We start from the raw sequence: 57,671 nt of genomic DNA, 5'->3' as shown, positions 1-57,671 counted from the left end.
ATTCCGGAGCTTTACGCATCGGCTGTGCGCGAGGCGACCGTGGCTTTTGGCCGTGGCGAATGCTTTCTGGAACGCTTCCTCGACCGGCCCCGCCATATCGAAGCGCAGGTGATTGCCGATAAGCACGGCACCGTGCTGGTGCTCGGCACGCGCGATTGCTCTTTGCAGCGGCGAAACCAGAAACTGGTGGAAGAGGCCCCCGCCCCCTTCCTCACCGATGCTCAACGCCAATCCATCCATGATGCCGCAAAAGCGATCTGCGCAGCAGCGGGCTATAGCGGTGCTGGAACGGTGGAATTTCTGCTGGGCGTTGACGGTACGATTTCCTTCCTCGAGGTGAATACCCGGCTACAGGTCGAGCATCCCGTAACGGAAGAAACCACTGGCATCGATCTCGTCATCGAACAGTTCCGCATTGCAGAAGGCCTGCCTTTGGCGATCACGCAAACACCCGTGCCTCGCGGTCATTCGATTGAGTTTCGCATCAATGCCGAAGATCCGGGCCGTGGCTTTCTGCCAACACCTGGCACGATCACCCGGTTTACGGCCCCGTCCGGCCCCGGCGTGCGGCTCGATAGCGGCGTCGATACCGGCTCCACCATTCCTGGCGTCTACGATTCGCTGATGGCCAAGCTGATCGTCACCGGTGCCACTCGCGAGCAAGCTTTACGGAGGGCAAGACGCGCCCTGAAGGAATTTCAGATCGAAGGCGTGGCGACCGTGTTGCCCTTCCACCGTGCCGCGATGGAAACCGCCGATTTCATCGGCACCGACGGCTTCAAGGTCCATACCCGTTGGATCGAGACCGACTTCGCCGCCATGCCCGAGGCGGCCATGCGGCCGGAGCCGGTGACCGACACGTCGCTGATCCGCACTCATGTGGAAATCGATGGCAAGCGCCATGCCCTCGGCATTCCGGCCCAGCTTCTCGCCGGGCTTGGCAGTCTCTCAGTCAATGCCGGACAGGCTGTAACAAGCGATGCGGGAAATACGCCGGAAAAAGGCGCCATCACCGCCCCGGTGTCCGGCACGGTACAATCATTCAAGGTGAAGGATGGAGATCGGGTTACGGCAGGTGATCTTCTCGCCGTCATGGAGGCGATGAAGATGGAAACGCAGATCATGGCGACAACAGCCGGAACCGTCAGTCTCGTCGCAAGCGAAGGCGACTATCTGGCTGCGGGAAGCCTGCTCTTGAAGATTGTCGCTTAACACGTTGGGGTTTCTCCACCCTCGGAAAAGTCCGAGGGTGGAGACGTAGCAATGCAATGCCGTTTCAAAAAACTTACGAAAAATCCAACGCGCGGTCGCCGTCTTCATCCTTGATGCGGGTCGGCAGGCCGATATGGTTGAGAATGTTGAGGAAAGGCCGTGGCGGCAATTCTTCGACATTGGCCATTTTCTTCACGTCCCATTCGCCGGTTGCAACCAGCATGGCAGCCGCGACGGGCGGAACGCCAGCCGTGTAGGAAATGCCCTGGGAGCCGACTTCGTTATAGGCTTCCTTGTGGTCAGCGACATTGTAGATGAAGACGGTCTTTTCCTTGCCGTCCTTCAGACCCTTCACATAGTCACCAATGCAGGTCTTGCCTTCATAGTCGGGCGCCAGCGATGACGGGTCAGGCAGGCAGGCCTTGACCACTTTCAGCGGCACGACGTCCGAGCCATCGGCCAGCTTGACCGGCTGTTCGGACAGCAGACCAATGCTCTTCAGCACGGTAAACACGTTGATATAGTGGTCGCCGAAGCCCATCCAGAAGCGCACATCGGCACCGTCCATGTTCTTGGCCAGCGAATGCACTTCGTCATGACCGCAGAGATAGGCGCGGCGCGTGCCAACCACCGGCAGGTCGTAATCCTTGCCGATCTCGAACATCTTGTTGACCTGCCATTCGCCCTTCTGCCAGGAATAGACGACACCGGTGAACTCGCGGAAATTGATTTCCGGGTCGAAATTGGTGGCGAAATACTTGCCATGGCTGCCGGCATTGATATCGACGATATCGACATCCGTGACCTTGTCGAGATATTCGTCCTTGGCAAGTCGGGCATAGGCATTGACCACGCCGGGATCGAACCCAGCGCCGAGAATGGCGGTAATGCCCTTCTCTTCACATTCTGCGGCCCGCTTCCATTCGTAGTTTCCATACCATGGCGGCGTTTCACAGATCTTGTTCGGCTCTTCGTGGATCGCGGTGTCGATATAGGCAACGCCGGTATCCATGCAGGCGCGCAGCACCGACATGTTGAGGAAAGCGGTGCCGACATTGATGACGATCTGCGAGCCGGTCTTTTCGATCAGCGCCTTGGTGGCGTCGATATCCAGGGCGTCCAGCGCATGGCCTTCCAGCACGCCCGGCTGCTTCATGGCGTTCTTTTCATGCACGGAGGCGATGATGGCGTCGCATTTGCCCTTGGTGCGCGAGGCGATATGGATATCGCCCAGCACGTCGTTATTCTGGGCGCATTTATGCGCAACGACCTGGGCGACGCCGCCAGCGCCGATAATGAGCACGTTCTTCTTCATGATGCGGACTAACTCCTTTTGTCCAATCGTCAGAAGCCTCAGGAGAGGCTTTGTTCAAAGTCCGCATAGGAAAACTCGCGGACAGTCCTGATGCTGCCATCCAGTTCACGGATGGCGATGGACGGCATTTTCACGCCGTTAAACCAGTTCTTCTTGACCATCGTATAGCCTGCGGCATCCTGGATGGAAATCCGGTCGCCGACCTTCAAGGCTTCAGGGAAACGAAACTCGCCAAATACATCGCCTGCCAGGCACGATTTGCCGCAAATCATATAGCTGTGGTCACCTGCATTCGGCTCCAGTTTGGCGGTTTCGCGGTAGATCAGCAGATCGAGCATATGCGCCTCGATGGAACTATCGACAATGGCGAGGTTCTTGCCATTATACAGCGTATCCAGAACCGAGACTTCCAGCGTCGTTGATTTGGTGATCGAGGCCTCGCCCGGCTCCAGATAGACCTGAACGCCATACTCGCCTGAAAACCGCTTTAGCCGCTCGGCAAACTGCGCCAGCGGATAATCCTCGCCGGTAAAGTGAATGCCGCCGCCAAGGCTAACCCATTCGGCGCGATGCAGAAGCGATCCGAATTTCGCCTCGATGTCCGAGAGCATGCTGTCAAACAGCGCGAAATCCTTGTTTTCGCAATTGTTATGGATCATGAAGCCGCTAATGCGGTCCATGACCTTTTCCACCTTGGCCGCATCCCATTCCCCAAGCCGCGAAAACGGCCGGGCCGGATCGGCAAGGTCAAAGCTGGACGAGCTGACCTGCGGGTTCAGCCTCAAGCCGCGGGTAATGCCGGAGGCCTTGTCGCCATAGCGCTCCAGCTGACCGACCGAGTTGAAGATGATCTTGTCTGCGTGGGAAATCACCTCGTCAATTTCATTGTCGCCATAGGCAACGCTATAGGCATGGGTCTCGCCGCCGAATTTCTCGCGGCCGAGCCGGACCTCGTAAAGCGAGGACGAGGTGGTGCCATCCATATAGTCGCGCATCAGGTCGAACACCGACCAGGTGGCAAAACATTTCAACGCAAGCAACGCCTTGGCGCCGGAGGTCTCGCGCAGAAGCGCGATCTTTTCCATATTGGAAAGGAGCTTGCTCTTGTCGATGAGATAAAACGGGGTCTGAAGCACGATGGCTACGCCTTTCCATGAATTCGAAGGGGTCGTTTAAGAAATCTGGCCCTTGAAGGCAAGTCGCTCCGGCCTTTTCCCGGAAAAATGCTTCAACCTGATGACATCCCATTATTTTTCCAGCCGAAAAGAGCTCATATCCTCCCGGATGAAGATATTACGAATATCTCAAATGCATCAGTGACTTGAGCTTGTCGCAAATTAGAGCGGATTTTCGCCATGGAGATGCTAAACACTGGCGGGAGCATTGCGGAGAAAGACCATGATGGACAAAGCGGTTCTGACGGATCATCGCGAATATCCTGCCGATCAGGGCAATCTTCTGGACGCATGGTCCATTGAGGTCACTCCGCGCACGGCAGCGAAAATCGCCAGTTTTCAGGCGCTGCTGCCAGCGGGTACCCGAATCTATATCGCCCATGTCGATGGCACACCTTTCGAGGACATGGTCGCGACCGCCAGGCGCCTTCATGGGCAAGGCTTTCCGGTCATGCCGCATATTCCAGCTCGCAGTATCGCCGATGTCACGCAACTGGAAGACCTGTTGAAGCAATACCGGGATGAAGCCGATGTGCGCCAGGCCCTTCTGCTGGCCGGCGGCATCGCAAAGCCACGCGGCACGCTTTCCAGTTCGATGGAGCTGATAGAAACCGGCTTGTTCGACAGGCTCGGTTTTACGCATCTGCATATTGCCGGCCACCCCGAAGGCAACCGCGATATTGATGCCGATGGCTCCACCACGCAAATCGATGCGGCCCTGCGCTGGAAAGTTGATTTCGCCAGCCGAACGGATGCGCAGATGGCCATCGTCACCCAATTTGCCTTCGATGCCAAAGTTATCATCGACTGGGCCGAGCGAATCGACGCCCTCGGGATCGGATTGCCGATCCATGTCGGCATTGCCGGACCTGCAAAGCTCCAGACATTGATCAAATATGCAATATCCTGCGGGGTCGGGCCGTCTTTGAAAGTGCTGCAAAAACGCGCGCTCGACCTGCGTAAACTGCTAATGCCTTATGAGCCGACGGACATGGTTGGGCAGTTGATCGCCTACAAGGCCGAAAATCCGCAGAGCAACATCAGCAAGCTGCATCTGTTTCCGCTTGGCGGCATCGAGCCTGCGGCCCGTTGGATCGACCAATATAAGCCCTGAGGACGACTATCCGGCTTTGGTTTTTGAGCCTGCAAAAGCGGCAATGACAGCCACGCAAAACACCGAGATGATGAAAATCGCGCCGGACATCGCGTAGATCGTCGGAGACGCGCCGCCATTCATCTTGCCGAACAACACGACCGGAAGCGTATTCTGCCGCCCAGCCAGATAGAAGGCGCGGGTAAACTCGTTCAGCGACAAAAGAAACGAGAAGATGAAGGCGCTAATCAGGCCTGGGCGGATCAGCGGCATGGTAATGTCACGAAACTGCCGCCAGCGGCTGGCGCCGAGATCCGCTGCCGCCATCAGGAAGACGGGCCGCACGGCGGAAAAACCGGTGAGAATGACGATAAACGCGAAGGGCATGGCCCAGAGCAGGTGTCCGGCTGTCAGTGTCCAGATCGAGGCCTTGATGCCGCTGCGGCTGAACACCGTGGACAGCGCCAGCCCCTGGATGACACCCGGCACGAACATCGGCAGGATCACGGCAAGAAACCATATGTCGCGGGTTCTTCGCAGCTCGAAATAGGCAAGTGCCGCCATAAGCGATAGCAGCGTGGCGCCCGTTGCCGTCAACAGGGCAACGCTGGCTGATTGCCAAAGGGCAGCCATCAGCGCTGTTTCCGCTGGAAGGGCGGCATACCATTTCACCGTCAGATCCGACAGGTTTGGCAGGCCGGGCTGGAGCGACGGATTGAAGGAAACCCCCAGCAGATAAAGTGGCGGCGCATAGATCGCGACAAGGCCGAAAATCGTCATGGTCCAAATCAATATCTGGTTTGCCCGACCTTCCGCGCTCATCATGCCGAACGATCCCCAAACAGAGCCGCCAGGCCGAACAGCCGGTTTCCAACTAGCACCATGCCGAACACCACGATCAGGACGATGGTGGAGATTGCAAAGGCCAGTGGGTAATTTGCCACCCGCATCACATCATTGATCATCACGGTCACGATGGAGGCCCCTGCCCCGCCAAGCATTTGCACTTCAGTAGAAGACCCAGCGACCATGACGAACACGAACAGGAAGCCAGCAAACAGACCGGACCGGGTGAGCGGCAGGAGAATGGTGACGAGTATGCGCCAGAAGCCGGCGCCGAGATCCTGCGCGGCGGCGAGCACGGTCGCATCCACACGGCGCATGGCGAGCAGCAAGGGAAAGGTGGCAAACGGCAGATAGGAAGCGACCAGCCCGACAATGACAGCGAAATCACTGAACAGCAGCCAATCGACGGGCGAGTTGGTCAAGCCGAAATGTTGCAGCCAACCGTTGATCACCCCGGTCCGCCCCAGCACCAGCCGCCAGGAAAACGAGCGGATCAGATAGGAGGTGAAGAACGGAATCGTCATCAGAGCCAGGAGCACTACCGACAGCCTGCGGCCAGCCAGAAAATGCACCGCATAGGCGGCGGGATAAGCGAAAACCAGACAGATCACCGCCGTCAGGAAGGCCTTGGCAAGCGTGGAGACAATCACCGTCCAGCGTCCGGCCTGGAGAATGGCGGCGTAGCCTGCCAGGCTGAGATCAGGCTTGATCCAATAGGTCGATGGGTCCCAGGACCAGAAGCTCCACACCAGCACCACCAGCAACGGCGCCAACCCAAGCGCCAGCAGCGCCAGCAACGGCGGCGCCATCAGCAGGACAGGCAGTCGTCCGGTCGATTTCATGCACGCTCCATGGGTGATTATGCTGCAAATTTAGAGCACTGCGACATTTTTTATGAGTTTTACAAAACGCATGACGCATTCAAATCATCAGGGACCTGTCGCCGGGCGAAACACGGCGACAGGCTGGCTTTAGAATTTGTCAGGGAAAAGTGGAAACCGGTTTTCCCGAAAAGACAAACGAAAACAAGCGAATCTAGAGTCTGTCTGGTTTAATATGAACCTGACAGACTCTAGTATTTATGCCCCAAAACCACAGATGCGGTCTTACAGTCTGTTGCGGCGATTATTGGATAGACTGTTAAGCATTGCGGAGTTTCTGCCACCACTCTTCATAGAGCTGGAAATTGTCCGGCCGGGTATTCTGCCAGAAGACCTTGCCGGCGAACTTGGCTTTAACGTGTTCGGCCCGTGCCTGAACCTCTTCGGGATTGTATTCGTCGGGATGTGCCTTGGCATAGACGACGTTGTTGTCAGTTGGGACGAGATAGCCCCGCGCCTTGCCAAGCTCGCAGCCATAGAGACCGCCCAAAAGGCCATTGACGAATTGATGCGCGGCATCGCTCACACCGCGTTCACCAGCACCCTTCAGCAGAACCGTATTGTTGGCCCAGCCTTCATAGCCCTCGACGGGGGCGGCATAATCGACTTTCAGTCCACGCTTGCGGCCTTCATAGACAATCGGCTCCCAGCCGGTCATCGCGTCAACTTCTTCATTGGCAACCAGCTGGACACCCTGTTCCCAGCCATTCCAGAAAGTGCGGAACTGTCCGTCCTTCTTGTGCTTGATCAGGAATTCCATCACCAGACCAAGTTCGGATTCGCTCAGATTGCCCGGGTCCTTGATCGGCTTGTTTTCGCTTTCCTTGAGGTAGATCGCAGCGAAGACCGCGCTGTTGATCCAGGCGTCCTCCATGGCGACCTTGCCCTTCATCTTCGGGTCGAAGATCACGCCATAACTATCAACCTTGCCAAGCTTATCGGAGCGATAGATGATCGAGTCGGCATTCACAACGGTCGGAATGCCGTATTGCATGCCGTCGTGCTTGAGGTAAGGAATGTCGCGCGCCCATTGCCAGATGCTGTCGTAATTGGCGATCTTGCTGACATCCCAAGGGATAATCGCGCCTTGACGGGCCAATTCCTTTTCAGCACCGCCCTGAAAACCGCCAATGTCGAACAAATCATTGGCATTGCCGGCGGCCAGACGGGCAATGACAGGACCAAGGTCGTTGCCATTGTCGGTAAATTCTGGCTTTACACCATTTTGGGTGGCAAATTCCGCCCATTTCTCACCGATATCAAGCGTCGCCGTGCCCCAGAAAGCCACAGACTTCGCCTCTGCGGCAAAGGCCGAACGGCCAAGGCCCAGATGACCGGCCGCCAGCGCCAATCCGCCGGCACCGGCAAATTTCAAGAGGTCGCGCCGTTGCATGTTGCTTCGGTTGACCGAAAATCCATTTTTCAAAGTCGTTGTCATTGTTGTTCCCTTGTTCTCACTGATGAGACCCCATTTTATGCACGTCTCATGCCACAGACGGCGGCTTTACACCGCATGCGGCAATCCCTTGTCGGATGTCAAAAGAGCGGCACCCGGCTTTATCGACAGGCCCACATCCTGCCCGACGGCCAAAGACGGCGCATCTGCATCACAGATCGCCGTCAAGGTCTGCCCGTCTCCAAACGCCAGAGTGACATCCCGATGCAATCCGCGAAAAGTGGTCGAAACCACACGCAGCGCCAATTGACGGGGTGCCCCGCCAGCTGTCGTTCGGACCTCGGGCTCGATGACCAGCCGGTCGGAGCGGATCACCACCAGGTTGGCGCTAACATTGCCATCCGGGACCGTGACCGGCACCGACTGACCAGCTATGATTGCCACAGTGTCCGCTCCAGATCCTTCCAGCCGCTCAGGCCGCAGAAGATTATCCATGCCGATGAACCGAGCGACAAAGGCATTGGCGGGCGCATGAAAAAATTGGTCGGGCCGGCCAAGCTGTTCGATCCTGCCCTGATGCATGATGGCCATCCGGTCGGAAAGGCTGAGCGCCTCATCCTGATTATGGGTGACAAGAATGAAGGTGGCACCGGTACGCTTGTGGAGGCGACCGAATTCATTGCGCATCTGCTGGCGAAGCCGTTCATCCAGGCCCGTCAAAGGTTCGTCCAGCAGCAATATTCCAGGCTCCATCACCAGAGCACGCGCCAGAGCCACGCGTTGCCGCTGGCCGCCGGACAGCAAATTGACATCACGCTCGCCAAATCCGGACAGTTCCACCAGATCCAGTGCCTCCCCAACCTTCGCATCGAGTGCTGTGCCGGAAAGACCGCGCAGCTTCAATCCGTAACCAATATTACGCGCCACCGACATATGCGGAAACAGACCCAGCCCCTGGAACACGGTATTGACCGGGCGGCGATTGGCAGGCACCGCCGCCATATCCTTGCCATCAAACAGAATCCGTCCCGCATTCGGCTGGTCAAATCCGCCAATCAGCTTCAACAGCGAGCTCTTTCCGCTGCCGGAAGACCCAAGCAGGGTGAAGAACTCCCCTGCCTTGATCTCCAGCGACAGGTCATCGACCGCCCGGATCGGACCATGACTGCGCGTCACAGCGTCTATGCTGATGGATATGGCCATCCTATGCGGCCTGCATGTCCGTTTCGTGAATGACAAGAATACCAGTTTCGGTCAGGCTGGCTGACTGGCCCTCAAGCACAAGTGTCGTCGCCGTCGCCTCTTCGATCAGCAGTGGGCCGAATACAGGCTGACCGACAGGAAGCCGGGCCCGCTCGTAAACGGCACAGGTCTGCCAACCCATGGATCCACCGAAATAAACCTTCCTTTCGCCGACCCTGGCCGCGTCAATCGTCATGTCTTGCCTTTTCAGTTTTGGCAGGGAAATGACCTGCCCTTTCAAAACGGCTTCGAGATGCAGCGTCGTCAGTTCAATCTCGGCTGCGGGCAGGCGGAAAGCATAGGCGCGTTCATGAACATCATGAAACCTTTGGCTGAAAGTTTCAATGGTGTCGCCCGCCTCGAACCGCGCAAAAACACCATGTTCCTGACCTTTATAGCGCGCTTCAATCTGGTGATTGAATGCCACCTGCGCCTCAGCGCCCGCCGAAAAATAGGCGATGGCTTGCCGCTCCAGCAATGTGAACCGGGTAGCGGCCTCCTCCAGTGCCTGGTCGGCCAACAGGTGAAACCAGGTTTCGCGGAAGTCGGCACGGGGTTCGGCTGCCAGCATGCCCCAGGCGGAAAAAATCCCGGGATGCGGCGGCACGACCGTCGCCTTCACACGCAATTCGCGCCCGAGATGGCTGGCCAGCGCCGGACCGGCGCCGCCACTGATCACCAGACTGGCATCACGTGGATCATGGCCGCGCTGAACCGTCACCAGTTTCAGGGCATTGATCATGCTGGCATGGGCAATGTCCATGATCGCACCCGCAGCATCCTCAATCGACATATTCATTGGCCCGGCCACGGTTGCAATGGCGCTTGCCGCCTTCTCCTTGTCCAGATGCAGCGTGCCATCGGCAAAGGTAGCGGGATCAAAAATGCCGAGCGTCAGCAATGCATCTGTTAGCGTCGGCTTTGTGCCGCCGCGCCCGTAACAGGCAGGTCCAGGGGCCGAACCGGCGCTTTCGGGGCCAACGCGCAAGCTGCCGCGCGCATCGATCCAGGCGATAGAGCCACCGCCTGAACCGATTTCGACGATATCAACGACCGGCACCTGCACGGGATAGCCAGGCTGGATGCGGGTGTGTTCCAACCGGTATTCGGTATTCAGCGTCGGACGCCCATCATGGATCAGCGAGCATTTTGCTGTCGTACCGCCGACATCCAGCGACAGGATTTCGCTCTCGCCAAGCTCCACCCCGATGCGTGCCGCCCCGGCAACCCCGCCCGCCGGACCAGATTCCACCAGCGTCAGCGGCTGTTGCACAGCCTGATCGAAGGAGGAAATGCCACCATTGGATTGCATGGCATAGTAAGGACACGTCAGATTGCGCCGGGCGAGCGCGAATTCCATCATTTCGAAATATTGCTGGATGGCCGGCTGAACATAGGCATTCAGCACGGTCGTATTGGTGCGCTCATATTCCCGCCATTGCCGAGAAACCTCGTGACTGGCGCAGATCGAGGCAAATGGCAGGGCATCGGCCAGAATATCGGCGCAGACCTTCTCATGCTCGGGATTGGCATAGCTGTGCAGAAACAGGATGGCGACCGCATCCACATCTTCGAGTGTGCAAACGCGGATGATTTCGCGCAAATCGTTCAATTCGATTGGCAGGAGCACCTTGCCGGACGCATCGACCCGCTCACGCACCTCGAAGCGAAGATGACGAGGCACGAAAGGTTCGGGACTATGGAAATGCAGATTGTAAAGGTCCGGCCGATTGCCACGACCGATTTCCAGCACATCTCGGAACCCGGAGGTGGTGATAAGTGCGGTCTTTGCCCCCTTGCGCTCGGTAATCGCGTTTATCACCGTGGTGCCGCCATGGGCAAAGAAGGTGATGTCGCGGACCCGCAAGCCATCCTTGCGCTCGCTGACATCGATCGCATCGAGCACGCCGCCGGACTGGTTATCTGACGTCGTCAGGCTTTTCGCGGTAAAAATCTCGCCGCTGCCCTCATCATAGCCGACGAGATCGGTAAAGGTTCCACCTACATCTGTTGCCAATCGGATCATTCTTCAATCCTCCCACGGTAACCATAGAGGCTGGTCGCTGCCTCCGCGCTGACAAAACCATTCTTCAAATCTGTTTCAATCAAAGCCGGATCGCGATCGCCGGGATCGCCCCATCCACCACCGCCACCGGTGACGATGCGCACGACATCGCCCGTCCTCAGCGCAATATCGGCAGAGCGGCCATAGCAGGCGTTTTCGCCCGATGCGGCCAGAACCTGAAGGCTATTGGCCGTACCATCATGGCCGCCGTCCATGCCCCATGGCAGGGTGCGGGTGCGGCCAAAGCTGCAATAGGCAGACGCCTTGTCGCCGAGGATCTCATATTCCCTGATGATCCCGAAACCGCCGCGCATCCGCCCAGCCCCGACGCCACCTTCGATATTCAGGCCATACCGCCGCACCAGCAAAGGAAAACGCGCTTCGATCACTTCGACGGAATAATTGTAGGTATCGCCATCCGTCAGCGAAATCAGCGCATTGGCGCCGTCCCTGTTGATACTCGCACCCCAGCCGCCATGCTGCGGCTCGATGTGAATGAACGGTCGGCCACTACGGTCATTTCCTGAGATATAGGCGACACAAAGGCTGGAATAGGAACCGGCGGAAAACCGCTCCGGCACCAGCGCCGCCAGCGCCTTCCAGACCAGTTCCGAAGCATGGACCGAGCCCTCGTAATACCATCCGGTCGGCGAGGGTTTTTCGGCGGTAAACACCGTTCCTGATGGCGCGATCACAGTCAAAGGCCGGAACCAGCCCTCGTTTGATGGCGACTGCGGTGCCACAAGCGCCTTCAGGATCGTCCTGACTGCCGATTCCAGCGCGCCTCGTGAGCAATTGATCGGTCCCGCCACGGCGGGAGGACAACCGGTGAAATCAGCGGTGATTTGATCGCCAGCAATGGTCACCGCCACTTGCACGGCAATCGGATCGACTGTGACGCCATCGCCATCGATAATGTCGCTGGCCCGGTAAATGCCGTCGGGAAGTGCGGCAATTGCCTGACGGCTCTGCCGTTCGCTGACATTGAGGATATGGTCGAATGCGGCGATCAAGGTGGGAGCGCCGTATTTGGCAGTGAATTCTTTCATGCGCCGGGCCGCAACCCGCACTGTGGCGATCTGTGCCGTCAAATCGCCAAGCGCGATCTCGGGCATGCGGACATTTTCCGAGATGATGTGCAGAATGTCAGAGGAAAGCATGTCGTTGCGAACGATTTTGACGCCCGGCAACCGCAGACCTTCCTGATAAACCGAGGTTGCAGCCGGCGAAAGACTGCCCGGAACCGATCCGCCAACATCGAGATAATGAGCGACATTAATGGCAAAGGCGAGCAGCACGTCATCGACGAAAATCGGCTTGACGATCGCGAAATCGCAAGCATGCGTTCCCCCGGCATAGGGATCGTTGGTCAGCAGAATATCGCCATCGGCCATATCCGCCCCGAAACGGTCGATCAGCGATTTGACCTGACGGCCGAACGTACCGGTAAACAGGGTGATGCCGTTCATCTGGGCGATCAACTCACCCTTTGCTGTCAAAACACCGCAGGCAAAATCCAGCACTTCGTAGATCACCGGGCTCATGCTGGTGCGGGCCATAACGATGCCCATTTCATCGACGGTGGCAATCAACTTGCCCTCGATGATTTCCTGGGTCACCGGATCGAATGGGTGCCTGCCCGCCATCATACCACTAACGTCTCCCTACTGAAACTCATGAAAGAGAGTTTAGGCTCACAACTCAGGCGCGACCAGCCTGCCAGAAGAGTAGGATTGCAAGACCCAACCCCACCCGTTCGGGTAGGGTGCGCATTCAGGCCACACGCGACCTACATTCGCCCGCGCCACACTGACACGACAAGCGTCGATAACGATTAGGAATATTAGAATTAAACGAATTAGATGTCTCAAATACCTCAGACACTTGAGATATTCGCAAAGGCAATACCAACTGCCATTTTCAATGACCCTTGATATTACAACCCTGCTTCAGGACACAGTCGGGAAAATGAACACGCCAGCAATCGAGCCATTATGGCTGCCGAGCGCACAGGACTTTCCCATGCAAAAGACCGGTTGTTTGGTCGAAAGGCTTTTGACGATTACGGTGGAATAGTAAAAAGAGGACACTGTGCTGGCTGCCTTTTCGAATATTTCGAGAATAGACATCCTATCCTTATAGTCATAGCAGCGCGTGATCGTCAGAAGGCCACATTCCTGGCTGCTCAATCCATGAAATGTAGCGGTTTTTGCGCCAATTTTGACCACGCCATTGTTAAGGTCGCCCGACCATTGCTCGATAAGGCCGTAAGGCAAGGTCCAACTGCCGATGCCGTTGTTACCGGCAATTTCTTCGGTGTCTACCGTTTGCATCAATCCTGCAATTTTAAACAAGACATTCCCCATCAGACGTATTGTTCAACCGGCATGATCCAAATCTCGATCTGGACTTCTTTTAGAGAGTAATGCCGCAAAAGCAGGATGCGTTTTTGCAACCAAGAACGAACGGCCACGTCAAACTTTCACGGCTCTCACGCTTATTCTTCTCTCCTGAAGCTCGCGTTTTTCCGTGCAGCCATGCCGCACATTCAAAACATTGCCGCGATCTTCAGCGTGGGATGCGTTATAAATAATGAATGTAATTCATATACTCAGGAAAATTGATAAAAAAAAGTTAAATTTAAACGTTATTTTGAATGAAACGGATTTTCTATTTTATGGGAACGACGAAGAGGAATAATAAATCCAATAACGTTGACAGTATCCCTAGTCGAAACGACGGGAGAGCTAATCTTGGCTTCAGTTGACGAGGCCTTCAAATCGCATCTGGATTGCTTGCGCATCCAATGACAGGCTGAGCAACAATCACTGGAAATTTTTGGCGCAAATGCGGGGCACAGGGTCCTTTTAAACAGCAAAAGGGCGGCTTTAAAGCCGCCCTTCAGAGAGTCTGAACTCTATCAAGATGTCGAGTAATAAGGCTTTCGCCTTATTACATCATACCACCCATGCCGCCCATGCCGCCCATGTCAGGCATGCCGCCGCCAGCCGAATCCTTCTTCGGCAGTTCAGCAATCATGGCTTCCGTGGTGATCAGCAGCGAAGCAACTGAAGCCGCGTTCTGCAGGGCCGTGCGAACAACCTTAACCGGGTCAACGATACCCATGGCAATCATGTCACCAAACTCGCCGGTCTGGGCATTGTAGCCGTAGTTGTCGTTGTCCTTGTCGAGGATCTTGCCAACGATGATGGAAGCTTCGTCGCCTGCGTTTGTTGCAATCTGGCGAACCAGAGACTGCAAAGCGCGGCGAACGATGTTGATGCCAGCTTCCTGGTCGTCGTTTACACCCTTAACGGTGATCTTGGTGGAGGAGCGCAGCAGAGCTGTACCGCCGCCGGGAACGATGCCTTCCTGAACAGCAGCGCGTGTTGCGTTCAGAGCGTCGTCGATGCGGTCCTTGCGTTCCTTAACTTCGATTTCGGTCGAGCCGCCAACGCGGATAACGGCAACGCCGCCAGCGAGCTTGGCCAGACGTTCCTGAAGCTTTTCGCGGTCGTAATCGGAAGACGTTTCTTCGATCTGAGCCTTGATCTGGGCAACGCGGCCTTCGATGTCGGACTTCTGACCAGCGCCATCAACGATGGTGGTGTTTTCCTTGGTGATGGAAATCTTCTTGGCGCGGCCGAGCATGTCGAGGGTGACAGTTTCGAGCTTGATGCCGAGGTCTTCGGAAATAACAGTACCACCGGTGAGGATAGCAATGTCTTCCAGCATGGCCTTGCGGCGATCGCCGAAGCCAGGAGCCTTGACAGCAGCAATCTTCAGGCCGCCACGCAGCTTGTTGACAACCAGCGTTGCAAGAGCTTCGCCTTCAACGTCTTCAGCGATGATGACGAGTGGCTTGCCGGTCTGCACAACAGCTTCCAGAACTGGCAGCATAGCCTGCAAGTTGGAGAGCTTCTTTTCGTGCAGCAGAACGTAGGCGTCTTCCAGGTCAGCAACCATCTTTTCAGGGTTGGTGACGAAGTAAGGCGACAGGTAACCGCGGTCGAACTGCATGCCTTCAACGACTTCAAGTTCGGTTTCAGCGGTCTTGGCTTCTTCGACGGTGATAACACCTTCGTTGCCAACCTTCTGCATGGCTTCAGCAATGTCTTTACCGACCTGCGTGTCGCCGTTTGCAGAGATCGTACCAACCTGAGCAACTTCTTCAGAGGTGGAGATCTTCTTGGCCTTAGCCTGAAGGTCCTTCACAACTTCAGCAACAGCCAGATCGATGCCGCGCTTCAGGTCCATTGGGTTCATGCCGGCAGCAACAGCCTTGTTGCCTTCGCGCACGATAGCCTGGGCCAGAACGGTAGCAGTGGTGGTGCCGTCGCCTGCGATGTCGTTGGTCTTCGAAGCAACTTCGCGAACCATCTGTGCGCCCATGTTTTCGAACTTGTCTTCCAGTTCGATTTCCTTGGCAACAGATACGCCGTCCTTGGTGATGCGTGGAGCACCGAACGACTTGTCGATGATAACGTTACGACCCTTAGGGCCGAGTGTTACCTTGACAGCGTCAGCAAGGATATCAACGCCGTGCAGCATCTTTTCGCGCGCAGTGCGGCCAAACTTGATTTCTTTAGCAGCCATTTTCAAACTCCCGGGTATCTAACCCATTGGTGAATTGGTTAAAAGGAAGAAGGGGTATTCGGCTAAAATCAGCCGATAACGCCCATGATGTCGGCTTCCTTCATGATCAGCAGGTCAACGCCGTCGAGCTTGACTTCGGTGCCAGACCACTTGCCGAACAGAACGCGGTCGCCAACCTTGACGTCCAGAGCAACCAGAGCGCCCTTGTCGTCGCGTGTGCCTGGGCCAACAGCGATGATTTCGCCTTCAGCTGGCTTTTCCTTGGCGGTGTCAGGAATGATAATGCCGCCCTTGGTCTTTTCTTCAGACTCAACGCGCTTAACAACTACGCGGTCGTGCAGTGGGCGGAAATTGGTGCTTGCCATTGTCTAATCCCTCGATCAAATGACATTCGCGGGCCGAAACGGCCCCGCATGGATATTGTTAGCACTCAGTCAGTTCGAGTGCTAGCGAGCCTGAGATAAGGACGGTTCCAGACTGAGTCAAGGATGCCGCTCAAAAAATATATGCCTGAATGGGACGACGCGCGCATGACGGAACGCTCTGACATGGCAAAAAGGCAAGACCATGTTCCGGTTGTGCCGCTTCGTGCGCTCTGCGCGGCATTCTGGTCTATCGGTCTTCTTGGATTCGGGGGCCCCGCTGCCCAGATCGCCTTGATGCATAGGATTGTCGTTGATGAAAAACGATGGCTCTCCGAAGCGCGTTTTATGCATGCGTTGAATTATTGCATGCTGTTGCCTGGGCCAGAGGCCCAGCAACTGGCGACCTATATCGGCTGGCTGAATGCCGGTATTCGGGGCGGGCTGATTGCCGGTCTGCTGTTTGTGCTGCCAGGTCTTGCTGTGATGATCGGGCTTTCGGCGGCCTATGCCGTCTATCACGATATTGCCTGGGTTGCGGGCCTGTTTTTCGGGTTAAAGGCTGCGGTGCTGGCAATTGTCCTGCAAGCGCTGCTCCGCATCGGCGGGCGAGCGCTGAAATCTAGCTTTCACTGGCTTGTCGCCGCCTTCGCCTTTCTGGCACTGTTTTGTCTGGCCTTGCCTTTTCCTGTTGTCGTCCTGCTGGCGGCTCTGGCCGGGCTGATCCGCGCCTCTGGGCAGCCCGTCTCGAAACCACAGCCTGCCATAGGAGAACTACCGCTAAACTGGAGGCATATCGCCCTATCGTTTCTGGGTTGGATTGGCCTCTGGCTGGCGCCGCTGGCCGTGCTGGCGCTGTTTGACGGCGGCGGGAGGCTCACCGAGATTTTCCTGTTTTTCGCCCGCATGGCGCTGGTCACCTTCGGTGGGGCCTATGCGGTGCTGGCCTATGTGGCGCAGGTGGCAGTGGAACATTATCAATGGCTGCGCCCCGGCGAGATGGTCGATGGGCTGGCGCTGGCCGAAACCACACCGGGACCCCTAGTTCTGGTCCTCTCCTTCGTCGGTTTCCTGGCGGCGTTTCGTGATGCCGATAGTGTAATGCCGTTGATCTCAGGCATGGCCGGGGCATTGCTGACGGCCTGGGCGACCTTTGTGCCAAGCTTCGTGTTCATCTTCGCCGGTGCGCCGTTGATCGAGCGTTTGCGCGGCAATAGGTTGGCGGATGGAGCGCTTTCGGCCATTACCGCTGCCGTGGTCGGGGTGATCGGCAATCTCGCCGTCTGGTTCGGGTTGCATGTGCTGTTTGCGAAAGTGGATCGAATTCCGTTGAGCGCCTTATGGCCGGGCGAGCGGGCTCCGGGCCTTTGGTGGCCGCATCTTGCTTCGCTCGATATCCCGTCGCTGTTTCTGTTTGCAGCCTCGGCGCTTCTGCTGATGCGGTTGAAGATCAGCATGGTAATTGTGCTGGGTCTGGCTGCTGTGGCTGGATTGCTGTGGAACCTTGACGCCGTGTGATCAGCGTCGGAACGGAGCTGAAAACCCTGATGTTCCGGCAAATCTCTTGCAATTGCGGCGCAGCTTTGCCATGTCAGGCCAGTTCTTTCAGCAGGCAACGGATTCCATGGCAAAACCTATCGATACGCTCAATGAAATCACCCAGGGTTACAATGTCATCCTCTCGGATGTCTGGGGCGTTTTGCATAATGGTATCGATGCCTTCCCGGCGGCAGGAGAGGCCCTGTCGCAAGCCCGGGCCGATGGCGTTTCCGTCGTGCTGATTACCAATGCTTCACGGCCATCTGACCGTGTGAAGGTAATGTTGGATCAAATTGGCGTCCCAGAAACGGCCTATGACGCTATCGTCTCTTCCGGTGATGTGACGCGAAAACTGATTGAAAAAGCCCCGCGACGCGCTTTTCTGATCGGCCAGAGCCAGGATCTGTCGTTGTTTGAGGGGCTCGATGTCGAACTGGTTCCGGCAGACGAGGCCGACGCCATTATTTGCACCGGATTGTTCAATGACGAAGAGGAGCAGCCGGAAGACTATCGCGGGATGCTTGAAGGCTTGAACCAGCGTGGACTTCCGATGATCGTCGCCAACCCCGACCTGATCGTGGAACGTGGTCACAAGCTCGTCCCCTGCGCCGGCGCTCTGGCAGCGATATACGCTGAAATGGGCGGTGAAACCCGCTATGCCGGTAAGCCGCACAGCCCGATTTATGAAGCAGCTTTGGCGAAAGCGCAGGAAATACGTGGCACTGAGATTGACCGCAGCCGCATCATCGCCATCGGCGACGGTATGCCAACCGATGTGAGGGGCGCGCTCAGCTTCGGCCTTGACCTTCTCTATGTGAGCGGCGGTATCCATGCAGCCGAATATACCACCAACGGCAAGACCGATGAGACGATGCTGAACGCTTACCTGGAGCGAGAAGCCGCGACGCCAAAGTGGTGGATGCCCCGCTTGGCCTGACGGGAAAGTGCAATGACCGTTTTTCACCGCAATGAAAAGAAGACCCCGCTGCCCGACAGCCTGAAGGGCGGCGTTGTTGCCATCGGTAATTTCGATGGCGTGCATCGTGGCCACCAAAGCGTGCTAGAACGCGCGCTGGAACTGGCGCGGCAACGCGGCGTTCCCGCACTGGTCCTGACTTTTGAGCCGCATCCCCGTGCGGTGTTCACCCCGCAAGACCCAGTGTTTCGCCTGACCCCGGCGCCGCTCAAGGCCCGCCTTCTGGAGGCGATGGGGTTTCAGTCGGTGATCGAATATCCATTCGACCGGGAGTTTTCGCAGCGTTCCGCCGAGGATTTCGTCAAGACCGTGCTGGTGGACTGGCTGGGGGCTGCCCAAGTAGTGACCGGCTTCGATTTTCATTTCGGCAAAGGGCGCGAAGGCGGCCCGGCCTTCCTGATGGGGATGGGCGCGCAATACGGTTTCGGCGTTACCCTTCTCGATGCCTTCCGCGATGAAAATGCCGAGGTTGTTTCTTCCACCCGCATCCGGGGCCTGCTGGCCAAGGGCGCGATCAGCGAGGTGGCGGGCCTGCTTGGCTATCGCTTTACCGTGGAAGCCGAGGTGATCAAGGGCCAACAACTGGGCCGCACCCTGGGGTTCCCAACGGCCAATATGGCGCTTTCGCCGGAAACTACCCTGCGTCCCGGCATTTATGCCGTGCGCCTGCGCCGGGCCGATGGTTCGCTGCATGATGGCGTCGCCAGTTTCGGTTATCGCCCGACGGTGACAGAAAATGGTGCGGCGCTGCTGGAGACCTTCGTTTTCGATTTCTCTGGCGATCTTTATGGAGAAATTTGCGGCGTGTCCTTCTTCGGACATCTGCGTGACGAGTGGAAATTCGAGGGTCTCGATCCGCTGGTCGCCCAGATCAATATCGATGCGGAGGAGGCAAGGGCATTGCTGGCGGGCGTTAAGCCTCTGGGTGAACTGGACCGTAAAATCACCTTTTGACGTCGGCTGACGAGCCGGTCTGTCTTTATGAATTATTTATACAGCGCGACCAGATTCCCAATCGAGAACTTATATCGGCGCGCCTATATCGTTCGTGTCACCAACAGAGTGCATGAACATGATCGTCAATGACCCTTGTTTTTTCAGTGTGTCCTCGATCGAGCCGGGTGCCTATTGCATGCCCCGAGCCCGCGTCTCCCGTAGAGTCCGGCATGATCGCAAAAACCGCGCACGGATAAACCGCATCGTCTGGGCCTTCGGGTTGTTCAGCATGCTCATGCTGTCCGTGGCGCTGATCGCCTGATCATAGCGCGCTGGAAATGATGCGCCGCAATTCCCCCGCAGTGGAAAGTCAAGACGATGCCTGCCAAGGACGTGGCCGAAAGCTATTGCCACAAAATCACCGATCCGCTGGACGTGTTGTCGCAGCGTGTATCCGATGCATCCCATTTGCGTGAAAACCACATATGGGATGCGGTGCGCGCGATTCCGATGCTTGCGGCGTGCCGCAGCAATCCTCGCCTTTATTCCAGGCTCTGCGCGCTGACAGCCGCCGGCGCGATATTCGATGCCGTGTTGATGCTGGCAGCCAATGCCAATCCCGAAATTGAAATTCGCAATCTGCAATGTGCCTCAGGACGCTGGTCATGCCGTATCGCTGTTCTCAGAGAGGGAGAGCCTGATCAAATGGTGTCCGCAACGCATTGTGACCGGGCGGCGGCCATTCTGTCGGTGCTGATCGTTGTGGCGCGGTCCCGCGCGTCTGCTTGAACCTTTGGAGCCGTTCATGTTCATGCCTCGCCTTCTGCCCGATGGCGCTTATGCAGATCTCATTACCCCGTTTAGCAATGGCGAGGTCGATCACGCGGGCCTTGCCAGCCTGATCGAATATCAGATCCAGTCCGGAATGGCCGGCTTGGTGGTCTGCGGGGAAAATAGCGAAGCCTACAGCTTGACGCATGACGAGCGCGCTGCCGTCATCCGAACCGCTGTCGCCGCAGCAAAAGGCGCTGTTCCGGTTCTTGTTGGCACGGGCACCAATTGTACGCGCAGCAGCCTGGAGTTGACGTTGCATGCAAAGGCGCTTGGGGCAGATGCGGCTCTTCTGGTTGCCCCGTTTTATAGCAAGCCGTCACAGAAGGGCTTGCTTGCCCATATCAAAACCGTGGCTGAGGCGGTTGACCTTCCGCTGGTTATCGTCAATTGCCCGGCACGAAGCGCTGTCGATATTACGCCGGATCTGGCGGAAGCCTTGGTATGCGTACCCTCGGTTGTCGGGCTGGTGGATTGCACCGGCGATGTTACCCGTCTGGCGCAGGTGTCCGCCGCCTGCCGCGCCCGTATACATTGGTATTCGGGCCATGATCGCAGCGCACTTGCCTTCACGCTAGCAGGTGGGCATGGCGGCTTTTCGTTGTCCGCCAATATCGCACCGCGCCAGGTCGCCTCCATGCACAATGCCTTTCGCTACGGGAATATCGCGGCGGCATGCGTGCTTCAGGACAGGCTGCTGCCGCTCTTTGCGGCACTTGATCTGGAACATCCGGTCGCTGCCGCCAAACAAGCGCTCAGTCTCATCCGGTGCTTGACCCCGGAATTGCGTTTGCCCTTGACGCCTGTTGGCGACGAGGCGCAGGCGCTGATACGCACCGCCATCACCCTCCTTGGCAATCATTCTGTAAAAACATCTGCCAAGGCCTCTTAATACCAAGCCTCGAAGATGCTGGCGCATCCTCGACTTGAAAAATTGAAAATATCTCAAATGCGTCAGAGGCTTGGGATATTTTCAAAAGGAATACAAAGAGTCATTTTCAATGACTCTTTGTATAATCTCTTCAGTCAAAGGAGATGCTCACCATGGGCACTATGTCGGATAATATTTCACCCTTCAAAAAGACCGGGCCGCGCTTTACCATCGGACGGGATCATCATGGCTGGTGGGTCGTGCATGATCGGGCAGGCCAGGTTGGAGGTCTCTTTGCAACGGAGGACGCCGCCTTGCGCTTTGCCGCCAGCGAATGCGATCACCACATGAACGAGATTTGCCGTGCGCCCGCCTCGGTGACTGTGGAATTGGGGCGATTCACCAGCGACCACATCCGCGCTCCAGCCGCCTGACGGGACGTACCCTCTTTTCCAACCGTAAGACTTTCTGTTTCAGGTTGCAGCCTTGCTGTGAATCGGAAATGATTGCGAGGCTTTGAGGCGCGCAATGCAGTTGCGCCTCAGCTTTTGCGGGAGAGGGTTTCATGCAAAAACGTATTTGGACAGCGGCCTGCTGGCTGCTGGTTATTCCGTATATTGGCCTGTTATGGGTTCCATTTTATAATATTCGTGAGCCTTCACTGTTCGGCTTTCCATTTTTCTATTGGTACCAGTTGATGTGGGTACCCCTGACATCGCTCCTGATTTACATCGCCTACAGGAGCATGCCCCATGATGACTGAGATCGATCCCACGGCGCTTGCCGTCTTCATCTTCTTCTTCGCGCTTGTCACCGTCATGGGTTTTGTCGCCTCGCGCTGGCGCAAGCCGGAGACCATGGCCCATATCGATGAATGGGGTCTGGGCGGGCGCAAATTCGGCACCTGGATCACCTGGTTTCTGGTGGGTGGCGATTTCTATACCGCCTATACGGTCATTGCCGTTCCGGCGCTGGTCTATGCGGTTGGCGCCTATGGGTTCTTCGCGCTGCCCTACACGATCATTGTCTATCCCTTCGTATTTCTGGTCATGCCGGTTTTGTGGCGGCGTGCCAAGGAGCACGGCTATGTGACCGCAGGCGATGTCGTGCATGGCCAATACGGCTCTCGCGCTTTGGAGCTGGTGGTAGCGCTGACAGGGGTGATTGCCACCATGCCCTACATCGCTCTTCAGCTGGTCGGCATGGCCGCCGTGCTGAAAGCGCTTGGCCTGCATGGCGAAGTGCCACTGATGGTGTCCTTTATCATTCTGGCGCTCTACACCTATTCCGCAGGCTTGCGCGCTCCGGCGCTGATCGCTTTCGTCAAGGACATCATGATCTATATCGTGGTGATTGTTGCCGTCGCCGCGATCCCGATGAAGCTTGGCGGCTATGCCAATGTGTTTGCCAGCGCCGATGCGGCCTTCCAGGCCAAGGGCTCCGGCGGGCTGTTGCTGGGTGGCAATCAATATGTGGCCTATGCGACGCTGGCCTTCGGTTCGGCACTGGCGGCCTTCATGTATCCGCACACGCTGACGGGAATTTTTGCCTCGAACGGTGCCAATACCATCCGCAAGAATGCCATGTTGCTCCCCGCCTATACGCTGCTATTGGGGCTTTTGGCGCTGCTGGGCTATATGGGCCATGCGGCAGGACTGAAACCGGCCACCCCGAATGACATCGTGCCGATGCTGTTCCAGACGCTGTTTCCAAGCTGGTTTGCGGGCTTTGCCTTTGCTGCCATCGCCATTGGTGCTCTGGTGCCAGCCGCAGTGATGAGCATTGGTGCCGCCAATCTGTTCACCCGCAATTTCTGGAAGGCCTATGTCAACCCGGATGTGTCGCATGCAGGTGAAGCGCAGGTGGCAAAAATCACCTCGCTGGTGGTCAAGGTTGGGGCGCTGCTGGTGATTGTCTTCCTGCCGACCCAGTTTGCGCTGGATCTTCAGCTTCTGGGCGGTGTCTGGATCTTGCAGACCCTTCCAGCGTTGATTTTCGGGCTGTTTTCCAACTGGTTCCGGGTTCCCGGCCTGCTGGCGGGCTGGGTGGTCGGCTTTGTCGGCGGCACCTGGCTGGTCTGGCTGAATGGTTTAAAGCCGCTGCATACGCTGAGCTTCGGGGACACGCAGTTCACCGTCTATACCGGCATTCTGGCACTCGTGGCCAATATTGTTGTGGCGGTGGTGGTTAACCTGATCACCCCTGCCAAGGTACCGGCGCGGGCGTGAGATTGTCCACCAGCGCGGCGGCTTCTACCGACTCGCTGGTGGTGCTTCGTTTGACGGTGCCGTCATCCTCGCGGCCGTCACCCTCGGGCTTGTCCCGAGGGTCTGCCGTGGCATGATGTTGCGCTGACGTAAGTTGACAATCGTGTGTGGCCCATGTGGTTAGATACTCGGCACAAGGCCGAGCATGACGACGAAAGGGAGGCTGCCCCTTAAAAACATCATAGAGGTCGCAAGGCTTTGTTGTTTTCCCTCGTCTCTTTCCCTCTTCTCTTTCGGTGTGAAACCGCTTAAACAAACGCCATCATGAGAACAGTCGGGTTGACCATAGCTTTCCGTAGTATCGGGCGAATTATTGGCCCGGCCTTCCGCGCGCTCTAGGAGCTGCCGGAGGGTCCGGGTTTTCGGCGTGTGCTCTGCCACGCCCCGTCACCGACTTTCTCTTCTTTCAGGCGCACTCTTGCCGCCTCTCATCTATGGCTAGATCATGACCGAGACCACTGATAAAAAAGACTATTCCGCCACGCTGGCCCTGCCGCAGACGGAGTTTCCGATGCGCGCAGGCCTGCCGCAAAAAGAGCCGGAAATCGTTGCCCGCTGGCAGCAGATGGGGCTTTACAAGAAGCTGCGCGCCTCCTCGGCTGGCCGCGAAAAATTCGTGCTGCACGATGGTCCTCCTTACGCCAACGGCAATATCCATATCGGCCACGCGCTGAACAAAATCCTCAAAGACGTAATCACCCGCTCATTCCAGATGCGCGGGTTTGATAGCAATTACGTCCCCGGCTGGGATTGCCACGGCCTTCCGATCGAGTGGAAGATCGAGGAAAAATACCGCGAAAAGGGCAAGGACAAGAACGACGTTCCGATCAACGAATTCCGTCAGGAATGCCGTGATTTTGCCTCCGGTTGGATCAAGGTGCAGTCGGAAGAGTTCAAACGCCTCGGTATCGAGGGCGATTTTGAAAATCCCTACACCACCATGAATTTCCACGCGGAAGCCCGCATCGCTGGCGAATTGTTGAAAATCGCCAAGAGTGGCCAGCTCTATCGTGGCTCCAAGCCGATCATGTGGTCGGTGGTGGAACGCACCGCCTTGGCCGAAGCCGAGGTGGAGTATCACGAGGTTGAAAGTGATACGATTTGGGTGAAGTTTCCGGTGACGGGAATGTCTGAAAGTCGTTATGATTCTAGCAAAGCTGGCCCAGGCGGTTTTGTTCCTAGCGAAGCATGGTACACCGCTGAACAGTATTTAAACTTGATCGGATTAAACGGAGCTCATGTTGTAATCTGGACCACAACGCCGTGGACCATTCCCGGCAATCGCGCCATCTCATTTTCGTCAGAGATCGAATACGGCCTCTATGAAGTCACTGAGGCGACCAACGGTTTTGGACCGCAACCGGGCGAAAGGCTGGTTTTCGCCAAGCGCTTGGTCAAAGATTGTGAGGCTAAAGCTAAAATAAAGCTTGAGTTGCGTAGCGATGTATCGGTTGGCGATTTAGCGGCCATCACATGTGATCATCCTTTGAAAGGTCTCGGCGAAGGCTATAAATTCGTAGTTCCCCTTATCGACGGTGATCACGTCACCGATGATGCCGGTACAGGGTTCGTTCACACGGCACCAAGTCATGGCCGTGAAGACTTTGACGCATGGATGTCGGCGGCTCGTTGGCTCGACGAACGTGGTATCTCCACTAAAATCCCCTTTACCGTCGATGACGCTGGCTTCTACACCGAAGACGCTCCCGGCTTTGGCCCCTCGGCTGAAGGTGGCGCTGCTCGCGTGATGGATGACAACGGCAAGAAGGGCGATGCCAACGAGCGGGTAATCGAGGCATTGAAAAAGTCGAACAGTTTGTTTGCCGTACAGCGCCGCTACAAGCACGAATACCCTCATTCATGGCGCTCCAAGAAGCCAGTGATCTTCCGCAACACGCCGCAATGGTTTGTCTATATGGACAAGGAATTGGGCGATGGTACCACGCTGCGCTCCCGCGCCCTTGGCGCCATTGACGACACCCGTTTTGTGCCCGCCGCTGGCCAGAACCGTCTGCGCGCCATGATCGAAGGCCGCCCGGATTGGGTGCTGTCGCGTCAGCGCGCATGGGGCGTTCCGATCTGCGTGTTTGCCGATGAGGCTGGTGAGGTCTTGCAAGACGAGACCGTCAATGCCCGCATTCTGGAAGCCTTTGAGGTGGAAGGTGCGGATGCATGGTTTGCTGACGGTGCCAAGGAACGTTTCCTCGAAGGCGTGCCAAACCAAGAGCGTTGGACGCAGGTGCGCGACATTCTGGATGTGTGGTTCGATTCGGGCTGCACCCACACCTTTACGCTGGAAGATCGCCCGGACCTGAAATGGCCTGCTGATGTCTATCTCGAAGGCTCTGATCAGCATCGCGGCTGGTTCCACTCATCCTTGCTGGAATCCTGCGCCACCCGTGGCCGCGCACCCTATAATGCCGTCATCACCCATGGCTTCACCATGGCGGAAGATGGTCGTAAAATGTCGAAATCCATCGGCAATACCATTTCGCCTCAGGATGTTATGGCCCAGTCCGGTGCCGATATCCTGCGCCTTTGGGTGATGAACACCGATTATTGGGAAGATCAGCGTCTGGGTAAAGCCATCATCCAGACCAATGTCGATGCCTACCGCAAAATCCGCAATACGGTTCGCTGGATGCTCGGCACGCTTGCCCATGACCATGGCGAAGACATTGCCTATGACGCGCTGCCAGAGCTGGAAAAGCTGATGCTGCATCGGCTGGCCGAGCTGGATGTGCTTGTGCGCGACAGCTATGACGCTTTCGAGTTCAAGAAGATCACCCGTGCACTGACCGATTTTGCCAATGTCGAGCTATCGGCCTTCTACTTTGATATCCGCAAGGATGCGCTCTATTGCGACGCGCCATCATCGCCGCGCCGCCGTGCTTCCCTGTTCGTGATCCGCAAGCTGTTCGATTGCATGGTGCTGTGGCTGGCGCCAATGCTGCCCTTCACCACAGAGGAAGCCTGGCTGTCGCGCAACCCGGATGCGGTTTCCGTGCATCTGGAACAGTTCCCGGCGATCCCGGCGCAGTGGCTGAACCAAGTGCTGGACGGCAAATGGGCAAAGATCCGCAAGGTGCGCAGCGTCGTGACCGGCGCGCTGGAAGTGGAGCGCAAGGACAAGCGCATCGGCTCCTCGCTGGAAGCAGCTCCCGTTGTGCATATTGCCGATGCCGATCTGCTGGCCGCGCTTGAGGGGCAGGATTTCGCTGAAATCTGCATCACCTCGGCCATTTCGGTGGTTCAGGGCGAGGGTCCGTCCGATGCCTTCCGGTTGTCAGATGTAGGGGCGGTCTCCGTCGAGCCGAAATTGGCGCAGGGCCGCAAATGCGCCCGCTCCTGGCGGATCACCGACGATGTCGGCTCCGACCCTGATTATCCCGATGTTTCGGCACGGGATGCGGCGGCCTTGCGCGAACTGACACTTGACTGACAGATGAATATTTACCGGATGATTTGCGCTTTTTAGGATCATCCGGTAGAAGCTGCCTGAAATTGGCCGGAATTTTCTATCAGGCGGGAAGATGCCGCCTGATAATTATTCAGGTTGGTGCCGGTATGGCCGATTTGATGTTCTCCTGAGCTTGCTGTATAAGGCGCGCGGGAGGTTCCGATCTGAAGCCATACACGCGACAGCGGTGCGGATATCCGTCGGTTCAGCATGAGGCTGGATGGTAGGATGCTTGCCACGACTGACGGAACTTTGGGTCCGGGACATGAAAAAGGCTGGAAGGTATTGATGGTTAAGGCACGGATGGTTCTTGTTGGCATGTTTGCTGCCTGCTCTGCCTTGAGCAGCTGCACCAGCGGCCCGACCTATGGCACAGATAAGACGTCTATGGAACAATTGGTGGACGATGTTGGCTCGGCCGCCTCTATCGGCAGCAAGAAGCCAACGACAAACACGGCATATAATCCGCGCCCAGACCTCGTTCTGCCGCCCAAGGGTGAGACCGCACAGCTGGTGCAGCCGCAGCAATCCCTGGCCAGCAAGGATAATCCCGATTGGGTCGAAAGCCCTGAGGACACCCGCACAAGGCTTGTGGCCGAAGCCGATGCCAACCGTGGCAACCAGAGCTATCGTTCGCCGCTTCTCGATGGCAACGGCACCAATGGCACGATGACCGAGACCCAGAAATGGCAGGCCTTCCGCGATGCCCGCAAGCTTCAGAAGGGCGCCTATATCGACCAGCGCCGGGTTCTGTCCGATCCGCCAGCTTCCTACCGTGAAGTAGATCAGGCCAAGTTGGACGATCTAGGCGAACCAGAAGCCAAGAAGGAAAAACGTCGCCAGAAGGAAGCGGAAATGTCCAATTCCAACAAATCATGGTGGATGCCTTTCCAATAAGTTCTGGCGGCCCCAAAACTTTGTGTTTTCAGCGACATATCAGGCAGGCCCGAAATGGCCTGCTTTTCTTTTGAGGGTTCTATATGGATTTCTCCATCCGCGAAGCGCGCCCCGATGACGTTCCGGTTATCCTTCGCTTCATCACCGATCTGGCGATTTTCGAAAAAGCCGAGCATGAAGTAAAGGCTACAGCAGAAAGCCTGCATCAATCGTTGTTTGGTGACGGAGCCATTGCCTTTGCCGTAGTCTTGGAAAAGCAGGGGAACCCTGTTGGTCACGCGATCTGGTTCTATAATTACTCAACCTGGCAGGCCCGCAAGGGGCTTTATCTCGAAGATCTCTACATCGATCCGGCCCATCGCGGCGGCGGTGCTGGGCGGGCCATGCTGCGCTATCTGGCAAAGCTTGCCGTCGATACCGGCTGTGGCCGGTTCGAATGGAGCGTTTTGGATTGGAACGAGCCAGCCATCCGGGTCTATGATGCTGTCGGTGCAGAGCCGCAGACCGAATGGCTCCGCTACCGGCTCTCCGGCGACAAGCTTGCGGATTTTGCCGCCGGAAGATGATAACTCTTATTCGGAGACGCGCACCAGCAATTTGCCGAAATTCTTACCCTCCAACAGGCCGATAAAGGCTTGAGGGGCGTTTTCCAACCCATCGACAATGTCTTCCCGGTAGCGAAGCGATCCATCGGCAATCCAGCCTGCCGCCTCCCGCTGGAATTGCGGAAATTGATCAACAAATTCGCGTTGGATAAAGCCCCGCACGGTCAGACTCTTGGTCAGAATATCGCGCATGGTCATCGGCAGACGATCCGGGCCGGGCGCATCCTCCACGGACTGGTTATACTGGGCAATCAGCCCGCAGACCGGCACACGCGCAAAGCTATTGAGCAGCGGGAAGACCGCTTTCCAGACATCACCACCGACATTTTCGAAATAAACGTCGATGCCATCGGGGCAGGCCTGAGCCAGTTCCTGGGCAAAATCAGGAGAGCGGTGATCGACCACCGCATCGAAACCGAGTTCGTTTTTGATAAAAGCGCATTTGTCAGCCCCGCCGGCAACGCCGACCGCGCGCGCACCTTTGAGGCGGGCAATCTGACCGACCGCAGAGCCAACCGCGCCGCTGGCCGCGGCCACCACCACCGTTTCGCCGGGCTTTGGCTTGCCGATGGTCAGCAATCCCGCATAGGCAGTAAAGCCGGGCATGCCCAGCACGCCGAGCGCGGTACTGATGGGGGCTGTCGACGGATCGATCTTGCGCAGCGTTTCCCCCTTGGCAATCGCATAGCTTTGCCAGCCGGAATGGGAGAGAACGATATCTCCCTCTTGAAAATCATTGTGTCTTGAGCGGATCACGCGGGCGACTGTACCGCCCTCCATCACCGCGCCAATCTCAACCGGCTTGGCATAGGATTTCGCAGCGCTCATGCGTCCGCGCATATAGGGATCGAGGGACAGATAGAGGATTTGCAGCAGGACCTCGCCGTCGGCGGGCTCGCCCACAGAGCCAGTTTCCAGCCGAAAATTATCGGCCGCTGGAGCGCCAGTTGGACGGGATGCAAGCTGAATTTGGAGGTTGTGTTGATGTGTCATGGTGTCTTTCATTTCAAAATTCACATTGGTTTAGAGTTTGCCTCAGGGAAAAATGCAACGGGATTTTCTCGAAAAGACAAACGAAAACAACAGGAATAAGAATCTGTCTGGTTCAATATGACCCTGCCAAATTCTAGAGGCCCACCTCGCTGGGCGGTCCTGTCGTCTTCCATGACAAAGTGATATAGCGTCCATCATCAGACGAACAATAGAGGCATGGCCAGCATTGGAACGACGAGCGAGATGACAGGCGAGACGCAAACCCTGTTCGACAGCGAGGCGCAACCTGACCCTTTGCAGCCGAAACCGCGGATGATGGCCTGGGCGCGCAATTCTGCCGCCTATCGTCTCGGCCGACGGATGATGAGTGAGCGGGAATTGCGCGATGCCGTCTCCCGCAAGGCACGACAGAAATATGAGGGCATCGAGCCGGAGACGGTGGATGCGCTGGCCGCCGAAGCCGTGCGCTTTGGCCGCCAGATGCTGGCGCTGGACGATGATGCGTATGCGCAGATCAAGTCGCAATCGGCGGCGCGCAGCGGCAAATCCAGACGTGCTATCGCCCAGACCCTGGCGCGCAAGGGTATCGAGAAGGACGTGGTGAGGGCAGCGCTGGAGGATATGGACGACCTGCCCGCCGCCATTCGATTTGCCAGAAAGCGCGGCTATGGCCCCTTTCGCCGCAGCGACGGCGATGAACGGCAGAGAATGAAGGAAATGTCGGGCATGGCACGCAATGGCTTTGGCTTCGATCTGGTGCAACGCGTGCTTGCCATGTCACGCGAAGAGGCCGAAGAGTATTTGTTGCAACAACCGCTGTAAGCGAGGCTTGCTGGTGGGTTGATCTGCATCTCTTTCAATTCAAGACGTATTCAAGGGTTTTTCATGAGCCAGCGGGCCAATAATCAGGTGGAAATATACTCCTCATGCCCTGTGCCTCCGCTTTTCGAGGCCTTCATCTCGCATCGCGCTGTTTGCTTCCGTCACGATGATTTTACGCCGGAAGCGGCAATGGAACTTGGCGTGCCCCTGCCGGAAAGCATGGGAAAGGCGGTTGCCAAGCGCAAGGCGGAATATGTGGGCGGGCGGTTCTGCGCCATGGAGGCGATTGCGGCGCAAACCGGCCAGCCTGCCGCACCCGTTACAGCGGGACCGCGTGGCGAACCAGTCTGGCCCCCAGGGCTGGTCGGCTCGATCACCCATACGCACGGATTTGCTGCGGCAGCCGTTGCCGATGCGGCTCGATTTCGCAGCCTTGGCATGGACACAGAACAGGTCATGACAGCGCAGGTTATGGGCAATGTCCGAGAGCGGATCTGCGGTCCGGAAGACAGGTTTGGGGCCAGCAGCTCTCTTTTGCCGGAACTTCATACCACCCTGGTGTTCTCTGCCAAGGAGAGCCTGTTCAAATGTCTTTATCCATTGGTTGAAAAAATGTTCTGGTTCGAAGACGCGCTGATCCGGATCGATCCGGATCGGGATGGTCTGTTTACCGCCGAATTGCTGTCACGCCTCCATGTGGAATTTCCGGCGGGAACAGTGATCGAAGGACGCTTTTGCCTGACGCCGGGTCTGGTTCATACCGGCATCAGCCTTGCGAAAGATGAGGCTGCGTTATAATTTAGCTTTTGCAATAATACCCTAAAAATTACATGGGTTTTGCTTGGTTAATATAATTTTTTACCGGTTGATATGTTTGTAATCTTTCGATTACATCAGAACAGGCTTGCAAAAGCGGATGCGACATAGCACGTTTTCTTCATGAACTTCACTCTGCGATTTCAGCCCCCGATCAGTACCCAGAGCGCGATCAAGCGCAGGGCAATCCTGTCGCATCTTTCCGCTGGCGGATTGAAACGGGTGACCACCATCATTGCGCCGGCTGGCTATGGCAAGACATCCCTGGCTGCGCAATGGTTCGATACCCTGCGCGCCGAAGGCTACAGCCTCTCCTGGCTTGCGCTGGATCAGGAATATAGCGACCAGACACAGTTCCTCCTGTTGCTGCTGGAAGCCGTCAACGCCCTGCGTCTGGAAGAAGGCACGGGTGTTGATTCCAGCATGACCGTCGCCTCGCTTCTGGCCTTGTTATCCACGCGGTTGCGCAAGATCACCGAGCCGGTCATCCTGTTTCTGGATGACTATCACTTCGCCCAGACCGATGCGACCGAGGCAATCGTCGCGCGCCTGTTGGGCGACCAGACGCTGAACCACCTGAAGCTGGTGCTGATTTCGCGCACGCCACCGCGTTTTCCGGTATCCGCACTGCGGTTGAAAGGCGAATTCCGCCAGGTCAATATTGCCGAATTGGGGTTTTCCGACCAGGAAGCTGAGGAGTTTTTTGCCGGACAGACTGCCAGCTTGAGCCGGGAGCAAGTCGCTGGGCTCAATAAAAGGACGGAAGGCTGGGCGGTTGCCTTGCAGATGATCCGGTTGCTGATTGCTGAAAATGTCGATGGCGGCACGCTGTTCACCACCTTCGACGGCGGCAATGCCGAAATGGGTAGCTATTTGTCGGAGCAGGTGTTTGCCAATCTGCCTGAAGATGTGCAGGAACTGCTTTTAAAGACGGCGCCTTTCCCTACCGTCAATCGCGATCTCGTCGAGGCCGTCTTCGCCGATGCCCATAGCGCCGACTTGCTTGGCAAACTGGGAGATCATGCCCTGCCGGTCGCCCTCCTGGCTGGCGGTGGCGGCTGGATCCGCTACCATCCGGTTTTCAATGCCTTCCTGAAGGAAGAGGCCGCTCGACGTGGCTATCAAGTCCAGGATGTTCTGGAACGGGCAGCGCGCTGGTTCCAAACAACAGGTGATTTCGATGCTGCCGTGCGCCATGCACTGATGAGTGGCAATGCCAATCTGGCTGCGGAAATCGTCGAGACCAGCGGCGGCTGGCGGCGGGTCTATACGACCAGCCGAGGGGGTGCCAGCGTGTTCAACTCCATCATGGCCAATGTTTCGGCCATTGATCTCAGCTGTTTTCCACTGACCACGCTTGGCCTGTCGGTGGTCAGTGCCAAAGCCGGGCATCTTGATGCCGCCAACCATTATCTCGGCATTGCGGAGAGGGCCGACACGGCTGCTCCGGATACGTTTACCAGTGATCTGCGAGTGGTCCGTGTGCTGCTGGGGCTGTATTTCGACCGCCCTGCCTGCGCCGAAGACTTGGCCGCATTGGAAAACGATCTGACAGACATTGCCAGCACCGAACTCGTACACCGCGCCATGGTGTTGAATATGCTGTCTTATAATTTCCTCGACCGCAGCGACATGGATCGGGCCTTGCATTACGGCCATCTTGCGGTTCAGACGTTCCGTGACGGCGGTGCTGATTTCGGCGCGGTACATCTTTACACCCATATCGGCCAAGCTGCTTTTTTCAGTGGCGATTGCTCCGGCGCTGAGGAGTATTATCAGCAGTTGATCGATGAAGTGCAGGCCTGCATTGGCAAGGGCACCGATCTCGACGCCTTGGGACAGGTGCTCAAGGCAGAATTGCTGGTCATGCGTGGCGATCTGGAGGCCGCCGGGCCTTGTCTGCGCTGGGCCTTGCCGCATCTGGAGCGCCATGATGCCTGGTTCGATCTTCTGGCCGCTGGGTTTACCGCCCAGCAGATGATCTTCCGACTAGAGGGCGACATGACCGCGGCCCATGCGCTGGCGGACCGGACACGGTCGGCGGCCAAGCGGCGTGGTTTTCATCGGTTGATCCGGCTGATCGACGGCGCCCGGGTGTTGCTCCTGTTGGAAAGCGGTGATGTTGAGCAGGCGATTCGCTACGCAAAGGCCCATGGCTTCGGCATGGAAGACATCACCTCGGTGCCGGATAATAATCTGGCGATCCATTTGCGTGGATTGACGCCGGCTCTGCTTTGGGCACGCATCCATTTGGTTCGCGGCGATCTCGAGCGCGCCAGACAAGCGCTTTCCATCCTGATTAGCCAGCAACTAACGAAAATCCACGATCTTCGCAGCGTGGAACTGGCGCTTCTCGACATGCGTCTGTTGATTGCCGAGGAAAAACGCGAGATCGTTGCGGCCCGCTTGGAAGATCTGCTGTTGACCTTTCCGATGGAAGATTTTCGGGCCATGATCTGGATTGAAGGCGACGATTTCCTGGGCGATCTCAGGGCAATTGCCGAGGAAAGTCCGATGTCGGCAGTTCTGCGTCAACGGCTACAAGCCCTGCTACCGGAAGGAAAGGTGGCGCCGGAGACCAGCGAAGACATGCCGCTTCACAGTCTCTCGTCATCCGCGCTGACAGACAGAGAACTTGCTGTCATGGCGCTGCTCAGCCAGGGCTTCAGCAATAAGGAAATCGGTCGTAAACTGGCCTTGAGCGACAACACCATCAAATTTCATCTGCGCAATATTTTCGCAAAGCTCAAGGTCACTACCCGCACCGCCGCGGTCGGTGCCGCTCGCCGCGCTGGCATCTCACTGTAATTGCAGTTTTATAGCAAGGTAAGTAGATGGCCGAATTCTCGTTTGGTTTTGCAAGGCGAGGGATCGGCTTAACCCGGCTGCACCAAGCGAGTCGTCGTGAAATAGCATATTATAAGAAGAGCCATTGAACACGACTCTTCTAATTTCGCTTTCGAATATCTCAAGCCTTTGATGCATGTGAGATATTCGAAATTTCTCGACAGCGAAAACCCGGCATCAGCCGCCGAAGATCGTCCGCAGCAGGTCGATACCACGGTCATCGAAACTCACTTCGCCCTGCTTATTGCCAGGACCGACCACGATAACTTTGCTACCGATTTCGGCGCGGGCATAGAGATCCTCGACATCCTTGTTGTTCATACGGATGCAACCCGAGGACAGGTTCAGCCCGATTGACCATGGCTGATTGGTGCCATGAATGCGAAAAATCGTATCGCGATTGCCCTTGTAGAGATACATGGCGCGCGCACCGAGCGGATTATCCGGTCCTCCTTCCTGCACGACGGGGAGGATATGACCGCGACGCGCTTCCCGCACACGCATTTCTTCCGGCGGACGCCAGCTTGGCCATTCCACCTTGCGACCGATATTGACGACACCCGACCAACCGAAACCCTCGCGCCCGACGCCGACGCCGTAGCGGATCGCCCGGTTATTGCCCTCGACGAGATAGAGGAACTTGTTATTGGTATCGATGATAACAGTACCTGGCGCCTCATCGGTTTTGAGCCGCACCAGCCGCCGCTTGAATTTATCGGGAACCTCCCGCTTCATCATCTGCGGTGTTACAACGCTGCTGGCCGTCGAGTTGGCCGGATCGTCCGCTCTCGGTGCTGCTGCCGAGCCTGAAGCTGGCAAGGCCAGTGCTGCTATCATCAATGCGGCCATCGCCACACCCGTTCCCCTCATCCGCATAGGCAATTTCCCTCTCCAAACAGTTCGAGTAAAACTATCCAAGCTTAGCAATGTTGCAAGCCGTCTCCCGTCGATTTTGTCAAAAAAGTGACAAGAGTGTGACTTGAAATCAGCAGCCTGCCTCTGGTCACATCACGATGACTTTCGTACCCACGGGTACGCGGCCATAGAGATCCGTTACATCCTGGTTACGCATGCGGATGCAGCCGGAAGACACGCCATAACCGATTGTCCACGGCGCGTTGGTCCCGTGAATACGGTAAAGGGTCGAGCCAAGATAAAGCGCCCGTGCGCCCAATGGATTTTCCGGCCCACCCTGCATGCGGGCTGGCAGATAATGGCCCTTGGCAGCTTCGCGCGCGATCATTTCCTGCGGCGGAATCCATTCCGGCCACTCTGTCTTGCGGGTCACCTTGTGCTCGCCCGCCCATTCAAAACCGGGCTTGCCGACGCCAACGCCATAGCGGCGGGCCATTCCTCCGTCCATCACCAGATAGAGAAAACGATTATTCGTATCGATCACCAGCGTACCCGGCTTTTCTCTGGTCTGGTAAGCGACAACCTGCGGCAGGAATTGCGCGGGCGTCGCCGACATCTGCCTGGGCGCGGGCATGGCCGAGGCCTGTTGAAGCGCAGGGCGCAGCGGCGCGGCAGAAGCGGCAGGCTGACGATATGGCTGCGGAACCGGCTTGGTCACCGGGCGATAGTAAACCGGCTGGGCGGCAGAAGGCCTGCTCGGATTGACGGCTGGTGGCTCAGCCCGCACACCCAATTGTAATAGCCATGGCGCTGCGAGGTCCGGGCTGACGACAACCGGTGGCCGGATTTGATAGCGATCCTGCGCCACGGCCTGCCCGGTTATGGTTGGCAAGGTGAGCGCCAGTGTCAAGGCAAGACTGGCTTTCAGGAGAAAACGCGGTGGCAGCATCGGCTAAACCCATTTTTTAAACCATCAGGACCCACAGTCCGTTGGGATCAACCTGCCACCGCCGCTTGTGGAAATGGTAAACGCGCCTTCATTCAAATTGCCCTCAAGCACGAAAGCTTTTGTCAGGGTTAGTATTTCGTTTGAAAAGACAGTGAACAAAGAGTAAACAAAAAATCGAACAAGGGGAGCGGGAATGGATAGGGCGGGATTGATTGCCGACGAAGAAGGCGTGTTGCGCTGTTTCTGGCACGGGGGGCTTGCGGATTACCGTCGCTATCATGACGAGGAATGGGGTCGCCCTGTTACCGACGACCACCGCCTGTTCGAGAAAATCTGCCTGGAAGGCTTTCAATCCGGCCTGTCCTGGCTGACCATTCTGCGCAAGCGCGAGAATTTTCGCGCCGCCTTTGCCGGTTTCGACTTTGCAAAAGTAGCGCTGTTCGATGATGCGGACATTGCCCGTTGCCTTGCCGATACCGGCATCGTACGCCATCGCGGCAAGATCGTTTCCACCATCAACAATGCCCAACGGGCCTTGGACTTGCAGGCGGAGTTCGGCTCCCTCGCCGCTTATTTCTGGCGTTTTGAGCCTGGCCCCGAAGAACGCCCGGCAAAAATGGATTATGCGACGCTGCGCGCCAACCCCACCTCGCCCACCTCTATCCGGCTGTCGAAAGAATTGAAAAAGCGCGGCTGGAGTTTTGTCGGCCCTACCACCGTCTATGCCTTCATGCAGGCGATGGGACTGGTCAACGATCACCTGGAAGGGTGTGTTTGCCGGGATACAGTGGAGCAGTTGAAGGCTATGTTTATTCGGCCCACCTAGCCCTCAGCCTATCGAAGCCACCAGTTCCGGCAAGGCGCTGATCTCAGGTAATTCTCGAAAGCGCGGTGCATCGGCAGGCTTTTCCACATGCTCAAAAACCCAGGTCAGTTCATGGGGCACGAACACACCCCAGGCCCCGACCGCCAGCGATGGTACGATGTCGGATTTCAATGAATTGCCGACCATCATCGCGCGTTCCGGCTCATCACCATGCTTTGAAAAAAGCCGCCGATAGGTGGTGGCGTTTTTGTCGGAGACGATTTCCACCGCGTCGAAAAAGTCGCCAAGCCCGGATTGCGCCAGTTTGCGCTCCTGGTCGAACAGGTCGCCCTTGGTAATCATCACCAGAAAATATCGCCCCGCCAAGGCTTCCAGCACATCGCGCACACCGGGCAGCGTTTCCACGGGATGGCTGAGAAGATCACGGCCAATCGCCAAAATCTCGCCGATCACCGCGCCGGGTGCCCTTCCCTCGGTAATTTCCAGCGCGGTCTCAATCATCGACAGGGTAAAACCTTTGATGCCGAAACCGTAATGGGCCAGATTCCGCTTTTCCGCGTCCAGAAGGCGCTCCGAAATCATCGACGGCTCGGCGTAATCGGCCAGTAGCGACCGGAAATGCTCTTCCGTCAGCCGGTAGAATTGCTCGTTCTGCCACAGGGTATCGTCGGCATCGAGGCCAATGGTGGTCAGCGCCCGCGTCATGTTCTCCTCCAAGCAAGGCAGCGGCACGGCTGCCTCAAGCGCATCCAATACTTGAGACAGCCGCGGTGGCTTATTTGCCGTGCATCTCAAGCCATTGCTGCATCATGGCAATTTCGCCCTGCTGCGCCTTGATGATCTCTTCGGCCAGCGTGCGGATATTTTCGTCCTTGCCATATTGCAACTCCACCTTGGCCATGTCGATAGCGCCCTGATGGTGGACAATCATTCCGCGCACGAAATCCACATCGGCATTGCCGGTCATCGGCATGGCCATGGCCTTGTGCATCCTGGCATTGGCGGCAGAAAACGCCTTGCTGGATGGCGCGTTCAACGTGGTCGAGGGCATGGAATGGTCCATGCCTTTCATAGTGTCGTCCGCATAAGCGGCAGTGCTGGCAAGCAACAGGCTTGCGGCGAGAATAAGGGTTTTGACCATGACGGTCCCTTTCTGATGATGACAAGTCAGTCGAAATCCGGCTTTTCCCGGATTCAGGGCTCTTTCATCCATCAGAAACGAGGCGGGGGCACCAAGGGCAGAGGGGCAAGCGACAGCAGCCGAGGAGCAGATGACGGCAACGGCGCATCCCCCACCATTGGCTTGCCCAAAAGAGTGGAAAAATCCGCAAGCAGGCTCACGCAGGCCGCGCAATGGCCACACCCCATTGCCTGGTGCTGGTCGGGACAGTTACGATCCATCTTGTGGACATGCTCAGATGGACTTGCTGCGTGAAATGGCGATGCAGTCGGCATCGAATCATGGCCTTGGTGTGTTTCGGCACCGTGCATCGTCATCGGCGAAACCATACCGCCAGTGGCAGCCATGCCGCTGACGGGCATGGCAGCATAAGCCAGAGCGGCAACAACCAGCATGAGGCGAAGAACGAGAGCCATGATGGTAGTGTATGCCGATAACCTCACGAGGCAAGCGTTTTCACTCAGCCTTTTCGGCCTTTGATTTGGCCTGCCAGATCCAGCCATTGCTGCGCCCGGCGCGCCCAGGTGAAGTGCGTCCTGACATGCTCCGTCCGCTCCTGACGCCGCGCCGCAGCCGCAGCCGGATCTCGCTTCATCGCAAGCAGCGCCTCGCTGGCAAACTCGATATAGGTGTGCGCGAGTTCATGGTAGGATGGTGCCATATCCATAAACTGGCCAATCCCTTCCAACACTTCCGGCAGTGCACCAAGCCGTGTTGTCAGCACATCCGCCCCACTTGCCAAGGCTTCGACCGCGGTGATGCAAAAGGTTTCCTTGAATGTTGATGGATATGCGAGAGCCGCGACATCTCTCATGACTTCAGCCAGCTCTTTTTGCGAAACCGATTCATAATAGCTCACCCCCCTCAGATTGCGCGCCACCTCATAGAGATAGACATGGGGGTCGTGCTGTTTTTCAGGCGCATAAATCTTCATGCCTGAGAAGACTTTCAGCTCCGCTCCTGGCACCCGGGCACGAATGGATGGAAACGCTAGCAACAGAACCTCCAATCCACGAAAGGGCGTGCTGCTGTAGGTCAAGACGGGAGGAGCGCCAGTCTCAAACCATGCCGGCTGCAAGGGATGTTCCAGAAAAGCCGGAGAGACGGCGTTTCCAATCACCGTGGCCCGCCTCGTGTCAATACCGAAGGCGGTAGCGTACTCATTCACCTGCCAATTACTGACCATGACAAAGGCATCCCAGACGGCCTGCTCATCGACATTTCGTAAGCTCGCAACGGCACCCTGGTTTGCAGCGTGATGGCAATAAAGCACCATCGGAACATTTTTCGGCACGACCTGACGAAATTTAATGCCCATCGCCACCGATACCACGACGACGATATCGAACTGGCCGAAGCCCTCACGTCCGATGGTGCTGCTTTCAACCAGCCGAACGCCCTTTACCACCCGCTCGTGGCTTGGATTGTTCATCAGGGTCACCGTGGCGCCAGCCTTGACCAATTCCTCGGAAAGAAAGGCAATGGCAGATTGCGTGCCGCCGAGTGGCTTTTGCAGAGGCGTTTCCGGATCGTAATCGATGCCACCCGTATCGAGAAACAGAAAATTCATGCAACCCCCAAATGGCTCATGTCAGCAATAATTCGAATCAACCTGAGGAAGCATATATGACCTTATGGAGAATCCGGTAGTCCTTGCTCTCTTCCCCCAACGGCACGACGGGCCAATCCCAAACCTGCTCTGCTTCAGGCGGCGCAACGCCCGCCAGAAGATCGGTTTCCTCGCGTAAAACGCCATTGCGGTCGATGACGGAAAAGGAAATATCCGTGAGCAAACAGGTGCGGGCGGGCAATTGCGCCAACCCGTCAAGATGGGCGCGGATCAGCCGGGTCACGCTATCCCCGGGCATTGCCCCCGCCGCCTCCCCGGCCAGCCGCTTTTTCGCGCCCATGCCGATCTGGGAAAGAACATTGGCCGAGACCACCAGATCAAGCCAGGGAACGCGGCGCAGGAAATCCAGCGGTTCCGGCACCTCTCCCTGTTTCAGTGCATCGTAGCCGGAAAGATCGCGCTCTATAAAGCGGACGTTTTTCAGCCCCTTCATCGCCACCCAGGCCCGCACGCTGGCAACATGCACCAGATCCACCAACACGACCGTATCGAAGGCCCGCGACAACTCCAAAACAGGCACATCGCGCAGCAGGCCGGAGCCAAGCACGACAACCGTTCGGCGCGGCATGATCGGCTTTGCCGCATGCAGAACCGCCCGCTTGCAATTGCGCTCATGCTCGGCCCAATCGCTGGCACAGCGGCGGGCGCGCGACCAGAGATTGATGGAATAGCGGATATAAGGCCGATGCGCTTTCGACGTCACCCACCATGTTGCCGCGTAATTCAGCGCTTCGAGGATCATTCCCGGCCTATAGCATCGGCGTCGGGCCGAAACCAGCCTTCGGCCTTGCCGCTCAGGGCGTCATCCACTAAGACAGCCGCAACACACACTCCCCTAGCATTCGGTGCCGATCATGAGCGAAAAGACCAAAAAGCCCCAGAAACTGAGAGCCCGCCTGCCGCGTGGTTTTGTGGATCGGGAAGCCCATGATATCCGCGCCGTCAACGAGATGACCGCGAAAATCCGCGAAGTCTATGAGCGCTACGGCTTCGATCCCATTGAGACGCCGCTATTTGAATATACCGATGCACTCGGCAAATTCCTGCCCGACAGCGACCGCCCCAACGAAGGCGTGTTCTCGCTTCAGGACGATGACGAGCAGTGGATGAGCCTGCGCTACGACCTGACCGCGCCTCTGGCCCGGCATGTCGCCGAAAATTTCAACGAGATCCAGCTGCCCTACCGCACCTACCGCGCCGGCTATGTGTTCCGCAATGAAAAGCCGGGTCCGGGCCGCTTCCGCCAGTTCATGCAGTTCGATGCCGACAGCGTTGGCGCGCCGGGCGTGCAGGCCGATGCCGAAATGTGCATGATGATGGCCGATACGCTGGAAGCGCTGGGTATCCAGCGCGGCGATTACGTGATCCGGGTAAACAGCAGGGCGTTATTGGACGCCATCCTCAAAGCAGGAGGAATAAACGACAGTCAGAAACTCAATGTTCTAAGAAGCTTAGATAAGTTCGATAAATTTGGCTGGGAGGGTGTGTTTCAGCTTCTGACATCAGGTCGTCGCGACGAAAGCGGCGATTTCACAAAAGGAGCGGATCTATCCACGGATCAAGCTAAAACATTATACAGGCTTTTTGAACAGCCGGTTGTAATCAGTCAAAATGAAGAGCCACTTAAGATCATGATAGGCCAAGAGACCATCTCATGGCCGAAATCACGAGTGGAGTTTTTTGCTGATTTCAAAAGAGACGAAAAACCAATCTTCAATGAGGAAGAAGTACGATCTGGTGAGTTGGATTGGCTTCTACCCATAATGATATTATTATCGGATCCTCGTGACGGAACCGAAGTTGACTTCCGTCATATGGTCGATATTTTTGATATCAGCAATCTTGTTCGATCTGCCGGTTATGGATCTGATCGCATCAAAATAGACCTCTCATGCGTCCGAGGCCTCGAATACTACACGGGCCCGGTCTACGAAGCCGAACTCACCTTCGACGTCACCAACGAAAAAGGCGAAAAGGTCGTGTTCGGCTCAGTCGGCGGCGGTGGTCGCTACGATGGGCTTGTGTCGCGCTTCATGGGCCAGCCCGTTCCGGCCACCGGCTTTTCCATTGGCGTCTCTCGCCTGATGACGGCCTTGAAGAACCTGGGCAAGCTGGGCGCTAACGAAGTAATCGCGCCGGTTCTGATCACGGTCATGGATGGCGATGTGGAGAGTATGGGGCGCTATCAGCGCTTTACCCAGGCGCTTCGCAATGAAGGCATTCGCGCTGAGATGTATCAGGGCAATTGGAAGAAATTCGGCAATCAGCTGAAATATGCCGACCGTCGCGGCTCTCCCATCGCCATCATTCAAGGCGGCGATGAGCGCGAACAGGGCGTGGTGCAAATCAAGGACCTGATCGAAGGCAAGCGTCTGTCGGGCGAGATCACCGACAACACCGAATGGCGCGAAGCCCGCGTGGCGCAAATTGTCGTGCCGGAAGCAGAGCTTGTTGCCAAGGTGAAAGAGATTTTGGCCGCCCAGGCGGAAGATCGGGCGCGGGCGAAGTAGGGTTTTCGAAGGACGTAAAAGAGAATATTACGCCCTATAACGCCCCCTTCCCCCTCCACTCTTTATACGCTAGAACCAATTCAGGATCGGTTGTAACGCACCGATCCCGGAGCGTAGAAACTCCTCGAGAAGCGGCCCGTGTCGGTCGTTATAAAGACACCCCTCAGCCATAGGTTTGTGGCTGAGGCGGTGGGCTATGTCTATATGGTCCACTCTCCATCCTTCTATGGTCGGGGAGGCCTTGGCGTATGTCCAGAGCTTCGGCTTAAAGGCCAGGGCGGTCGTTCTTCTTGCGGCTTTTCTACCTCCCCGATCGCCAGAGACCGTTCTCTGGCGATCGCTTGGTTTTCAAGCGTGGGAGGCAATGGACAATGGCCGATTACAACCTCTGGGCCGATCTTTTCGATACGTGGCAATCCTCATCCGACTGGATCAAGGCGCTGGTCATCGTGACACCGCCGGTTTTTGCGATCAGCGTGTTGGCCCTGCTGCTGCGCTACAGGCGGGAGAGACCGGGAAACCCACCCCAAGCCGCAATTTACCAACCGCCACAGCGCCCGGAAGACTCGGCGGAGATCATCGACGTCACCATTCTCGACGCGGCAACGAATCTTCAAACCCGGTTGGAGGAAGCCCGCCACGCCCTGCTGCCACAGAACCGTACCCTGCCCGATAGCGAAGAACTGGGACGTCGGACCATCCGTCAGCAGATCGAACAGATCATTCTCGAAGAATACCACCGCCGGTCCGATCCGGCTGACGCCCTTGAGCGCGTGCGGCAATTCCTGAGACAACACCAGACCCAGCAGCAAGACGGTCGTCAAACTGAGGATTGACGGGAGGCAATGTGGTGACTGTCTGTTCAAGCTAAGATAGAGTGAAGCAGCGGTGCAGGCCACGGAGACAGCTTTGCAACACAGCGCGCCCATTCCCGTTTCACAGTGGAACGAGATGAAAAAGCTCGAAGCCTCATGGTTCGACCGGCTGTCCACCGTTTCCCTTACGGTCGGCGTGGCCGCACCGATAGCCGCCAGCAGTCTTTCGCCGAATGGCGACCATAAATTACCGTTACTCGGCTTCGTCTTCTGGATTTTTCTGGCAACACGACGTCACTTGATGAATTGGCTTCGCCCCCCCCTCATCCCCCTGCCGGGGACTTCTCCCCGCTGGGGAGAAGAGGTCAACACGACAGCACTGAGCCTCATCGTGAGGCTGCGGGAAACCGCTTTTGCTGCGCGGAGAAGGCACAAGGATGCCGCAGGTCTCTTCTCCCCATCGGGGAGAAGGTGGCGGCAGCCGGATGAGGGGGCGGCGAAGCCGAAAAACATTTGCGGCGTGTACTATGCTTTCCGAACCTCAGAGACGATCGATTCTTTTGTTATCGTTTGTCTTTTCGGGAAAACCGGGGTCCACTTTTCCCTGCCAAACTGGTAGGTTCTCTATTCTGGAGATGAAACAGTGACAAGTTTTGAGCAGATCTACACTGTCATGCCGCTTGGCCTGCTGGTTCTGGCCGGGGGCCTGCTGGCCTATAAAAAATGGCAGCATAGCCAGACCCATCATTGACATAACAGTCAAAGGGTGGTGTTCGGATTATCCCGAATGCATGCGTAACTGACCGGGATAGTCAATGCCTCTGATAAACATGCCGGATTTCGCCGGCGCTCTTCTTGATGATTTTGCCGCGCGTGGCGCAGCAAGGGTCGATACCCCGGTTATCCAGCCCGCCGAGCCGTTTCTGGATATGGCGGGCGAGGATCTGCGCCGCCGAATTTTCCTTACCGAAAGCGAGACTGGCGAAAGCCTGTGTCTGCGACCGGAATTCACCATTCCCGTCTGTCTCAGCCATATCGAAAACGCCACCGGCACGCCAAAACGCTACGCCTATCTGGGTGAAGTGTTTCGTCAGCGTCGCGAAGGCGGCAATGAATTCTATCAGGCCGGTATTGAAGATCTTGGCGAGCCAGCCACGGCCCGCGCCGATGCCCGCGCCATTAATGATGCCATCGGCATTCTGCACAAGCTGCTGCCCGGACGGCCTCTGACCGTGATGCTCGGCGATCAGGCGGTGTTTGAGGCGGTGGTCAAGACACTGGGTCTACCCTCCGGTTGGCAAAGACGGCTGATCCAGGCGTTTGGCGACAGCACCCATCTCGATCAATTGTTGAAAACCCTGGCCAGCCCGCAAACGGCGCATGGTCTCGATCCCGCTGTGGAAGCGCTGCTATCGTCAGGCGACGAAACAGGGCTGATCGCCCATCTCGACCGGACCATGGAAGACACCGGCTATTCCACCAATGCCAGCCGCAGCCCGCGCGAAATTGCCGCTCGGCTGAAGGAAAAGCTGGCGCTGGCGGAAACCCGGCTGGATGGCGCGGCCCTGTTGCTGCTGCGCGAGTTCCTGTCGCTGGAATTGCCGCTGAGCGAAGCCGCCGCAGCCTTGGCGGGCTTTGCTGATGCCGCGGGTCTGTCGCTGGGTGCGGCTCTTGACGGATTTGAGGCAAGGATCGCCGCACTGGCCGACCTTGGCGTCGATCTCTCCCGGATCACCTATCGCGCCGCCTTTGGCAGGCCGCTGGATTATTACACCGGTCTGGTGTTTGAAGTGGCGCTTTCCGGCGAACCCGCCGTTTTGGCCGGTGGCGGACGGTTCGACCGTTTGTTGACGCTTCTCGGTGCAAAACACACCATTCCCGCCGTCGGCTTCTCACTGTGGCTGGACCGCATCGAACTGGCGAGGGCGCGCTGATGACCATTACCATCGGATTGCCCTCCAAGGGCCGGATGAAGGAAGACGCCTCGGCGATTTTTGCCCGTGCAGGGCTGACCATTACCGCTGTCGGCAATGACCGCTCCTATCGCGGCCGGGTCGAAGGCGAGGATATCGAGATTGCCTATCTTTCCGCCTCGGAAATTTCCCGCGAAATCGGCAATGGAACCGTCGATTTCGGCGTCACCGGTGAAGATTTGATCCGTGAAGAGCTGGCGGATGCCGACAAGCGGGTGGAAATCGCCGCACGGCTCGGCTTTGGCCATGCCGATGTGGTGGTCGCCGTGCCGGATATCTGGCTGGACGTGGACAGCATGGCTGATCTGGGGGATGTGGCGCAGGAATTTCGCGCCCGCCATGGCCGAAGATTGGCGATAGCCACCAAATACTGGCGCCTGACCCAGCAGTTCTTCTCCCGTCAACATGGTATCCAGCTTTACCGGATCGTCGAAAGCCTCGGCGCCACCGAAGGCGCGCCCGCCGCTGGCCAGGCCGACATAATCGTTGATATCACCTCCACCGGCTCGACGCTGAAGGCCAACCACCTGAAAGTGCTGGGTGATGGGGTCATTCTGCGTTCGCAGGCCTGCCTGGTCCGCGCCCGCAAACCTGAGCATGAAGGCAATGCCCAGATCGCCAGAATCATCGACGCGGTCAGAAGCGCACTCTGAATTATCAGAGCAGACATAATGTAGCAGACCGCTTCCTACACTTCCCAAATTCAATAATGACGTAAAAGCCCAGGGTCTAAATAGACGCTGGGCTTTTTCTTTGGGACCATTCCATCTCAATAAATAGAAATTTATATATAAGTATTTTTTCGAAAACAAAGGCGCGCAGGCAGTGTATTTTTGGTAACTATTTATTTTTTTATGATTTATTATGATTTTTATTTAAAATTTTTTATGGCGCATGTCAGCTCTTAAATTGATTTAAAATATCGTTTTTACGACATTTTTTGTATTAACTTATATAGAAAATATCATTTAATGATTTTATGCTCATAAAAAATAATTGACTTATCGCAAAACAAACACCTAACTGATTGCCACGGATGCGCTATAAAAAATATTTTTATATTGTCTCCGTGATTATTATTTCAATCATATCTGGGGGTAATGATGAAATATCACATGAAGGCACTTCTTATTATCTCGCTGTTCTTGGGTACCGGTGAAACACTCACCATAGCAAACGCAGGGGTCTGCAATCCGTTCACCAAGGTTTGCTCCGGCCCTCACGGTGGCTAAGGCTGTTTAGAGTTTGTCAGGGAAAACAGGGGTTCCTTTCCCTGACAAATGACCAGCCGATGACCGTGATCCATAACAGCATGCCGTTCAAAGCAAAAAGCCCGTCGGATCGCTCCGGCGGGCCTTTGTATTTATCCCGGCTTTAAAGAGCCGCTCGATACAGGAAACTTTTATCGGCTATATTGAATAGCCACCTGCATATCAGGCAAGAGCCAGCTTACCACCGCGACGGGCGTCGAGCGAGTAGGCGCCTGCTCCAACCGTTGCCAGCAGGATATAAGCGCCAGCAAGGGTGAAGTTCTTCATCATCATGATGCCGTTCAGCGTGTTGATCCAGCCCAGTGCTGCATCCGGCCAGCCGGGAACGGCAACCGTGCCGCTATGGAAGACAGCGCCGGTGAAGATGCAAAACAGCGCCAAGGCCCAGCCGACGATCTTCGTCTGAAAGCCGACGAGGACGGAAAGACCGGTGATCAACTCAAACGCACCGGCCAGATAGGCCAGAGCCGTCGCAGCAGGCAGTCCAGCGCCCGTGATCATGCCGGCCGTGGAAGCCGGATCGGTCAGTTTGCCAAAGCCAGACAGAATGAAGATGAAGGAGAGAAGAATTCTGGCGAGCAGAAGGATCGCGTTATTGGTATTTGACATGGAAGGCTCCAGTGTGATGACTGCGGGACGCAAATTGGTTAGAAAACTGTGAAGCCGTTTTCCCACATCTCTACTGTTTCAGATAGGTGGACAATAATTGACGTATCGTTCACAATTTGAGAACAACGACCACCTTCGACACCCTGGCATTCATTAGGATATTGTCATGACTGACCTTTCTTCCTTCCCGATCACCCAGCGCTGGCCTGCCCAAAATCCAGAGATCATTCAGCTCTATTCGCTGCCGACACCAAATGGCGTCAAGGTATCGATTGCGCTGGAAGAACTGGAACTGCCCTATGAGGCGCATCTGGTGACGTTTTCCGACAATTCGCAGAAGTCGCCAGAATTCGTCTCGCTCAATCCGAATGGCCGCATCCCGGCTATCCTCGACCCGCATGGACCGGATGGAAAACCGATCGGCGTGTTTGAATCGGGTGCGATTCTGGTCTATCTGGCCGAAAAGACCGGACGGCTTTTGCCAAAGGACGGCCCCAGCCGCTACAGCGTCCTGCAATGGCTGTTCTTCCAGATGGGCGGCGTCGGGCCGATGTTTGGCCAGTTCGGCCATTTCCACAAATATGCCGCCGATAAGGTCGCCAACAACTCCTACCCGACGGAGCGTTATCGCGACGAAACCCGTCGCTTGCTGTCCGTACTCGAAGCCGAGCTTGCGCATCGTCCCTGGCTTGCCGGTGACGAGTACAGCATTGCCGATATCGCCACCTGGCCGTGGGTGCGGTGCATTACCGCTGGTTATGAAGCCGCCGAGGTCATTGGTCTCTCCAATTATCCCGCCGTCATGGATTGGGCCGCTCGCGGCGAAGCCCGTCCCGCCAGCCAAAAGGGTCTGAATATTCCTCCGCGCCCAGTGTGAGGCTCATCTTGATCGAGCTGACCTGATCAGAAACGCTTGCAATTCAACGCACCATCCCGCTCCACTGCGGCAGCGGGATGGGTGTTGCCTTGCGGTCGCACCGTCACGGCGTAGCTGCCGGCAAAACGGTTGATATCCTCTCCCTGCACGCTGGCCTTCAACACTATGTCGACACTCATCATTTCCCCACCGTCGCCTGAGGTGGAGGAGGTGCTAAGCTGAAAGCTCCGATCGTCACGTCTGGATTGCACCATGTCAGCCATGGCAAGCCGAACCGCGCCGGTCACTGTCCTATCCTCGCCCGACACGCCCTGCCCCGGCTTGAACACCATGACACCGCGAAGATTTCCCAGCGGCCAGCCTGGCTCTTCCTTGAAAGCGGCCTCTATCGACAATTTCAGTTGGCCATCATCCACCGCGCAATAATAACGATCCATGGCCTCAGCCCCTGGTGTCAGGCAGGCCAAAATCACCACGGCTTCATTCACGATCAATACAAATCGGTTTATCATCGCCCGCCCTCCAGACAGGACCCAGCAACAGGGTTGCTAAAAAACCGATCCTTGCATACTGCGATTATAAATCCTTTAATTTCTGGGGTTTTTCTCCGCCAAACGCCCAGTTGAGCAATTCGACAGTGTGGACGACAGGGATGTCGGTTCCCGAACCGATCTGAGTCATACAGCCAATATTACCGGCAGCAATGACATCGGGATTGACCGCCTGGATGTTGCGCAGTTTGCGGGCTTTCAATTGCTGCGAAATGTCCGGCTGGAGAATATTATAGGTTCCAGCCGAGCCGCAGCATAAATGCCCCTCCGCCGGATCCCGGACCGTAAAGCCCGCCGTTTTCAGCAGTAATTTCGGTAAGGCCGTTACTTTCTGGCCGTGTTGCAGCGAACAGGCGGAATGATAGGCAACGGTCACGCCCTTATCCGCCTGCTGCGCCAGATCCAGACTGGAGAGGTACTCGCTCACGTCCTTGGCCAACGCAGAAACCCGTGCGGCCTTGGCGCTATAGACCGGGTCGTGGCGCAACATATGGCCGTAATCCTTGATGGTGGTGCCACAGCCGGATGTGGTGATAACGATGGCATCCAGACCGCTTATCTCACCCGACCCGATCTCCACCATCCAGGCATCAATATTACGCCTCGCTGCGGCAAGCGCATCCGTCTCACGCCCCATGTGATGCACAAGCGCCCCGCAGCAGCCCTCCCCCTTGGGAACAACGACTTCGATGCCGAACCGGGTCAGAAGCGCAACAGTTGCGTCATTTATACCGGGATCAAGCACCGACTGAGCACAGCCGGTCAGAAGCGCCACCCGGCCTTTGCGATTACCCCGCGCCGAATGCAAACCCGGGCGTGAGATGGGCGATGGATAAGGCACATCCTGAGGTGCCAGTCGCAACATCGCCGCCATCGGCTTCAAGGCGGCAACACGCTCCATCAGTGGCGCAAAGGGGCGTCCGAGCCGGGCAAAGGCCAGCGCCACCCGCATACGCCCCGGATAAGGCAGCACCGCCGCCAGCATCTTGCGGATCAACCGGTCGGCAAGCGGCCTCTTATAGGTATTTTCGATATGGTTGCGCGCATGGTCGACCAGATGCATATAATCGACACCGGAGGGACAGGTCGTCGTACAGGCCAGACAGGACAGACATCGGTCGATATGCGTGACGATTTCCTCATCCGCCGCCCGCCCGTTTTCCAGCATATCCTTGATCAGATAGATGCGCCCGCGCGGACTGTCCAACTCATTGCCAAGCGTGACATAGGTGGGACAGGTCGCGGTGCAGAAGCCGCAATGCACGCAACGGCGCAGGATGCTCTCGGCTTCAGCGGTTTTTGGATCGGCAAGTTGGGTTATGGAAAAATTGGTCTGCACCTATTCCTTCTTTCTCCTGAAGAGCACTGCATAGGCCTGAAAGGCGGTCAATTCCGGACGCCGCTTCTTAACAGCGGAATCTGCCTCGACCTCAACTTCTTCGCATCGTCCTTTGAACGTAAAATCCGGGAACTTCTCTTCACATTTGCTGAGAAAGTCTTTCAGCACAGCTTTCTTGTCCTTGGTAGAAGTATTGGTCGTTTCTCTCATGGAAGCAACAGCGCCCCATTTCAACGTACCTTCCTCCTGAGTATCCAGACGCGACAAAAGCGAAGAGATTTTGCGGATATCATCTTCGCAGTTTGAAAAGGAAAAATGCCGTTTTACCTCAACCACGCCTTCCGGCAAATTATGCCGATTCCAGTAAACGACGTCGGCCCTCTGCCCGTCGCTATCCTTGTAAACACTGTCTTCCACCTCGCCACCCAGTGACCACTTCACCAGCTCCCAGCACGTCGTTTCCAGAGTAACGAAGCACTCCTCTCCTCTCTGGGCGCCTGAATTATACAGCGTTTCGGCAATCGTCGCCGAAATCAAAGGCTCTATCCCATATTCATGAACGGTAGCGCCCCCCGACATGCGCAGATATTTTCGATTGGCTTCGTGCGTTCCGTCAATAATCAGACCAATGGCATCATCGATTTTCAGCATTTCAATCCCCCTGATGAGTGTTGCAAAAAAGCGCATATCAGCAGGTAGTAAATTTTCAGAAAATCCCGTTATGATTGAATACCATTTTGGGATCGAGAGAAACCCGAACCTGTTGCATCAAGGCAGCCACAGCGGGTTGCGACGGATCGAATGAGGATGAGGCCCGTCTGACTGCCTCATCGGCCCGCAGAAGAGAGGCATGTCCCCCGCCAAGTGCCATGATTCCCTGCCGGATGAGTTCGCCCTCCGGGTCCGCCTCCATCTGCATCCAGACCAGGCCGCCCTGCCAGTCGTAAAAGGCATCGATAGCCGCATGCAGGCGCAGGCCAGCGACCAGCTGATGGCCTGCTGTCGGTGCGACGGAGACTTTCCAGACCGGCTTGGCCAACATGGCCGTAAAGGGGCCCACATCACGGATTTCACGCCAAAGAACAGGGCTTTGCGGCTCATCCAACAGCGTGACGGGTCCCAGCCTTTCCATCACCGCCAGCAGCTTTTCCGTCCGCTCGCGCACCGAGGCAGGCAGGCCTTCCAGCCGCAATACCGTGGCTGGCCCATCCGGTAGATTTCCGCCGATCAGGCGGGGCCGAACCAGTTCCGGGAGATGGGCAGCACCCGTCACTTCGACCGGCATGGCAAGCGCGACGGCCATGGCATGGGCGGCAGCCGCGTCGTCAAGACCTGACACCACAACGGTTTTCGTCAGGCGCGGACGCGGCAGGACCTTGAAGGTTACTTCCGTCAAAAACCCAAGCGTGCCATGAGAACCGGCCAGAAGTTTCGCCAGATCAAGCCCGGTGACATTCTTCATCACCCGTCCGCCTGCTTTGATCACCTCGCCTTTGCCATTGACGAAACGGACACCCAACAGGTGGTCGCGGGCCGCCCCTGCCACAAAGCGCCGAGGCCCCGAAGCATTGACGCTGAAGGCGCCGCCAATCGTCGGCTCCCCTGTCGTCCCCATCAAACCGCGATGATCCGGCGGTTCAAAGGCCAGCGACTGGCCTTTCTCAGTCACCGCCGCCTCGATCTCGGCCATCGGCGTCCCGGCTTTCGCCGTCAGCACCATTTCTGCCGGATTATAGGCAACAATCCCGGAAAGCCCGCTGGATGACAGTATCGCATCGGTCTTAAGGCGATTGCCGAAGCCTGCGCGTGTACCACCACCCTTGATGGCCAGTGTCCTGCCCGTCGCAGCGCTCTCGGCGATGATTGCCGCAGCCTCATCTTCCGTTTGCGGTGCCAGAAACGTGCTCACGCCCGGCCCTCCAGCGGAAAGACCTTGCTGGGGTTGAGCAGCCAATCGGGATCGAAAGCCGCACGAACTGCCATTTGCTGGGCAAGATCAGACTTGGAAAACTGATGCCGCATCAGGTCACGCTTTTCGATGCCGACACCATGCTCGCCGGTCAGGCAGCCACCGGCATCGACGCAGAGCTTGAGGATTTCATTGCCTGCCGCCTCCGCCTTGGCGGCATCTTCGGGATCGTTGATATTGTAGAGGATCAGAGGATGCATATTGCCGTCACCGGCATGAAAGACATTGGCAACCCGCAGGCCGTAACGGTCAATGATCTCCGAGGTCTTTTTCAAAACATAGGCCAATTGGCTGAGCGGCACCGTGCCATCCATGCAGATATAATCGGCGATCCGGCCCGTTGCCCCGAAAGCGGATTTACGGCCTTTCCAGATCAGCGCAGCTTCCGTCGCCGACTGGCTTTCGCGGATGGTTTTCACCCCATGGCGGCGAGCGATTTCGCAGATATCGGCCAGCATCGCCTCCATCTCGGCGTCCGATCCCTCGACCTCGATAATCAGCAGCGCCTCGACATCCATGGGATAACCGGCATGGGCGAAGGCCTCGCAAATTTCGATGGCGGGCTTATCCATGAATTCCATCGCCACCGGCACGATGCCAGCCCCAATGATATCGGCAACGCAGGTACCAGCAGCCTCTGCGCTATCGAAGCCGAACAGGACCGGACGCGCGCCTTCCGGCTTGGCCAGCAGCCGGACGGTTGCCTCGGTGACAACGCCCAGTTGCCCTTCCGAACCGCATATCAGGCCAAGCAGATCGTAACCGCTGCTATCGAGCGCCTTGCCGCCCAGTTCAATCACCGTACCATCGACCAGAACCATTTTTACGCCGAGAAGATTGTTGGTGGTCACGCCATATTTCAGACAGTGGGCGCCACCGGAATTCATGCCGATATTACCGCCAATCGTACAGGCCAACTGCGAACTGGGGTCGGGCGCGTAGAAAAACCCCTGCGGCCCAACTGCTTCCGAGATCGCCAGATTGGTCACGCCAGCCTGCACGGTGGCGGTGCGGTTCATGAAATCAATGTCGAGAATTCGGGTCATGGCCGACAGGCCGATCACCACCGCATCCTCCTGGGGGATCGCGCCGCCGGAAAGCGAGGTACCCGCGCCGCGTGGCACGACCGGCAGCTTATGGCGATGGCAGTATTGCATCACGGCCGCCACCTGCGCCGTGGTTTCAGGCAGGGCGACACAGAGCGGCTGGCGGCGATAGGCCAGAAACCCATCGGTCTCGAAGGGCACCAGCTCTCTTGGCTTATGGATCAGCCTTTCCCTAGGCAGGATTGCCGACAGTTCGGCGACGATCCGGTCACGCCGATCAAGAATGCCAGCATCGGGCTTTAGAAATTCAATGGTATCGGCCATCCAGTCCTCCCGAAGCGCCGCTCAGATGCAGCACCTTATCTGCGTCGGCCAATTCCTCAAATGAAAACCGTGCGGAGATGGCCATCCTCTCCATCCGCCGTTTGCTTCCCTGAAACCCACACCACTGCCAGCCGCCCTTTCAAAACCTTGTCAACGAAGGTCTTCGGGCAGCAGCATCCAGAACGAATATTTCTTGGCGTGCTTTAGTCTCAGGCTCTGCATGAACCTGACATGATCGTGTTGGCCGTTGGTGGCCGACATTCGCGGTGCCAGATCGGCCAGCGCTGTAATGTAGGATGCGGCATGGTGATAGGCTTGTGACGCACTGCGCTTGAGAATGTCACTGGCCAGCACCCGGTAGAGCACTGTTGCCGCTTCCGGCTGTTCCTCAGAGAGCTTCTCCGCTGCTGTGGACAGCAGTTCATATTGGCGACCGTCCCAGTCCTGGGCATGGTCAATCACCAGGCGCGCGGCGAGATCAAGCTTTGGCCAGCCGATCAGAAACCACAGGGATTTATAGGCATCCTTGCTGGTCATCACCAGATCCAGCGCCTTGTCCATCTCCTCGAATTCGGCGAAATCGTCCAGCTTGGCAATATAGGTTCGCAGCACGTCTGGCTCGAATGTCTCGCAGAACTCCTGCCAGCGTAAAGCCTGGGCATCCCCTCGCCGTTTGAGGCGTTCGAGAATATCGGCCTCCAGCAGCTTGCGCTCCTGCACACCATAGTCCGGGCCAGCCGCTGCCGTCATCCCGCCGATACGGATGACACGCATGCCCTTTGGCTTTCGCCGCACCCACTCGAGTGCCTGCTCGAAACGCTGGGCGTCAAACAGCAGATGCGCCAGGACAAGGCTATCCTGATAGAGTTCCGGCTTCGCCTCTTCCAACCGGATCACCTCATCGAAATCCTGCCGCTTCACGGCAAGATCCTGGAGAAGTTGCAGGATGTGTTGTGGCGCACGGTGGTTCTTGAGCGCGGCTTCCAGCAATTGCTTCCAGGTATCGGCGGCGGCTGTGCCAAGCACTGCCATCATTTGTGAAAAGACATCGCCCAGCTCGCGGTGCTTGTCAGCGGCCCGCACCTTTTCCAGGGCCGGGACCAACATGGTCTGCCCCGCTTCCGGCAAAGCCGCAATCATCGAAACCGCAGCAGCAATAATGTCTTCCGACAGTTTTTCCAGCTTGGCGCTGCGGTCGTAGAGGCGATGCGTCATCCCCAGCATCACTGACATCATCCGCACCATCCGCTCGGCTGCGGCAACCGGATCATCGCCAAGCTCGCCGCCGATGGTCCGCATCATACCCCCCAGCTCGGTCGACAATTCGCGCGCACGGTTGGCGGTAATGCCGGAAGCAGAGCGCTCAATCTGATCCAGACGCTTGTCGATCCGGGCCAGCACTTTGGTTGACCCCGCTGTCCCCGCAAGAGCTGCTTGCAGGCGCAGTTTCAAGGCTTTATTGGCGCTGGCCTCATCCAGCAGGATCTCCGCCAATTTTTCCGCGCCAAGCGAAGCCAGTCCGGCACGATCGAATTTCGCAGCAGCTTTCTTTGCCATCGTCTTCTCTCTCAAAACGCGCGCACCATAAGGACCCAGGATGAACCGCAAAAGAAGCGCCTCATGGCGAAAAGGCAAATAAGGTCATATTTAGGAATTATTTTCGGTGTAATCGAAGAAAAGGCCGACATCACGCAACAAACAAGACGGTCAAAGACAAAATTTCGCGGCCATGCGAATCGTCATCATTCGCGACACTGACGCGTAATCACCGAATCGCTTTGGTTTTCGACAGGTGGACAAGGGTTCACTCGGCTCGAACGTGCCACAATAAGAACGCCGCAATGCGATGGACGCATGACAGACAGTTCCTCATGACAATTGCATGAAGGCATTCATGAGTTCTATTATGGAAGACTCGGTTTACCTGCCGAATGTTTTTCTCGCTCAACGAAACCGCTACCAACCTTTGCGGGAATCAATTATATTAAGATAATCAAAAATACGGATTTACGCATTGGCTATTTTAAAACGCATCGTGTCGGATTTGGAATTGATGTTTCGGCGCCCGCCGAAGCAGCAATTTGCCGCGCTTTGCTACCGCGAAACCAAAACGGGTCTTCTGGAAGTTTTGTTGATTACCAGCCGCGATACCGGGCGCTGGGTCATTCCTAAAGGCTGGCCAATGGGCTCGAAAAAGTCGCATCTCGTGGCCCAGCGTGAGGCTTACGAGGAAGCAGGCGTCAAGGGAAAGATCGCCAAAACCAGTCTCGGTTCTTATTTTTACATGAAAGGCATGCCGGACGGGCTGAAAATCCCGTGTGAGGTGAAGGTTTACCTGCTGGAAGTGCGCGAGTTTGTTGACGATTATCCAGAAAAAGGCACCCGCATATTGGAATGGGTGAGCTGCGACGTTGCGGCTAGCCGGGTGCAGGAGCCACAATTAAAACGGCTTTTTCATCTTCTTTCCCTGTCGCGCCAGCGCAATGCCGCAAATGCGGGCTGATTTGCCGATAAAATGACGTCTTACGGTCATGATGACAGGCTATTTTCTTTGTATCGGGTCCCATAAGCATTTCGCGCTATTGTCGATAGAGAAGAGAGAGCTGCTGGCGAGTGCCTGATATTGAATACGCCATCAGGAAATCCGGGTTCGACTTTTTCTCTGATCCATTTTAAATCAATTCCGACCCAGGCAATTATGCGCTACAGCACCGTGCGGCCAAACGAACCAGAGTGCGCCGCATATCAGTCCTTCCTCCTCACGGGCCTCTCCCAAGGCCCCCTCCCATGGGCGCGACATCGGTTTTTACCCATGTGGCCCACTCCTACGATAGAACCCGCAAGCCAAGCATGAGCAAGATTCCAAAATACGCCCGACCAATGCTGGACAAGGATCTCGACCGGCTGACCCTGCTCGAACGCGCTGCCCAGCACGTGGCGCGTGGTGCGGCTCCTTACGGCATGGCATTGATCTTTTTGATCTTTGCGGCGGTTTTCGCGCTCGGCTTTGCAGCAGACCGGACAGGCTCCGCCATCATCATTGCCGCAGCAGCGCTTGCTGGCTACATGGCGCTGAATATCGGCGCCAATGACGTGACCAACAATGTCGGGGCAGCGGTGGGCGCCCGGGCCATGACGATGACCGGCGCGCTGGTGATGGCGGCGTTTTTCGAAATTGCCGGGGCGATGATTGCCGGAAGCGAAGTCACCGATACGATTTCCTCAGGTATCCTGGCGCCATCCCTGGTTGGCAATCCACAAACCTTTATCTGGATCATGATGGCTGCTCTGTTGGCGGCAGCCCTCTGGATCAATCTCGCCACCTGGGCCAATGCCCCGGTCTCGACGACCCATTCCATCGTCGGCAGTGTGATGGGGGCCGCCGCATCAGCCATGGGCACCGCCGCCGTCAATTGGCAGACCATCGCCACCATCACACTCGGATGGGTGATTTCACCGGTGTTGGGCGGATTGATCGCGGCCGCCATCCTGTTTCTGATCTACGACCTGATCGTTTACCGCCCCGACAAGATTGCCCAGGCGCGCCGATGGGTGCCGATTCTGATTGGATTGATGGCCGGTTGCTTCAGTTGCTATCTCAGCCTGAAAACCACCGGCATGGGCTTTACGATCATCTCGGATCGAGCCGTTCTGTTCGGCCTGGTGATCGGCACCATTGCCTGGCTTGTAGCCCGGCCTATCGTGAGCCAGCAGGCCGTAGGGCTGGAAAATCGCAATCAATCCTTGCGCAAACTGTTTCGGATGCCGCTGATCGGTGCCGCCGCTTTGCTGTCCTTCGCGCATGGCGCCAACGACGTTTCCAACGCCATCGGCCCGCTGGCGGCGATTGTTCATACGGTCATGTCGAATGATCTGCACACGCGAATGACCGCACCGCTTTGGGTGGTCACGATAGGCGCGCTCGGCATTTCAACCGGACTTCTGCTGTTTGGCCCAAGGCTGATCCGCCTTGTCGGCACCAAGATCACCAAACTCAACCCGATGCGGGCCTATTGCGTCTCGCTTTCATCCGCCATCACCGTCATCACCGCTTCCAAGCTGGGGCTGCCGGTCAGCTCCACCCATATCGCCATCGGCGCGGTGTTTGGCCTCGGCTTTTTCCGGGAATGGTATAATCGCCATTCAAAACGGCGGCTGGAGTACATGCTGATGAAGTCGGCGGAATGGCAGCGTAAAGCCCCCAAACCGTCCAATGCAGATGAGGTGAACCGGCGTCGCCTGGTCCGTCGCTCTCACATCCTCACCATCATGGGTGCCTGGTTGGTAACGCTTCCGGTCTCCGCAGGGCTTGCAGCGCTGATTTACCGGGTTATGTTCGCGCTCTTTCGATAACGTGAGACGGTCATAAGGCATGCGGGCAAATTACAAGATGCAGAGACTCTATGTCGAGGCCGGGCTGGAAGCCGTAAACCCGGTGGCGACGACACCGGAACAATATAACTATCTGGCCAATGTCCTGCGCCTCACCGAAGGTGCAGAAGTGCTGGTCTTCAACGGCCGCGATGGTGAATGGAAGGCGAGCCTCGCCTTTCCGACCCGCAAGCGCATCGCGTTGATCCCGCAAAGCCAAACCCGCCCGCAACCTCGCCCGAGCGAACTGACATTTCTGTTTGCGCCGCTGAAAGTCGGGCGGATGGATTATCTTGTGCAGAAGGCGGTGGAGATGGGCGCCGGTGCGCTCCAGCCAGTGATGACCCAGCATGTTCAGGGCCGGATCGGCAGCATTGAGCGGTTGCAGGCCAATGTGATCGAGGCAGCCGAGCAATGCGGCATCCTTTCCGTTCCAAAGGTTGCCCCGCTGGTCAAGCTCAAGGACCTGCTGGAGACCTGGCCTGCCACCCATCGGATCATTTTCTGTGACGAGGACAGCGCCACCGACAATC

The 57,671-nt window shown here is 56.9% G+C and carries 53 protein-coding genes (2 of these 53 only partly in view); 27 read left to right on the top strand and 26 right to left on the bottom strand.

Annotated features, from left to right (window positions below):
• Positions 1-1,212, top strand: the 3' portion of a protein-coding gene (locus tag AVCG78_RS20860) for an acetyl/propionyl/methylcrotonyl-CoA carboxylase subunit alpha (protein WP_071584391.1). The gene continues 525 nt to the left of window position 1, outside the view; only the last 1,212 of its 1,737 coding nucleotides appear in the window; its start codon lies beyond the left edge, outside the window; the stop codon is at positions 1,210-1,212.
• Between the two features lie 73 nt (positions 1,213-1,285).
• On the opposite strand, the gene AVCG78_RS20855 is transcribed toward AVCG78_RS20860, so the two are convergent.
• Both AVCG78_RS20855 and nspC read right to left on the bottom strand, forming a co-directional pair.
• Positions 1,286-2,527: a saccharopine dehydrogenase family protein gene (locus AVCG78_RS20855; RefSeq protein ID WP_012654138.1), complete on the bottom strand. Its 1,242-nt coding sequence runs from the start codon at positions 2,525-2,527 to the stop codon at positions 1,286-1,288.
• A 38-nt stretch (positions 2,528-2,565) separates the two neighbouring features.
• Positions 2,566-3,663 carry a carboxynorspermidine decarboxylase gene (nspC, locus tag AVCG78_RS20850; protein WP_012654137.1) on the bottom strand — a complete coding sequence of 366 codons (1,098 nt, stop codon included), beginning with the start codon at positions 3,661-3,663 and terminating at the stop codon, positions 2,566-2,568.
• 262 nt (positions 3,664-3,925) lie between these two features.
• Between nspC and AVCG78_RS20845 the strand changes: the two genes are divergently transcribed.
• Complete coding sequence (locus tag AVCG78_RS20845) at positions 3,926-4,816, top strand: methylenetetrahydrofolate reductase (RefSeq protein ID WP_071206228.1); 891 nt, start codon at positions 3,926-3,928, stop codon at positions 4,814-4,816.
• A gap of 6 nt (positions 4,817-4,822) precedes the next feature.
• Here the strand turns inward: AVCG78_RS20845 and AVCG78_RS20840 are convergent, their stop codons facing one another.
• From AVCG78_RS20840 to groES, 9 genes are all read right to left on the bottom strand, one after another.
• On the bottom strand, positions 4,823-5,620 hold the full coding sequence (locus AVCG78_RS20840) for an ABC transporter permease (protein WP_071206230.1): 798 nt from the start codon (positions 5,618-5,620) through the stop codon (positions 4,823-4,825).
• Positions 5,617-6,483, bottom strand: coding sequence for an ABC transporter permease (locus AVCG78_RS20835; protein ID WP_071206232.1), 867 nt, complete (start codon positions 6,481-6,483; stop codon positions 5,617-5,619). The genes AVCG78_RS20840 and AVCG78_RS20835 overlap by 4 nt, the downstream gene beginning before the upstream one ends.
• Before the next feature lie 298 nt (positions 6,484-6,781).
• The gene (locus tag AVCG78_RS20830; protein ID WP_071206235.1) at positions 6,782-7,960 is read right to left on the bottom strand and encodes an ABC transporter substrate-binding protein; all 1,179 of its coding nucleotides are present in this window, start codon (positions 7,958-7,960) and stop codon (positions 6,782-6,784) included.
• Between the two features lie 66 nt (positions 7,961-8,026).
• A complete protein-coding gene (locus tag AVCG78_RS20825) occupies positions 8,027-9,121 on the bottom strand; it encodes an ABC transporter ATP-binding protein (RefSeq protein WP_071206237.1) in 1,095 nt (364 codons plus the stop codon).
• A gap of 1 nt (position 9,122) precedes the next feature.
• Positions 9,123-11,186 carry a hydantoinase/oxoprolinase family protein gene (locus AVCG78_RS20820; protein ID WP_012654131.1) on the bottom strand — a complete coding sequence of 688 codons (2,064 nt, stop codon included), beginning with the start codon at positions 11,184-11,186 and terminating at the stop codon, positions 9,123-9,125.
• A complete protein-coding gene (locus AVCG78_RS20815; protein ID WP_071584393.1) occupies positions 11,183-12,874 on the bottom strand; it encodes a hydantoinase B/oxoprolinase family protein in 1,692 nt (563 codons plus the stop codon). The genes AVCG78_RS20820 and AVCG78_RS20815 overlap by 4 nt, the downstream gene beginning before the upstream one ends.
• A 300-nt stretch (positions 12,875-13,174) precedes the next feature.
• Entirely contained in the window at positions 13,175-13,558 is a 384-nt protein-coding gene (locus tag AVCG78_RS20810) for a hypothetical protein (protein WP_234617627.1), read from the bottom strand.
• A gap of 619 nt (positions 13,559-14,177) precedes the next feature.
• Positions 14,178-15,821: a chaperonin GroEL gene (groL, locus tag AVCG78_RS20805; RefSeq protein WP_012654128.1), complete on the bottom strand. Its 1,644-nt coding sequence runs from the start codon at positions 15,819-15,821 to the stop codon at positions 14,178-14,180.
• A 68-nt stretch (positions 15,822-15,889) separates the two neighbouring features.
• Complete coding sequence (gene groES / locus AVCG78_RS20800; protein ID WP_012654127.1) at positions 15,890-16,186, bottom strand: co-chaperone GroES; 297 nt, start codon at positions 16,184-16,186, stop codon at positions 15,890-15,892.
• Between the two features lie 183 nt (positions 16,187-16,369).
• Here groES and chrA point away from each other — a divergent pair, with 183 nt between their 5' ends.
• The 12 genes from chrA to AVCG78_RS20740 all read left to right on the top strand — a co-directional run bounded on the left by chrA (position 16,370) and on the right by AVCG78_RS20740 (position 28,526).
• Entirely contained in the window at positions 16,370-17,701 is a 1,332-nt protein-coding gene (chrA, locus tag AVCG78_RS20795) for a chromate efflux transporter (protein ID WP_234665038.1), read from the top strand.
• Between the two features lie 106 nt (positions 17,702-17,807).
• Entirely contained in the window at positions 17,808-18,659 is an 852-nt protein-coding gene (locus AVCG78_RS20790; RefSeq protein WP_071206460.1) for a TIGR01459 family HAD-type hydrolase, read from the top strand.
• A 12-nt stretch (positions 18,660-18,671) separates the two neighbouring features.
• Positions 18,672-19,652, top strand: a complete 981-nt coding sequence (locus AVCG78_RS20785; RefSeq protein WP_012654124.1) for a bifunctional riboflavin kinase/FAD synthetase — start codon at positions 18,672-18,674, stop codon at positions 19,650-19,652.
• Between the two features lie 112 nt (positions 19,653-19,764).
• Positions 19,765-19,956: a hypothetical protein gene (locus AVCG78_RS20780; RefSeq protein WP_041698597.1), complete on the top strand. Its 192-nt coding sequence runs from the start codon at positions 19,765-19,767 to the stop codon at positions 19,954-19,956.
• A gap of 56 nt (positions 19,957-20,012) precedes the next feature.
• Positions 20,013-20,423, top strand: a complete 411-nt coding sequence (locus AVCG78_RS20775; RefSeq protein ID WP_071206455.1) for a hypothetical protein — start codon at positions 20,013-20,015, stop codon at positions 20,421-20,423.
• 16 nt (positions 20,424-20,439) lie between these two features.
• Positions 20,440-21,357 carry a 4-hydroxy-tetrahydrodipicolinate synthase gene (gene dapA, locus AVCG78_RS20770; protein WP_081355252.1) on the top strand — a complete coding sequence of 306 codons (918 nt, stop codon included), beginning with the start codon at positions 20,440-20,442 and terminating at the stop codon, positions 21,355-21,357.
• A 152-nt stretch (positions 21,358-21,509) separates the two neighbouring features.
• Positions 21,510-21,770, top strand: a complete 261-nt coding sequence (locus AVCG78_RS20765; protein WP_234617629.1) for a hypothetical protein — start codon at positions 21,510-21,512, stop codon at positions 21,768-21,770.
• Between the two features lie 131 nt (positions 21,771-21,901).
• The gene (locus AVCG78_RS20760; protein ID WP_012654120.1) at positions 21,902-22,099 is read left to right on the top strand and encodes a DUF3311 domain-containing protein; all 198 of its coding nucleotides are present in this window, start codon (positions 21,902-21,904) and stop codon (positions 22,097-22,099) included.
• The gene (gene mctP, locus AVCG78_RS20755; protein WP_071206454.1) at positions 22,089-23,564 is read left to right on the top strand and encodes a monocarboxylate uptake permease MctP; all 1,476 of its coding nucleotides are present in this window, start codon (positions 22,089-22,091) and stop codon (positions 23,562-23,564) included. Before AVCG78_RS20760 ends, mctP begins: the two co-directional genes overlap by 11 nt.
• Positions 23,565-24,048: 484 nt before the next feature.
• Entirely contained in the window at positions 24,049-27,045 is a 2,997-nt protein-coding gene (gene ileS, locus AVCG78_RS20750; protein WP_071206453.1) for an isoleucine--tRNA ligase, read from the top strand.
• A 306-nt stretch (positions 27,046-27,351) separates the two neighbouring features.
• Entirely contained in the window at positions 27,352-27,960 is a 609-nt protein-coding gene (locus AVCG78_RS20745) for a hypothetical protein (protein WP_041698595.1), read from the top strand.
• Between the two features lie 83 nt (positions 27,961-28,043).
• Positions 28,044-28,526, top strand: coding sequence for a GNAT family N-acetyltransferase (locus tag AVCG78_RS20740; RefSeq protein WP_071206450.1), 483 nt, complete (start codon positions 28,044-28,046; stop codon positions 28,524-28,526).
• Between the two features lie 6 nt (positions 28,527-28,532).
• On the opposite strand, the gene AVCG78_RS20735 is transcribed toward AVCG78_RS20740, so the two are convergent.
• Positions 28,533-29,558 carry an NADP-dependent oxidoreductase gene (locus AVCG78_RS20735; RefSeq protein WP_071206458.1) on the bottom strand — a complete coding sequence of 342 codons (1,026 nt, stop codon included), beginning with the start codon at positions 29,556-29,558 and terminating at the stop codon, positions 28,533-28,535.
• A 243-nt stretch (positions 29,559-29,801) separates the two neighbouring features.
• Here AVCG78_RS20735 and recX point away from each other — a divergent pair, with 243 nt between their 5' ends.
• The 3 genes from recX (at position 29,802) to AVCG78_RS20720 (ending at position 34,004) form a co-directional block, all read left to right on the top strand.
• Positions 29,802-30,380: a recombination regulator RecX gene (gene recX, locus AVCG78_RS20730; protein WP_071584552.1), complete on the top strand. Its 579-nt coding sequence runs from the start codon at positions 29,802-29,804 to the stop codon at positions 30,378-30,380.
• 189 nt (positions 30,381-30,569) lie between these two features.
• Entirely contained in the window at positions 30,570-31,178 is a 609-nt protein-coding gene (locus AVCG78_RS20725) for a 4'-phosphopantetheinyl transferase family protein (protein ID WP_174089743.1), read from the top strand.
• Between the two features lie 141 nt (positions 31,179-31,319).
• Entirely contained in the window at positions 31,320-34,004 is a 2,685-nt protein-coding gene (locus tag AVCG78_RS20720) for a LuxR C-terminal-related transcriptional regulator (RefSeq protein WP_071206447.1), read from the top strand.
• A 216-nt stretch (positions 34,005-34,220) separates the two neighbouring features.
• Here the strand turns inward: AVCG78_RS20720 and AVCG78_RS20715 are convergent, their stop codons facing one another.
• Positions 34,221-34,919: a L,D-transpeptidase gene (locus AVCG78_RS20715; RefSeq protein ID WP_071206445.1), complete on the bottom strand. Its 699-nt coding sequence runs from the start codon at positions 34,917-34,919 to the stop codon at positions 34,221-34,223.
• 127 nt (positions 34,920-35,046) lie between these two features.
• Entirely contained in the window at positions 35,047-35,847 is an 801-nt protein-coding gene (locus tag AVCG78_RS20710) for a L,D-transpeptidase (protein WP_071206443.1), read from the bottom strand.
• Positions 35,848-36,040: 193 nt separating this feature from the next.
• Between AVCG78_RS20710 and AVCG78_RS20705 the strand changes: the two genes are divergently transcribed.
• Positions 36,041-36,673 carry a DNA-3-methyladenine glycosylase I gene (locus AVCG78_RS20705; protein ID WP_071206441.1) on the top strand — a complete coding sequence of 211 codons (633 nt, stop codon included), beginning with the start codon at positions 36,041-36,043 and terminating at the stop codon, positions 36,671-36,673.
• Between the two features lie 3 nt (positions 36,674-36,676).
• Here AVCG78_RS20705 and AVCG78_RS20700 read toward each other — a convergent pair whose 3' ends face one another.
• The 5 genes from AVCG78_RS20700 to AVCG78_RS20680 all read right to left on the bottom strand — a co-directional run bounded on the left by AVCG78_RS20700 (position 36,677) and on the right by AVCG78_RS20680 (position 40,225).
• On the bottom strand, positions 36,677-37,378 hold the full coding sequence (locus tag AVCG78_RS20700; protein ID WP_071206439.1) for an HAD family hydrolase: 702 nt from the start codon (positions 37,376-37,378) through the stop codon (positions 36,677-36,679).
• Between the two features lie 70 nt (positions 37,379-37,448).
• Positions 37,449-37,814, bottom strand: a complete 366-nt coding sequence (copM, locus tag AVCG78_RS20695; protein ID WP_071206436.1) for a CopM family metallochaperone — start codon at positions 37,812-37,814, stop codon at positions 37,449-37,451.
• Positions 37,815-37,885: 71 nt separating this feature from the next.
• A complete protein-coding gene (locus AVCG78_RS20690) occupies positions 37,886-38,269 on the bottom strand; it encodes a hypothetical protein (protein ID WP_041698590.1) in 384 nt (127 codons plus the stop codon).
• Between the two features lie 44 nt (positions 38,270-38,313).
• A complete protein-coding gene (locus tag AVCG78_RS20685; RefSeq protein ID WP_071206435.1) occupies positions 38,314-39,423 on the bottom strand; it encodes a glycosyltransferase family 4 protein in 1,110 nt (369 codons plus the stop codon).
• Between the two features lie 37 nt (positions 39,424-39,460).
• Complete coding sequence (locus AVCG78_RS20680) at positions 39,461-40,225, bottom strand: hypothetical protein (protein WP_071206433.1); 765 nt, start codon at positions 40,223-40,225, stop codon at positions 39,461-39,463.
• A 112-nt stretch (positions 40,226-40,337) separates the two neighbouring features.
• Here AVCG78_RS20680 and AVCG78_RS20675 point away from each other — a divergent pair, with 112 nt between their 5' ends.
• The 5 genes from AVCG78_RS20675 to hisG all read left to right on the top strand — a co-directional run bounded on the left by AVCG78_RS20675 (position 40,338) and on the right by hisG (position 45,434).
• The gene (locus tag AVCG78_RS20675; protein WP_071206431.1) at positions 40,338-41,993 is read left to right on the top strand and encodes a histidine--tRNA ligase; all 1,656 of its coding nucleotides are present in this window, start codon (positions 40,338-40,340) and stop codon (positions 41,991-41,993) included.
• Positions 41,994-42,364: 371 nt separating this feature from the next.
• Positions 42,365-42,829, top strand: coding sequence for a protein kinase (locus AVCG78_RS20670; protein ID WP_156601660.1), 465 nt, complete (start codon positions 42,365-42,367; stop codon positions 42,827-42,829).
• Positions 42,830-42,902: 73 nt separating this feature from the next.
• Complete coding sequence (locus AVCG78_RS20665) at positions 42,903-43,427, top strand: hypothetical protein (protein ID WP_139191547.1); 525 nt, start codon at positions 42,903-42,905, stop codon at positions 43,425-43,427.
• 196 nt (positions 43,428-43,623) lie between these two features.
• Positions 43,624-44,742 (top strand): ATP phosphoribosyltransferase regulatory subunit, encoded by a 1,119-nt coding sequence (locus tag AVCG78_RS20660; RefSeq protein WP_071584397.1) that lies wholly within the window; start codon positions 43,624-43,626, stop codon positions 44,740-44,742.
• Positions 44,742-45,434 (top strand): ATP phosphoribosyltransferase, encoded by a 693-nt coding sequence (gene hisG / locus AVCG78_RS20655; RefSeq protein ID WP_071206420.1) that lies wholly within the window; start codon positions 44,742-44,744, stop codon positions 45,432-45,434. Before AVCG78_RS20660 ends, hisG begins: the two co-directional genes overlap by 1 nt.
• Before the next feature lie 780 nt (positions 45,435-46,214).
• Here the strand turns inward: hisG and AVCG78_RS20650 are convergent.
• Positions 46,215-46,661: a DoxX family protein gene (locus AVCG78_RS20650; RefSeq protein ID WP_012654098.1), complete on the bottom strand. Its 447-nt coding sequence runs from the start codon at positions 46,659-46,661 to the stop codon at positions 46,215-46,217.
• Positions 46,662-46,827: 166 nt separating this feature from the next.
• Between AVCG78_RS20650 and AVCG78_RS20645 the strand changes: the two genes are divergently transcribed.
• Positions 46,828-47,538: a glutathione binding-like protein gene (locus AVCG78_RS20645; RefSeq protein ID WP_071207367.1), complete on the top strand. Its 711-nt coding sequence runs from the start codon at positions 46,828-46,830 to the stop codon at positions 47,536-47,538.
• 26 nt (positions 47,539-47,564) lie between these two features.
• Here the strand turns inward: AVCG78_RS20645 and AVCG78_RS20640 are convergent, their stop codons facing one another.
• The 6 genes from AVCG78_RS20640 to AVCG78_RS20615 all read right to left on the bottom strand — a co-directional run bounded on the left by AVCG78_RS20640 (position 47,565) and on the right by AVCG78_RS20615 (position 54,324).
• Positions 47,565-48,050, bottom strand: coding sequence for a hypothetical protein (locus tag AVCG78_RS20640; RefSeq protein ID WP_071207366.1), 486 nt, complete (start codon positions 48,048-48,050; stop codon positions 47,565-47,567).
• A 64-nt stretch (positions 48,051-48,114) separates the two neighbouring features.
• Positions 48,115-49,428, bottom strand: a complete 1,314-nt coding sequence (glcF, locus tag AVCG78_RS20635; protein ID WP_071207364.1) for a glycolate oxidase subunit GlcF — start codon at positions 49,426-49,428, stop codon at positions 48,115-48,117.
• Positions 49,429-50,079 (bottom strand): hypothetical protein, encoded by a 651-nt coding sequence (locus tag AVCG78_RS20630; RefSeq protein WP_139191597.1) that lies wholly within the window; start codon positions 50,077-50,079, stop codon positions 49,429-49,431.
• A gap of 55 nt (positions 50,080-50,134) precedes the next feature.
• The gene (locus AVCG78_RS20625; protein WP_174089742.1) at positions 50,135-51,337 is read right to left on the bottom strand and encodes an FAD-binding protein; all 1,203 of its coding nucleotides are present in this window, start codon (positions 51,335-51,337) and stop codon (positions 50,135-50,137) included.
• Positions 51,334-52,767, bottom strand: a complete 1,434-nt coding sequence (locus AVCG78_RS20620) for an FAD-linked oxidase C-terminal domain-containing protein (protein ID WP_071207359.1) — start codon at positions 52,765-52,767, stop codon at positions 51,334-51,336. Before AVCG78_RS20620 ends, AVCG78_RS20625 begins: the two co-directional genes overlap by 4 nt.
• Before the next feature lie 150 nt (positions 52,768-52,917).
• Positions 52,918-54,324, bottom strand: coding sequence for a DUF6880 family protein (locus AVCG78_RS20615; protein ID WP_012654092.1), 1,407 nt, complete (start codon positions 54,322-54,324; stop codon positions 52,918-52,920).
• A gap of 457 nt (positions 54,325-54,781) precedes the next feature.
• Here AVCG78_RS20615 and AVCG78_RS20610 point away from each other — a divergent pair, with 457 nt between their 5' ends.
• From AVCG78_RS20610 to AVCG78_RS20600, 3 genes are all read left to right on the top strand, one after another.
• Positions 54,782-55,270 (top strand): NUDIX hydrolase, encoded by a 489-nt coding sequence (locus tag AVCG78_RS20610; RefSeq protein WP_012654091.1) that lies wholly within the window; start codon positions 54,782-54,784, stop codon positions 55,268-55,270.
• 347 nt (positions 55,271-55,617) lie between these two features.
• The gene (locus AVCG78_RS20605) at positions 55,618-57,120 is read left to right on the top strand and encodes an inorganic phosphate transporter (RefSeq protein WP_012654090.1); all 1,503 of its coding nucleotides are present in this window, start codon (positions 55,618-55,620) and stop codon (positions 57,118-57,120) included.
• A gap of 19 nt (positions 57,121-57,139) precedes the next feature.
• Positions 57,140-57,671 carry the 5' portion of a 16S rRNA (uracil(1498)-N(3))-methyltransferase gene (locus AVCG78_RS20600; protein WP_071584399.1) on the top strand. 206 nt of this gene lie beyond the right edge of the window, so 532 of the gene's 738 nt are visible here — the first part of the coding sequence; the start codon lies at positions 57,140-57,142; the stop codon falls past the right edge of the window.

Source organism: Gillisella vitis, from assembly GCF_021559775.1.
Taxonomy (GTDB): domain Bacteria; phylum Pseudomonadota; class Alphaproteobacteria; order Rhizobiales; family Rhizobiaceae; genus Allorhizobium; species Allorhizobium ampelinum.
The sequence above is the reverse complement of the archived record's forward strand: the minus strand, read 5'-3'. Positions and strand labels throughout refer to the sequence as shown.

Bases quoted from the DNA above. Each gene is read 5' to 3' on its own strand.
- AVCG78_RS20615 (WP_012654092.1), bottom strand. From the start codon at position 54,324: ATGGCAAAGAAAGCTGCTGCGAAATTCGATCGTGCCGGACTGGCTTCG.
- AVCG78_RS20785 (WP_012654124.1), top strand. From the start codon at position 18,672: ATGACCGTTTTTCACCGCAATGAAAAGAAGACCCCGCTGCCCGACAGC.
- AVCG78_RS20745 (WP_041698595.1), top strand. From the start codon at position 27,352: ATGGTTAAGGCACGGATGGTTCTTGTTGGCATGTTTGCTGCCTGCTCT.
- AVCG78_RS20690 (WP_041698590.1), bottom strand. From the start codon at position 38,269: ATGGCTCTCGTTCTTCGCCTCATGCTGGTTGTTGCCGCTCTGGCTTAT.
- AVCG78_RS20815 (WP_071584393.1), bottom strand. From the start codon at position 12,874: ATGATGGCGGGCAGGCACCCATTCGATCCGGTGACCCAGGAAATCATC.
- AVCG78_RS20660 (WP_071584397.1), top strand. From the start codon at position 43,624: ATGCCTCTGATAAACATGCCGGATTTCGCCGGCGCTCTTCTTGATGAT.
- hisG (WP_071206420.1), top strand. From the start codon at position 44,742: ATGACCATTACCATCGGATTGCCCTCCAAGGGCCGGATGAAGGAAGAC.
- AVCG78_RS20605 (WP_012654090.1), top strand. From the start codon at position 55,618: ATGAGCAAGATTCCAAAATACGCCCGACCAATGCTGGACAAGGATCTC.
- AVCG78_RS20855 (WP_012654138.1), bottom strand. From the start codon at position 2,527: ATGAAGAAGAACGTGCTCATTATCGGCGCTGGCGGCGTCGCCCAGGTC.
- dapA (WP_081355252.1), top strand. From the start codon at position 20,440: ATGTTCATGCCTCGCCTTCTGCCCGATGGCGCTTATGCAGATCTCATT.
- AVCG78_RS20840 (WP_071206230.1), bottom strand. From the start codon at position 5,620: ATGATGAGCGCGGAAGGTCGGGCAAACCAGATATTGATTTGGACCATG.
- AVCG78_RS20710 (WP_071206443.1), bottom strand. From the start codon at position 35,847: ATGCTGCCACCGCGTTTTCTCCTGAAAGCCAGTCTTGCCTTGACACTG.
- groES (WP_012654127.1), bottom strand. From the start codon at position 16,186: ATGGCAAGCACCAATTTCCGCCCACTGCACGACCGCGTAGTTGTTAAG.
- AVCG78_RS20760 (WP_012654120.1), top strand. From the start codon at position 21,902: ATGCAAAAACGTATTTGGACAGCGGCCTGCTGGCTGCTGGTTATTCCG.
- AVCG78_RS20685 (WP_071206435.1), bottom strand. From the start codon at position 39,423: ATGAATTTTCTGTTTCTCGATACGGGTGGCATCGATTACGATCCGGAA.
- AVCG78_RS20835 (WP_071206232.1), bottom strand. From the start codon at position 6,483: ATGAAATCGACCGGACGACTGCCTGTCCTGCTGATGGCGCCGCCGTTG.
- AVCG78_RS20780 (WP_041698597.1), top strand. From the start codon at position 19,765: ATGAACATGATCGTCAATGACCCTTGTTTTTTCAGTGTGTCCTCGATC.
- AVCG78_RS20775 (WP_071206455.1), top strand. From the start codon at position 20,013: ATGCCTGCCAAGGACGTGGCCGAAAGCTATTGCCACAAAATCACCGAT.
- AVCG78_RS20705 (WP_071206441.1), top strand. From the start codon at position 36,041: ATGGATAGGGCGGGATTGATTGCCGACGAAGAAGGCGTGTTGCGCTGT.
- AVCG78_RS20680 (WP_071206433.1), bottom strand. From the start codon at position 40,225: ATGATCCTCGAAGCGCTGAATTACGCGGCAACATGGTGGGTGACGTCG.
- AVCG78_RS20790 (WP_071206460.1), top strand. From the start codon at position 17,808: ATGGCAAAACCTATCGATACGCTCAATGAAATCACCCAGGGTTACAAT.
- copM (WP_071206436.1), bottom strand. From the start codon at position 37,814: ATGGTCAAAACCCTTATTCTCGCCGCAAGCCTGTTGCTTGCCAGCACT.
- AVCG78_RS20740 (WP_071206450.1), top strand. From the start codon at position 28,044: ATGGATTTCTCCATCCGCGAAGCGCGCCCCGATGACGTTCCGGTTATC.
- AVCG78_RS20735 (WP_071206458.1), bottom strand. From the start codon at position 29,558: ATGACACATCAACACAACCTCCAAATTCAGCTTGCATCCCGTCCAACT.
- AVCG78_RS20630 (WP_139191597.1), bottom strand. From the start codon at position 50,079: ATGCTGAAAATCGATGATGCCATTGGTCTGATTATTGACGGAACGCAC.
- AVCG78_RS20725 (WP_174089743.1), top strand. From the start codon at position 30,570: ATGGAACTTGGCGTGCCCCTGCCGGAAAGCATGGGAAAGGCGGTTGCC.
- recX (WP_071584552.1), top strand. From the start codon at position 29,802: ATGACAGGCGAGACGCAAACCCTGTTCGACAGCGAGGCGCAACCTGAC.
- AVCG78_RS20715 (WP_071206445.1), bottom strand. From the start codon at position 34,919: ATGCGGATGAGGGGAACGGGTGTGGCGATGGCCGCATTGATGATAGCA.
- ileS (WP_071206453.1), top strand. From the start codon at position 24,049: ATGACCGAGACCACTGATAAAAAAGACTATTCCGCCACGCTGGCCCTG.
- mctP (WP_071206454.1), top strand. From the start codon at position 22,089: ATGATGACTGAGATCGATCCCACGGCGCTTGCCGTCTTCATCTTCTTC.
- chrA (WP_234665038.1), top strand. From the start codon at position 16,370: ATGGCAAAAAGGCAAGACCATGTTCCGGTTGTGCCGCTTCGTGCGCTC.
- AVCG78_RS20845 (WP_071206228.1), top strand. From the start codon at position 3,926: ATGATGGACAAAGCGGTTCTGACGGATCATCGCGAATATCCTGCCGAT.
- AVCG78_RS20765 (WP_234617629.1), top strand. From the start codon at position 21,510: ATGGGCACTATGTCGGATAATATTTCACCCTTCAAAAAGACCGGGCCG.
- AVCG78_RS20700 (WP_071206439.1), bottom strand. From the start codon at position 37,378: ATGACGCGGGCGCTGACCACCATTGGCCTCGATGCCGACGATACCCTG.
- AVCG78_RS20825 (WP_071206237.1), bottom strand. From the start codon at position 9,121: ATGGCCATATCCATCAGCATAGACGCTGTGACGCGCAGTCATGGTCCG.
- AVCG78_RS20820 (WP_012654131.1), bottom strand. From the start codon at position 11,186: ATGATCCGATTGGCAACAGATGTAGGTGGAACCTTTACCGATCTCGTC.
- AVCG78_RS20810 (WP_234617627.1), bottom strand. From the start codon at position 13,558: ATGCAAACGGTAGACACCGAAGAAATTGCCGGTAACAACGGCATCGGC.
- AVCG78_RS20650 (WP_012654098.1), bottom strand. From the start codon at position 46,661: ATGTCAAATACCAATAACGCGATCCTTCTGCTCGCCAGAATTCTTCTC.
- groL (WP_012654128.1), bottom strand. From the start codon at position 15,821: ATGGCTGCTAAAGAAATCAAGTTTGGCCGCACTGCGCGCGAAAAGATG.
- AVCG78_RS20720 (WP_071206447.1), top strand. From the start codon at position 31,320: ATGAACTTCACTCTGCGATTTCAGCCCCCGATCAGTACCCAGAGCGCG.
- AVCG78_RS20640 (WP_071207366.1), bottom strand. From the start codon at position 48,050: ATGATAAACCGATTTGTATTGATCGTGAATGAAGCCGTGGTGATTTTG.
- AVCG78_RS20670 (WP_156601660.1), top strand. From the start codon at position 42,365: ATGGCCGATTACAACCTCTGGGCCGATCTTTTCGATACGTGGCAATCC.
- AVCG78_RS20830 (WP_071206235.1), bottom strand. From the start codon at position 7,960: ATGACAACGACTTTGAAAAATGGATTTTCGGTCAACCGAAGCAACATG.
- AVCG78_RS20675 (WP_071206431.1), top strand. From the start codon at position 40,338: ATGAGCGAAAAGACCAAAAAGCCCCAGAAACTGAGAGCCCGCCTGCCG.
- AVCG78_RS20645 (WP_071207367.1), top strand. From the start codon at position 46,828: ATGACTGACCTTTCTTCCTTCCCGATCACCCAGCGCTGGCCTGCCCAA.
- AVCG78_RS20620 (WP_071207359.1), bottom strand. From the start codon at position 52,767: ATGGCCGATACCATTGAATTTCTAAAGCCCGATGCTGGCATTCTTGAT.